Raw genomic sequence first — 57,029 nt, 5'->3', positions numbered from 1 at the left:
AACGGCGGTGGCCACGCCAACCACAGCCTGTTCTGGACCGTACTCAGCACCCACGGTGGTGCACCCGATGATGAGCTGGCCGCCGCCATCGACCGCGATCTTGGCGGCTTCGATGCCTTCAAGGACGCCTTCACCAAGGCGGCGCAGACCCGCTTCGGCAGCGGCTGGGCCTGGCTGACCAGCGATCGCGATGGCCGCCTGCAGGTGGAAAGCAGCGCCAACCAGGACAGCCCGTTGATGGGTGCAGCCGTGGGCCTGTCGGGCAACACCCCGATCCTCGCACTGGATGTCTGGGAACACGCCTACTACCTGCACTACCAGAACCGTCGCCCGGACTACATCGGTGCGTTCTTCAACATCATCAACTGGGCCGAGGTCGGCCGCCGCTACCGCCAGGCCAGGGCCTCATGAGCGGCGAGACACTGCCGTACGCCGGGCCGTCGGTCGAGATGCCGCCGCGCGCACTGCGGCGGCTGCTCGGCCACTTTCCTACCGGCGTGGCCATCGTCTGCGCACGCGATGCGCAGGGCAAGCCCATCGGCCTGACCATCAATTCGTTCGTGCCGGTGTCATTGCAGCCGCCCCTGGTGCTGTGGAACCTGGCATTGCACGCGCAGAGCCTGTCCACCTTCCAGCGCGCCACCCGCTTTGCGATCAGCGTGCTGGCGGCCGACCAGGAAGCGCTGGCCCGGCGCTTTGCCGATCCGCAGGTGCGCAACCGCTTCGATGGCCTGGCATTGCTGGATGACGACGAGGACGCCCCACCGCGCATCGCCGGTGCGGTCGCCCATCTCACCTGTACCCGCCACGCACAGTGGCCGGTGGGCGATCACCTGCTGCTGGCCGGCCGCATCATCGACGTGCACGAGAACGGCGGCGCGCCGCTGCTGTTCCATCGCGGCCGCTTCCAGCCCGGCCCGGCCGAGCTGCTGGTGGAGGTGCGCTGATGAACATCGAAGCTCTGGAATGCATGCTCGCCGCCGGCAAGGACGGCGCGCTGCTGCGCTTCGGCCTGGGCAAGGGCTGGCTGGACGCCGGCAATCCGGTGCGCGCGGCCACCCATCTGGGCCGTTGCGTGGTGCTTGATCCGCAGTACTCGGCGGCGTGGAAGCTGCTGGGCAAGGCCTGGCTGGCCAGTGGCCAGCCGCAGGCGGCGCGCGAAGCATGGCAACGCGGCCTGAGCGTGGCCGGCAGCAAGGGCGACCAGCAGGCACGCAAGGAAATGCAGGTGTTCCTGCGACGCCTGGACCGCGAGCAGGCGGACCTGGCGAAAGCGGGCTGAGTCGATCAGCCCGCGTTGGCCGATGCCGGTGCGGACATGATGTCCGACATCGGCAGGCGGCGCGGCTTGCTCGGGAACGCGTGACGCAGGATGCGCCAGACCACCTGGCCGAACTGGCGCGGCAGCGAGCCGTTGTTGTAGTGCTGGCCGTAACGGCGGCAGATGTCCTTCACTTCCTTGGCAATGGCCGCATAGCGGTTGGCCGGCAGGTCCGGGTAGAAGTGGTGCTCGATCTGGTGGCTGAGGTTGCCCGACAGCACGTTGATCAGGAAGCCGCCGCTGATGTTGGACGAACCCCGCAGCTGGCGCAGGTACCAGTGACCGCGCGATTCATTGCGCAGGCATTCCTTCGGGAAGGTTTCCGATTCGGCGGTGAAGTGGCCGCAGAAGATGATCACGTAGGTCCAGATGTTGCGCAGGCCGTTGGCCACCATGTTGCCCAGCATCACGGTGAGGAAGAACGGGCCGGCCAGCAGCGGGAAGAACACGTAGTCCTTCAGCACCTGGCGGGCCATTTTCCGCGCCACCGGGCGGGTCTGCATCCACATCGCACGGCCGCTGATGCGGCCCTTCAGCCAACGGCCCAGGCGCAGGTCCTGCGCGGCCACGCCCCACTGGAACAGCAGCGCGAAGATCGGTGCGATGATCGGCTGCAGCAGGTAGAACGGCTTCCAGCGCTGTTCCGGGAAGATGCGCAGCAGGCCATAGCCGATGTCATCGTCCATGCCACGCACGTTGGTGTAGGTGTGGTGGCGGAAATTGTGGGTCTTGCGCCAGTTGTCGGCGGTGGCAACGATGTCCCACTCGTAGGTGTTGCCGTTGAGCTTGGGGTCGCCGGTCCAGTCGAACTGGCCATGCATGACGTTGTGGCCCAGCTCCATGTTCTCCAGGATCTTCGACAGCGCCAGCAGCAGCGTGCCGGTGATCGCAGCCGGCCACAGCAGCGGCATCCAGAACAGCGGCGAGAATGCCGCCAGGAACAGCAGGCCACGGCCGCCCACGCCGAACCAGCGCACGGCGGCAGCCACCCGGCGGATGTAGCGGGTATCGGAAGCGCCGAGGCTGCCGATCACACGGTCGCGGATCGCGTCGAGTTCCTCACCGAAGGCATGCATCTCGGCAGTACTCAGGGCACGGTCGGTAGCGCGGGTCATGGCAGGCGTCCTCAGAGATCCAAAGTCAGGTCGGTGGTCGGTGCGCTCACGCAGATCCGCACCGGCTGTGCCGATTCGGACTGCAGGTCGCCGGTGCGCAGATGGCGGGTGGCGCCACTGACGCGATCACAGGTGCAGGTATTGCAGATGCCCATGCGGCAACCATGCTTGGGCTTGATGCCATGGGCTTCGAGGCTTTCCAGCAGCGAGCGGCCACGCGGCACGCTCAGCTGGCGCCCACTGCGCGCAAGCGTCAGCGACACTTCGCCTTCGCTGCTGGCATCGCGCAGCGGCGCCGGCGGGGTGAAGGCTTCGGCCTGGAAACCAGCCACCTGGTGCGCCAGGCGCTCACGCGCGGCAGCAACGAAGCCGTCCGGGCCGCAGGCCAGCACATGGCGCTGCGCCAGCGGCGTGTCATCGCCGGCCACCTGCAGATCATGGGTATCGATTCGCGCGGCCGGCGCCTCACCCTCGCGGGTGGTCAGCAGGTGCACGCGCAGGTTCGCATGGGCCGCGGCCAGCGCCTGCAGTTCATCACGGAACTGCAGATGGGCGGCGGTGCGCTCCCAGTAGAACAGGTCCACCGGCGCTGCCAGCGGGCGCTGGCAGGCGTCGCGCAACAGGCTGCGCATCGGCGTGATGCCGCTGCCGGCCGCCAGCAGCAGCACCGGCGCCGCGGCCGGCATATGGAACTCGCCGAAGGCGGCATCGAGGCGGAACAGTTCGCCCGGCTGCGCGTGGTTGACCAGGTGCTGGCTGACCCGGCCGCCATCGACCGCCTTGACGGTGATCGCCAGCTCGCGCCGACCCAGTGCGGTGGGGCTGTAGCTGCGCTGCCACAGGCGTCCTTCAATCTCGACGCCGAGGGTGACGTGCTGGCCAGCGCGCATGCCGGCCCAGTGCCGGTTGGTGCGCAGGACCAGGGTCGCCGCGCCCTCGCCGGCCGGCTCACGCCGGACCAGGCGGGCCACCGGCTCGCGCAGGGTCCACAGGGGATTGAGCTGGCCCGCCCAGAAATCGAACAGCGACGGCGAGACCCAGCGGTACGGAGAGAACAGGGACGGACGGACGACAGCGCTCATGAGCGAACTATACGGGCGCACATACACCTGTGTATACACGTGTATATTGAACCGGATTGGGTATGATTCAGCCTCGCCCCACCGGAACCCCCATGGCCGCCGCCACCGCCTTGTCGACGCCCGAAGATGCCAACAGCCCGGCCCGCCGTACGGTGAGCCGCGAGGATCTGCTGGCCGCCGCCCTGAAACTGATCGGGCCGCACCGCAGCCTGTCCACGCTCAGCCTGCGCGAAGTGGCACGTGAGGCCGGCATCGCGCCGAACAGCTTCTACCGTCAGTTCCGCGACATGGATGAACTGGCCGTGGCGCTGATCGACGCCGCCGGCCGCTCGCTGCGCACCATCATCGGCGAGGCCCGCCAGCGCGCCACCTCTACCGCCACCAGCGTGGTGCGCGTTTCCGTGGAGACCTTCATGGAGCAGCTGCGCGCCGACGACAAGCTGCTGCACGTGCTGCTGCGCGAAGGCGCGGTCGGCTCGGACGACTTCAAGCACGCGGTCGAACGCGAGCTGCACTACTTCGAAGAAGAGCTGCAGCACGACCTGGTGCGCCTGGCCGCACTGGATGGCGCCGTACTGCATGCCCCGGAACTGGTGGCCAAGGCCATCACCCGGCTGGTGTTCGCGATGGGCGCCACCGCCATGGACCTGCCGCCGGAGAAAGATCCGGAACTGGTCGAGCAGATCTCCACGATGATCCGCATGATCATCGTCGGCGCCCGCACCCCCGCCGCGTTCCGCCGCGGCTGACGATCGGCCCCGGGGCCGGGTCGCTTTCCTCAGGAAAGGGCACTGCCCCCGTCTCCCTGCCCCAAACGGCAACTCCAACTTCCGGACATGACGACCGGCAGGGTTGCCGGTCTTTTATGTAATGTTATAACACCGGCATGATCTGACTCGACCAGCGCTCCACTCGGAATTGCTGTGGCTTCTTTGTATAGCACTTGCTATATTGATGAGCCGCTGCTTTCATATGCGTCAGCCAGGTCGCCCTCGCCGCCTTTCTTCCCCAAGGACGACGCCCTCATGCCCGTTGCCACCCCCTTCTTCCATCGGCTGCCCCTGGCCGCCGCCATCGCCCTGACCCTGCCGCTGCCCGCACTGGCCGCCACACCGAAGCCAACCGAGCTGGACCGCGTGCAGGTCAAGGTCAGCACCGCCACCCGCAGCGAACGCCTGCTGTCCGATGTCCCGATCCGCACCGAAGTGCTGCGCAAGGAAGACATCGCGCTGCGCGCGGCCACCGACTTCTCGCGTGCCGCCGAGCTGATCAACGGCCTGCGCGTGGAGAGCAACTGCCAGAACTGCAACACCAGCGAAGTACAGCTGCTGGGCCTGCCCGGCGCCTACAACCAGCTGTTGTTCGATGGCATCCCGCTGCTGTCCACGCTGGGCAGCGTGTACGGCCTGGAACAGATTCCTGCCGGATTCGTCGACCGCATCGAAGTGGTCAAGGGCGGTGGTTCGGCGCTGTATGGGCCGGGTGCGGTTGCCGGTGTGATCAACCTGATTCCGCCGCTGCCGCCGCGCAGCGGTGGGCATGCCCAGGCCGGCGTGGATGTACTGAAAGGCACGCCGCAGAAGAACGCCGATGTGCGGCTGGACCTGGTGGCCAAGGAAGCAGACGCCGGCCTGTCGGTGATTGCCCAGCGCAACTGGAACAGCGGCATCGACTACAACGGTGACGGCTACACCGAGATCACCCGCAAGAACCTCAAGGTCGGCGGGCTGCAGGCCTGGTATGCGCCCACGCCGGGCACGCGGCTGCGCCTGGACCTGCAGGTGACCGATGAAACCCGCCGCGGCGGCAACCGCCTGGACCAGCCAGAGTATCTGGCCAACATCGCCGAATCGCTGGATACGAAATATCGCCGAGGCAGCGTGTCGTGGGATCAGGAAGTCAACGCCGACGTCGATTTCCGCCTGGCCTACGCCTTCGCAGACATCGATCGCGACAGTTTCTATGGCGGTCTTGGCGACGTCGTTACCGATCCGTCCGCGCCCGGCTATGACCCGTCGCAGCTGGACCCGAACGTGGCTGGCAGCGCGGCCTCGCGTTCATGGCGCCAGTACGGTCGCACCCACAACCCGCTGCACTACATCGACAGCCAGCTGAACTGGCGGCTGGGCGCGCACGCGCTGGCCTTCGGCGTGCAGTACAAGCACGAGGCGCTGCGCGACGACAATCGCACCGGTGACGGCCAGCGTCTTGCGGTGCTGGAGGATGCGACCTTCCACAACCTGGGCGCCTTCATCCAGGACGAATGGAGCCTGCGTGACAACGTCGACCTGGTGGTGGGCGCCCGCGTGGACAAGAGCTCGGAGCTGGACAACGCGGTGTTCTCGCCGCGCATCGCGCTGGCCTGGCAGGCTACCCCGAACCTGAAATGGCGCGCCGGCATCGCTACCGGCTTCCGTGCTCCGGAGATCTTCGTCGAGGACGTGCACGTCGATACGCTCGGCGGCGAACAGGTACGCGTGCGCAATACCGATGGCCTGAAGGAAGAGCGCGCATTGACCACCCTGTTCGGCTTCGACTGGCGTTCGGACCCGGCCAATCCGGTGTGGAGCTGGGATGCTACGGCCTCCTATGCACGCATCCGCGATACCTTCGCGCTGGGCGAGATCCAGCGCGGCGATGACGGCCAGCTGAGCCAGCTGCGCTACAACGCTTCCGGCTCGAATGTGCTGGGCGCGGAAACCAACCTGGGCTGGCAACCCTCACCGCAATGGCGCCTGACCGCCGGTGCCTCGTGGTATCGCTCGCGCTTCCGCGAACCGCAGCGCATCTTCGACGACACCGGCGACGGTGGCGACACCGTGATCGAAAGCCGCGACTACCTGAAGACCCCGCGCTGGACCGGCCTGGCACAGCTCAGCTGGATGCCGGCCGAACCGTGGGAGACCTTCGTCGCGCTGCGCCATACCGGGCCGATGTCGGTGCTGAACAACCGGCTGGGCGAGCTGCACCGCACGCGGTCATTCCTGGTCACCGACCTCGGGGCGCGCTGGCACCGCCATCTGGGCGCGCAGGCGCAGCAGGAAGTGTCGGTAGCTGCGGGCGTCAAGAACGTATTCGACCAGCGCCAGAAGGATCTGGAAGTGGGCGCGCTGCGAGACAGCGACTATGTCTACGGGCCGCGTTTCGCACGTTCGTGGTACGTCAACCTGCGCTATGCGTTCTGAGCTGCAGCGAGCGTTGTTGCTGGCCTGTGCCGTGTTGCTGGCCGCACCGGCGATGGCTGCGGACCTGCACGCGCAGGTTTCGGCCTCGCTGATGCGGCCGGAACAGCGCTCGCTGCGACCGATGCAGTGGACGCCGCCGCCGAAACTGGTGGCGCTGTACTTCGGCGCCGACTGGTGTGCACCGTGCCACGCCTTCGTACCCACGTTGCGCAGCGTGCGCGACGCGTTGCGCGAGGCCGGCGCCGATACCGAAGTGGTGTACGTCAGCCTGGATGAGAGTGAGAGCGCGCTGCGCCGCTACATGCACGCGCAGAATATGCCGTGGCCGGTACTGGACCCACGCCGCGCCGCGCGCATGCCCGCACTGCAGGCCTTGGCCGGGCTGGCCCCGCCGAATCTGGTATTGATCGATGCCGACGGCACGGTGCTGGCCAATGGCTGGCAAGGCCGGCGCTATGAAGGCCTGCAAGCGGTGTTGAAGGAATGGACCAAACGGGCCTGCGCGCAGGAACAGGCGCGCTGCCCCAGCGGCGCCATCCAACCACGGTAGCGCCGGGCCATGCCCGGCGAAAGGCATGAACGCGGCGACGCGCCCGCCGGGCATGGCCCGGCGCTACCGTTAAGGCGCCCCGCCCTCGGCCTTGCGCACGAACGCCTCGAACAACGCCAGCGTCTGTTCGCTCACGTGGTGCTCGATGCCCTCGGCATCGCGCCGTGCGGTATCCGGGTCCACGCCCAGCGCCAGCAGGAATCGCTCCACGGTCTGGTGGCGCTGGCGGCTGGCATGGGCCAGCGCCTCGCCTTCCGGAGTCAGGAACACGCCGCGGTACGGCCGCTGCACCACCCAGCCATCGCGGGCCAGGCGCCGCAGCATCTTCGCCACGGTGGGCTGGGCCACGCCCAGGCGGGTGGCGATGTCGACCTGGCGGGCCTCGCCGCCGTCGGCCAGCAGGTCCGAGATCAGCTCGACATAGTCCTCCACCAGCTCCATCCGGTGCGCCTCGCGCACTTGCCGGAAGCTCTCGACCTGGCGCTCGGCCTCGATCAAGGGGGTGCTTTTCAGCGATGTCGAATCGTCGGTCTTGCCCACGCCTGCGCCTGTCCTTCCGGGGGATCCGGTGTTGAACCTGAATTCTGGACCAGTGACGCGATAAAGACGATTGTTTCACATTGCTAATGACTATAGCAGGAGCTATATTCGAATCCATGAACACCCTGGCGCCCCGCGACCCTTCGGCCTCCACTCCGGCCAGCCTGGGTGCGCTCAACGCCTCGGTCGCGGTGCCCGACAAGGGCCATTGGTGGTTCCGCCTGCTGGCCTTCCTCGGCCCCGGCTACATGATCTCGGTCGGCTACATGGACCCGGGCAACTGGGCCACCGACCTCGCCGGCGGTTCACGCTTCGGCTACCTGCTGCTGTCGGTCATCCTCGTCTCCAACCTGATGGCGGTGATCCTGCAGGCGCTGTCGGCTCGGCTCGGCATCGCCACCGGCATGGACCTGGCGCAGGCCTGCCGCGCGCGTTACCCCAAGCCGGTGAACCTGGCGCTGTGGGCGCTGTGCGAGGCGGCGATCATCGCCTGCGACCTGGCCGAGGTGATCGGCACCGCGATCGCACTGAAACTGCTGTTCGATCTGCCACTGCTGTGGGGCGCGGTGATCACCGCCCTGGACACGCTGCTGGTACTGCTGTTGATGAACCGCGGCTTCCGGGCGCTGGAAGCCTTCGTGATCGCGCTGCTGATGGTGATCTTCGGCTGCTTCATGGTGCAGATCGCGCTGGCCGCACCGCCGGTGATGGACGTGCTGGGCGGATTCATTCCGCGCGCGCAGGTAGTGACCGATCCGCACGCGCTGTATATCGCGATCGGCATCATTGGTGCCACGGTGATGCCACACAACCTGTACCTGCATTCGTCCATCGTGCAGACCCGCGCCTACCCGCGCACCGATGAGGGCCGTCGCAGCGCGCTGCGCTGGGCGGTGACCGACAGCACCCTTGCGCTGACCCTGGCACTGTTCATCAACGCCAGCATCCTGATCCTGGCGGCGGCGGTGTTCCATGCCAATGGCCGATTTGATGTGGAAGACATCGAACAGGCCCACCAGCTGCTGGCGCCGATGCTGGGGGTGGGCGCGGCGGCAACGTTGTTCGCAGTGGCCCTGCTGGCGTCGGGCCTGAATTCGACAGTGACCGCCACGCTGGCCGGCCAGATCGTGATGGAAGGTTTCCTGCACCTGCGCCTGCCGCCGTGGCTGCGGCGGCTGATCACGCGCGCACTGGCAATCATTCCGGTGGTGGTGGTGATCATGCTGTTCGGCGACCAGGGCGCGGTAAAGCTGCTGGTGCTGAGCCAGGTGGTGCTGTCGATGCAGCTGCCGTTCGCGATCATCCCACTGGTGCGGATCGTGACCGACAAGGTGACCATGGGCGCGTTGGTAGCCCCGCGCTGGCTGGGCGCGATTGCCTGGGTGATCGCGCTGGTGATCGTGGGGTTGAACGTGAAGCTGCTGGTCGACATCTTCAGCGGCGGGTAATGCCAGATCCAGGGGTTGGACCCAGTAGATCCACGCCATGCGTGGATGCCTTTACACGATGCGGGGTCAGAGCCCTTGCCTCTGGCAAGGGATCCGACCCCACCATCTCCACGCTACAGATGCAACGCGATCGCGGCCTCGATCTGTTGCGGCGACTGGAATCCGGCCAGGCGCGTACGTTCGTCACCGTCACGGAACAGCGACAGCGTCGGCGTCTGCCGCAGCCCCAGCTCCCTGAAGAACGCCTCACCCAGCACTTCCAGCTGCACGCGCAGCAGGGTCGTGCCCTGCCCCGCCACGCTGTTGGCCACCCGGTGCAACGACATCTCCAGCATCCGGCACCCCGGGCACTGGTCCTTGTGGAAATCCACCAGCACCCGCGGGTGCTCGGCCAGCAGCTGATGGAACTGCTCAGGCGTGGTGGCGTCGATGATCTGCATCGGTGTTGCTCCAATAGTGGGCCAGGACCGCGTCTGTCCAGGCCTCGATGGCCCCCGCATGGCGTTGACCATGCGGCATCTGTTCGATTTCCAGCGGCGGATAGTCGCTGCGGAAGTAGCGGATCAGGCGGTGCACGGCGCCGCAGTAATACTCCTGCCCCCACTGCGTTTCGCCGGTGCCGAACACCGCCAGCTGCCGCGGCCGCTCGCCGCGCTCGGCGATGCCGGCCACCCATGCCTTCATCTCCGACGGCGTGCGGCCGGCGTTGTCGGTCCAGCAACCCAGCAGCACCAGGTCGGCCTCGTCGGCCGCCAGCGGCGGCGCCTGGCGCAGGTCGTCAGCCTCCTGCCAGTGAACCGCATGGCCGGCAGCGCGGCAGCGCTCGGCGATCTGCCGGCCGAGTTCGCGGGTATTGCCGCTCAACGAGGCGACCACCACCAGGATGCTCAGCGCGGCGCCGGACTCACAGGTCGTCGAAGCCGTTGTCGACGTTGGTCTTCTTGTAACTTGCATTGCGCATCTCGAAGAAGTCGGTCTTGGTTTCGGTGAAGTTGTCGGCGTAGGCCTTGATCCACGGCATCACGTTGTCGGTGGTATCGCTGTACAGGCGCTCGATGCCGAGCATGCCGGCCATCTTGTTGGCGCGGTACTTCACGTAGCGCACCATCTCGTCCACGTCGATGCCGTCGATGCCATCCAGCACCTCCGACGACCACTGCGTCTCCAGCTCGATGGCATGCTCGAACGATTGGTGTACGTAGGCGGTCAGCTCATTGGTCTGCAGCTCCGGGTTCTCGCCGATGATGGCGCGGATCAGCTCGCTGATGAACTTGGTATGCGCCAGCTCGTCGCGGTTGATGAAGCTGATGATCTTGCCGGTGCCGTTCATGCGGTTCTGCCGCACCATGTTGTAGAAGTAGGCGAACCCGGAATAGAAATTGATGCCCTCCAGGATCGAGGACTGGATCAACGACTTGAGCAGGGTCTCGGCGGTCTTCTCGCGCATGAAATCGTCATACGCCCCCATGATCGGCGCATTGCGCTTGATGATGGTTGGATGGGTGCGGGCGATCTCGAAGATGCGGTTCTGGTTCGGCAGGTCGGTGATCGAGGCCAGCACGTAGCTGTAGCTCTCGTTGTGGATCACTTCCTGCTGCCCGATGATCGCCGCATTGGCGTGCGCGGCCGGGTCGGTGATGTACTCCGCCACGTTGTAGATGAAGCGGGTCTGCGGTGAATCCAGCGTGGCGAGCAGGCCGATGATCGAGTCGTAGGCGTTCTTCTCGCGTGCGTTCAGCTCGCCGTACTGGCGGGCGTCCAGCTTCATGTCGACCTCGTCGGGAATCCAGAAGTTGGTGGACAGCTCCTTGTAGGCCCGATAGAACGACGGGTACGGGATGTCGTTCCAGTTGAGGATGCCGCTGGTCTGGCCGTTGATGATGCCGGTGCTGCGGTTGGGATGGCGAGGTTCGAGGATCTTGATGCGGTCGAGGGGAGTTGCCATGGTTTTCTGCCTTCGTTCTCTTTCTATCGTGTTGGCCGCCACTACCATTGATCAGCTGGAGCACCACTCGCATTCGCTGATGTCGATGTCGTTGGAGCGCACGTAGTAGGTGGTCTTCAGGCCCTCGCGCCAGGCGCTCAGGTGCAGCTCCAGCAACGTGCTGGCGCGGATGGTGCTGGGCACGTACAGGTTGAAGCTGATCGACTGGTCGACATGGCGCTGGCGGCGCGCGTTCTGGCGCACGCTGGCGAACTGGTCGACCTTGTAGGCCCCCTTCTCGTAGTACGGCCAGGTTTCCAGCGACAGGCCCGGCGCCGCCACCGGCCGCCGGAAGTCCTTCTTTTCCTCGTAGTAGAACGCGCTGTAGATCGGGTCGATCGAGGCCGTGGAGCCTGCAATCTGCGCGGTGCTCATGTTCGGCGCCACCGCCAGCAGCCAGCCGTTGCGCAGGCCGTGCGTGGCCACCTCGTGGGCCAGGCTGTCCCACGCGGCGCCACTGTAGTCGCGGTCACGGAAGTAACGCCCGTTGTGCCAGTCACTACCCGCGAACATCGGGTAGCTGCCCTTCTCCTTCGCCAGCTGCGCGCTGGCCTGGATGGTCAGGAAATTGATGCGTTCGTAGAGCCGGTCGGCCAACGCCTCGGCATCCGGTGATTCCCATTGGATTGCCTGCTGCGCCAGCAGGTGGTGCCAACCGAACGTGCCCAGGCCGATGGCGCGATACTTGCGATTGGTGATCGTGGCCTGCGGCACCGGCAACGCATTGAGGTCGATCACGTTGTCGAGCATGCGCACCTGGATCGGGATCAGGCGCTCCAGTACATCGGTGGCCAACAGGTCATCCGGTGCGCTGATCGCCCGGCCGAGGTTGATCGAGGACAGGTTGCAGACCACGAAATCACCGGCACGGCGTGTGGTGACGATCTGGTCGCCGCTGACGATCTCCTGGATCATCCGCGTCGGGCTCATGTTCTGCAGGATCTCGGTGCACAGGTTGCTGGAATAGATCATGCCCGCGTGCTTGTTCGGATTCCTGCGATTGACCTCGTCGCGGTAGAACAGGAACGGGTTGCCGGTTTCCAGCTGGCTGAGCATGATCCGCTTGAACAGATCGATGGCCTTCACCGTACGTCGGCTGATGCGCTCATCGGCCACCAGTTCGGCGTAGCGGTCGCGGAAGCTGCCCGCGCCGCGCTTCTCGTCGTAGACGTCCTGCAGGTACCAGCCCTTGGCCTGCTTCACCTCGTGCGGGTCGAACAGGTACCAGTCGGCGCGGCGCTCCACCGCCTCCATGAACAGGTCGGGCACGCACACCGAGGTGAACACATCGTGCGCGCGCAGGCGCTGGTCGCCGTTGTTGAGGCGCAGGTCCATGAACGCTTCGATGTCGCGGTGCCAGATGTCCAGGTACACCGCCACCGCGCCCTTGCGCTGGCCAAGCTGGTCGACCGACACTGCGGTGTTGTTGAGCTGCTTGATCCACGGCACCACGCCGCCAGAGGAATTGGCCACGCCACGGATCGGTGCGCCACTGCTGCGCACATAGCCCAGGTAGGCGCCAACGCCGCCGCCATGCTTGGACACACGGGCGATATCGGTGTTGGAGTCATAGATGCCCTGCAGGCTGTCATCCACCGTGTCGATGAAGCAACTGGACAGTTGCCCACCCACCTTGCCGGCATTGGCCAACGTTGGTGTGGCGACCGTCATGTACAGGTTGGACAGCGCCCAGTACGCCTCGCCGACCAGCTGCATGCGCCGCTCACGCGGTTTTTCTTCCTGCATGAGGTACAGCGCGATGGTCAGCCAACGCTCCTGCGGCAGCTCGTAGACCTCGCGGCTGCGATCGCTGGCCAGATAGCGCGTGGCCAGCAGGTACAGGCCGTTGTAGGCGAACAGTCGGTCGCGCTCCGGATCGATCATCTCGCCGGCCTGCTGCAGCTCTTCCTTGGAATAACAGCGCAGGATGTCGTTGCTGTAGATGCCACGGTCGGCCAGGCTCTCCTGCAGGCCGACATACGAACCGTACTTCAGGCTGACATCGTAGAAGCGGTTGCGGCTGGCGCGCTTGTACAGGCGGCGCAGGTAGATGCGCGCGGCGAACTGCTCCCACTCCGGTGCGACCAGGTCCACGCGCGATTCGGCCTCACGGATCAGCAGATCGACCAGGTCGTCGGCGCTGATGCTCGGTTTGCGCTCGACCATCGCCTGCACCACGCGGCGATAGTCGCTCACGTCCAGCTGCGGGAACTCGGCATGCACGGCGTCGATGCTGCGCTGCAGGCGCTCGGCCTCGAACGGCAGGCGGCGGTTGCCGGCCTCCTTGGTGATCCAGGTCGGCACGCGCTCGCCACCGGCGCGCAAGGCGTCGCCGGCGCCGGCCAGATCGGCCACGCGGAAGGTACTGTCGGTCATGGTGGTGAAACTCCAGGCTCGCACGCGCTTTGGCGGTCGACGCCATGGCGGCCCTGAACGCGATACCGGCGCACGGGGCGAACGGGTGGATTGCCAGGGCACGGGAACGTAGGTCGTCGGCATCTGCCTGCGCCTGCGGCCGGTATCCGGGCCGTGGGGGCGACCTGCGTCCGCACGATGGCGGCCGCGTCGACACGGCAAGCCTTCAGGGGCGGTCCGCGGGACGTTTGCTGCATGTCCGGCGGCGGCGGCTGACCGGGAGTGACGGCCACAACATAGTGGGGATATCCCGAACCGTCAACACAAGATGCGGTAATCAGCACATGTCGCGACGATCAGTCGCAGGATGCCGTGTTGCAGCTGCGGCGCCTTGTCGACAACGCCTGCGTCCCCAGTTCGGTACAACATCCACTTTCCCCGGAACACCGCCCATGCGCGCTGCCCAGTACCCCTCCTTCGGCAACCCGGCCGACGTCCTTGCCATTGCCGATGCGCCGCTGCCTGAGCCCGGCCCCGGCGAGGTGCGCATCCGCACCGTGCTGGCCTCGATCCACAACCACGATCTGCTGACCGTGCGCGGCCTCTACGGCTACAAGCCGACCCTGCCGGCGATCGGTGGCAGTGAAGCGCTGGGCGTGGTCGATGCACTCGGCGATGGTGTCGACGGCCTGCAGATCGGCCAGCGCGTCGCCGCGGCCTCGGTACACGGCACCTGGGCCGAAGCGTTCATCGCACCGGCACGCATGGTGATTCCGATGCCGGAGGCGATCCCCGACGAAATGGCCGCACAGCTGATCGCCATGCCGCTGAGCGCGCTGATGCTGCTGGAGTTCCTGCACGTCGAGCCGGGCCAGTGGATCGTGCAGAACACCGCCAACGGCGCGGTGGGCAAGTCGCTGGCGATGCTGGCGCGGGCGCGTGGCGTGCATGTAGCCAACCTGGTGCGCAATGCGGATGCCGTCGCACAGTTGCAGGCGCTGGATATCGATCATGTGTTCGACACCTCGGTGGACGGCTGGAAGGATCGCGTTCGTGAAGCGACCGGCGAAGCACAGGCGGCGGCCGCCGTGGATTCCATCGGCGGCGACGCCAGCGGTGACCTGGTCGACCTGCTCGGCCACCACGGCACGCTGGTGTCGTTCGGAGTGATGAGCGGCGAACCGATGCGCATTCCCGCCGGCGGCCTGATCTACAAGGAAGCCACGGTGAAGGGTTTCTGGGGCAGCAAGGTCAGCCAGGCGATGGCGGTGGAGGACAAGCGCCGGCTGGTCGGCGAACTGCTGAAGCGTGCGGGGAGCGGCGAACTGACCCTGCCGGTGGAGCAGATCTTCGCACTGGACGACATCGCCCAGGCAGCGAAGGCTGGCGCCGGTTCGGGTCGTAACGGCAAGGTGCTGCTGCGGCCTTGATGCCTCAGCGGATGGCGCTGTCCCGGTAATGGCGCTGTCCCGGTAGAGTCGACTGTCAGTCGACTCTCGCGCGTAGCGCGGGGGGAAAAGGCTTCTTTCCACAGGGAAAGGGCTGTGACCCTGCAGGGTATGCGGACCAACGGTCCGCACCCACCAAAGATCGGTGCCGCACCCACCGAGTGGGTCTGCTCCAACGGAGGCACCGACTTTCGTTAAGAACCTGTGATGTATAACTGAATGCGCTTTCGTCATTGGAAGGCGCACGTGCCTGCGTGCGGTACTGACGGCTCCTCCCCCGTTCGGCGTTGTCGCTTCCATGTACCGCACCACCCTGAACCTGCTTGCCGGCGCGATCGCGCTGGGCCTCACCGCCGGCGCTGCCGGCGCCGCTGAAACCGCCGACACCGGCAAGGACAGCACCACCCTCGGCGCCGTGCTGGTGACCGGCTCCAACATCAAGCGCAGCGATACCGCCGGGCCGAATCCGGTGCAGATCGTCAGCCGCGAACAGATCGAGCAGACCGGCCGCTCCACCCTCACCGACGTGCTGCGCAACCTGTCGGCCAATGCCGGCAACAGCTTCGACGAGCAGTACACCGGCAGTTTCGCCGCCGGCTCGGCCTCGATCGGCCTGCGTGGCCTGTCTCCGAAGAACACGCTGGTGCTGGTCAACGGCTACCGCGTCTCCAACTTCGGTTTCGCGCTCAACACCCAGGACACCTTCGTCGACCTCAACGCGCTGCCGATCAGCGCGGTCGAACGCATCGAAGTGCTGAAGGACGGCGCTTCGGCGGTGTACGGTTCCGATGCCATCGCCGGTGTCATCAACATCATCCTGCGCAAGAACTTCCAGGGCGTGGAAGTCGGCGGCGGCTTCGGTACCGCCACCCAGGGCGGCCTGAACGAGCGCAAGGCCAGCCTGCTGGCTGGCTTCGGTGACCTCGAACAGCAGGGCTGGAACGTGCTGTTCGGGCTGGACCTGCTCAAGCGTGATCGCCTCGACGCCGACCAGCGTGCCTACACCCGCAGCGGCGATTTCCGCGACAAGCCCGGCGGTCGCCTGGCCGGTTGGTCCACCGCCGGTGGCAACTGGCTGTCCAACCCGCGCGCACCGCAACCGTTCGCCAACTGCCCGGATGGCAGCCAGCTGCGCCCGTACAGCGATTTCGGCAGCACCCTGCCCGGCCAGGCCTGCGCCTTCAACGCCCAGCCGTTCAAAACCCTGCAGCCCGGCGCCGAGCGCCTGCAGGCGTCGTTGAGCGCGACCTACCGCTTCAACGACAGCGTCGAAGCCTTCGCCGACGTACTGTACAGCCACAACAAGGCCGACCAGATCTTCAGCGCGCCGCTGACCGTCGGCCCGGGCCTGCGCGCGTACAACCCGGCCACCGGCACCCTGATCGACGTGCCGGCGGTGCTGCCGGTCGGCCATCCGAACAACCCGGGCAGCGTGCCGCTGCCGTTCGAGTACACCTTCTTCGATCTCGGCCCGCGCCTGAAGGACAACACCCAGGTGTTCTACCGTGCGCTGGCCGGCGTGCGCGGCAGCGGCGAGCGATGGGACTGGGAAGTGGCGGCGCTGACCTCGCAGAGCGCGCAGCGCGAATACGTCGACAACTTCGTCAACCGCTACGCGTTCGAGCAGATCCTGCGCGATGGCAGCTACAACTTCCTCAACCCGTCCAGCACGCCGGGCGCGCTGGATGCACTGCGCCTGCAGACCAAGCGTCCGGGCTGGTACAAGCTGCATTCGTTGAACGTGAAGGCCTCGACCTCGCTGTGGGAGCTGCCGGCCGGTGCGGTCGGCTTCGCCTGGGGTGCCGAGTTCCGCAAGGAATCACTGGACGCGCGCACCAGTGCGCAGGTGCTGTCGGGCACCGAACTGCGCCCGGCCATCAACGTGGTCAACGGCGAGCGCCAGGTCAGCGCCGCCTACGCCGAACTGAGCGTGCCGCTGCACCGCACGCTGGAGCTGCAGGTGGCCGGTCGTGGCGACCACTATGACGACTTCGGCAACGCGTTCTCGCCGAAGGTGGCGCTGCGCTGGCAGCCGCTGGACAGCCTGCTGCTGCGTGGTTCGTTCTCGCGTGGCTTCCGTGCACCGTCGCTGCCGGAGATCGCGCCGGGCCAGACCGTCAGCTACGGCTCGGTGATCGATCCGCTGGACCCGCTGCAGCCCGGCGGCAGCCGTGGCGTGACCAACATCCGCACCGGCAATCCGGACCTGAAGGCCGAACGCTCGCGCAACTTCAACGTCGGTGCAGTGTGGTCGCCGGATGGCGACACCAGTATCGGCCTGGACTGGTACCGCATCGAGCAGGACAACCTGGTCAAGCCGGACAGCGCGCAGTTCATCGTCGACAACCCGACGCTGTTCCCCGGACGCGTGCAGCGTGATGCACAGGGACGCATCCAGTTCATCACCAACCAGTATGCCAACCAGGGCGAACTGACTACCTCGGGGCTGGATCTGGAAGCCAACCGCACCTTCCGCACCGAAGGCTGGGGCAACTTCACCGTTGCCGGCAGCTGGACCCACCTGCTCAGCTTCAAGCAGCCGCTGGTGGCCGGCCAGGCACCGTATGAAGGGGCCGGCAACAACCGCCACGGCGCACTGCCGCGCACCCGCGGCACCACCTCGTTGAACTGGGCAGTGGGCGACTGGAGCAGCACGCTGAGCCTGCAGTACGTGAGCGGCTATGACCAGCGTGTGGCGACGGCCACCAGCAACCCCGGCCTGCGCGACCGCATCAAGCCGTATCACCAGCTGGACCTGTACGTGGCGTACGAAGGGATTCCCAACACCACGCTGTCGCTGTCGGTGCTGAACCTGACCGATAAGGACCCGCCGTTCGACCCGGCCGGTGGCTCCAATGGTTTCGACATCAGCCAGTACAACCTGCGCGGGCAGTTCATTTCGCTGGGGGCGCGCTACCGGTTCTGATGCGCCAACGGGGCGGCGGTGATGGGCCGCCCCGTTCGCGTTGCCGGCCAGCGGCCGGCACTACCATCGAATCCACCGACCGCCGGGGGAATGCCCGGCGGTCGTGTATTACCGGCTCAGGTGCAGGAACTGCAGGTGCCGTTCGTACTGGCTGATGATGTCGTTGATGATCTGCTTGCGGCTGTAGCCCACCAGGTCGTAGTCCTGGCTGCCTTCGAACAGATGCACTTCAGCGCGGTAGTAGCGCTGGTTGCGCAGCTGCTGGGCGGCGAACGACGGGGTCAGGTAGCCGCTCAGGATCACCCGGTACAGGAAGTCCTGCTGCTCGCCGTGGTTCACCGTCAGCTCCATGTCGCCGGCCTCGAACCGGGTGGATACATCCCAACCCTGCCCGCGCAGCTGTTCGGCCACCGCTTCCATCGCCGGCTTCACCGTATCGTCCATGAAGCGGTAGACCTGGTCGCGCACCGGGAAGTGCATGGCCTGGCTCAGGCGCTGGCGCCAGCCCTGATGATGGCGATCGTCGCCGATCAGCGGTGAAGGGCGGTACTGCAGCGCGCGCTTGCGGTGCGACTCGTCACTGAAGGCGCGGGTCAGCCCCCACGTCATCAGCAGCAGGATCGCCGAGAACGGCAGCGAGGCCAGCACCACCGCCGATTTCAGCGCATCGATGCTCCCAGCCAGCAGCAGCCCGGCGGTCAGCACTGCGATCACCGTGCCCCAGAACACGCGAAGCCAACGCGGACCATCATCCTCCGGCGCACCGCCGTGCGAGGATAGCGTGGACAGCACCACCGCGCCCGAATCAGCTGATGTCACGAAGAAGATGAAGCTGACCAGCACCGTCACCGCGATCACCGTGCGGCTCCACGGGTAGCCATCCAACAACGCGTAGAGCACCGTCGGAGGATCATCCACCGCCAGCTGTGCCAACTGCTGCTGGCCGTGGTGCAGCACCTGGTCCAGCGCGCTGTTGCCGAAGATCGACAGCCAGGCCAGGGTGAAGCCCAGCGGGATCAGCAGCACGCCGAACACGAATTCGCGGATGGTGCGGCCCCGTGAGATGCGTGCGATGAACAAGCCCACGAACGGTGCCCAGCCGATCCACCATGCCCAGTAGAACACCGTCCAGCCGCCCAGCCATTCCGGTCGGCCGCCATAGGCGTACACATCAAAACTCTTGCCGACCACGCTGCCCAGGTAGTCGCCCAGGTTCTGCATCAGCGTGCTGAGCAGGTACTGGGTGGGGCCCGCGCACAGCATGAACAGCACCAGCGCAATCGCCAGCAGCATGTTGATGTTGGCCATCCAGCGCACGCCCTTCTCCACGCCGGAGACGGCCACGGCCACCGCCGCGCCCATCATGCTGACCACCAGGATGATCTGCACCAGGTTGGAATGCGGGATGTTGAACAGGTGCGCCAGGCCGGCATTCAGGTGCAGCACCCCGAAACCCATGTCGGCACCGATGCCGAACACGGTGGCGACGATGCCCAGCGCGTCCACGGTGTAGCCGATCGGGCCATTGATGCGCTTGCCGATCAGCGGGTACAGCGCCGAGCGCAGCGCCAGTGGCAGGTTGTGGCGGTAGGCGAAGTAGGCCATCGCCATCGCCGCCAGCGCGAACACACCCCAGCCGTGCAGGCCCCAGTGCAGGAACAGCAGCTGCATGGCCTGGCGCGCGCCGGCCTCGCCCGCAGCCGGATCGCCCTGCGGCGGCTGCAGGTAGTGGGTCAGCGGTTCGGAAACGCAGAAGAAGAACAGGGTGATGCTGATGCCGGCAGCGAACAGCATGCCGGCCCAGGAAAGGTAGCTGAACTCCGGCTCGTCATGGTCGGCGCCGAGCTTGATGCCACCGTACTTGGACAGCGCCACGCCGACCACGAACACCAGGTAGAGGGTCATCGCCAGCAGGTAATACCAGCCGACATTGAGTGCGGCCCAGTCCTGTGCCTTCAGCAGAAGGCGGCCCGCACCAAGCGGGAACAGGCTGACGAACAGCGCGAACGCCACGACAACGATCGCCGCGAAGGCGAACACAGGCCGAAGGGTGCGCACCGGGGATTGTTGCGGCTCCAGTACATCCATGGGGCGGCGTTCTCCGGTAGATCAAAGGGTTAGCCGACCAATTCTGGCTGAACCGCAGTGGACAGAGCATGAAGTTGCGGCCTGTGGTCACAGGCCCGGCCCGCCATTCCGTGTTATCACGCGCGCGCCGAAGCATATCTGCGAGCGCAGCCGCGCGCGGACCGCGTGCATCGCGGCCACGCGCGTACTGTCCAATCACGACATCACATGCACCGCGCACAGCTTGTTGCCGTCCGGGTCGCGCAGGTAGGCCAGGAACAGCTGGCGCCCGGCCATGCTGCGGATGCCAGCCGGGTCTTCGATGGCCGTACCGCCATGGGCCACGCCAGCATCCTGCCAACCGCGCACGGCCTCGGCACTGTCGAGGGTGAAACCAATGGTGCCGCCGTTGGCATGGCATGCAGGCTGCCCATCGATGGGCGCGGTGACGCCGAACATCCGCCCATCCTTGAAGTACAGCAGCCGACCCTTTTCGTCGAACACACCCGGACGTGCCCCCATCGCGGCGAACAGGGCATCGTAGAAGCGGCGCGCGGCATCCATGTCGTTCGTTCCTACGGTGATGTGGCTGAACATGCGGGGACTCCTTGTGGAAAGCCGCAGTGTCGGCGAGCACGCCGGGCATCGCAAATCCGGCGATCTCTCCTGCTGCGGCATGCGCAGGATTTGTCGTGCGCCGCCCGATCACCCTATAATGGGAATCATTCTCATTAATGACCCGTGCCGATGGCCGTGCCCGCCGCCTCCAGCACCGCGCTGGCGGGGTTCTACCGCGAACACCATGGCTGGCTGCTGGGCTGGCTGCGCCGCCGCACCCACAACGCCGACTGCGCCGCCGATCTGACCCAGGACACCTTCCTGCGCCTGCTCAGCCGGCGCGTCGATCCGTCCGAACTGCGCCTGCCGCGCGCCTATCTCAGCACCATCGCGCACGCGCTGCTGGTCAACCACTGGCAGCGCGCGGACCTGGAGCGCGCCTATCTGACCGCGCTGGCCGCACAACCGGAGCCGGTGCATCCCTCTGCGGAGGAACGTACGCAGGCGCTGCAGCTGCTGCATGCCATCGCTGACATGCTATGCGGGCTGGCCGAGCGGCCACGGCGTGCCTTCCTGCTGGCCCGGCTGTCCGGACTGGGCTATGCGGAGATCGGCCAACAGCTGGGCGTGTCCGAGCGCATGGTCAAGAAGTACATGGCGCAGGCGATGCTGCATTGCCTGCGCCTGTCCGGCGACGCGGCGGCATGAGCGCGGCAGTGGCCGGCCCGGCGCTGGAGCAGGCGGCAGAGTGGTTCGCGCTGCGCCAACAGGGCTGGAGCGACGACGACCAGCAACACTGGCGTGCGTGGCTGCAGGCCGACGCCGGTCACGCCGACGCCTGGCGCCGGGTCGAGGCGGTCTGGCAGTCGTTCGCCCCGCTGTCGGCACCGGCCGCAGCAACGGCGCTCGATGCCGCCGGCCATCGCCGCCGGCGCGCGCTTCGCAGTCTCGGTGGCGCCCTCGGCATCGGTGCGGTCTCGCTTCTCGGCCTGCACGGGCTGCAGGCGCAGCGCCACCTGCAGACGCAACGCACTGCTGCCGGGCGCACCGGTCATTGGACGCTGGCCGATGGCAGCCAGCTGTGGCTCAACGCCGGCAGCGAAGTGACCGTCGACATCGGCAACGGCAACCGCGCCCTGCATCTGCTGCGCGGCGAACTGCTGCTGCAGACCGGCCACCACCCCGCATTCACCGGGTTGCCCCTGAGCGTGCATGTACCCGGCGCGCGCCTGCAGCCGATCGGCACCCGCTTCGCGGTCGGCCGCGAAGCGCAGGACAGCCGGTTGGACGTGTTCGAAGGCGTGGTGCGGTGCCTGCCGATGTTCGGCGCGGCGCTGGATGTGCCTGCGGGAAGTGCGCTGCAGATCGGACCGATGGGGGGACTCACAACGGTCGCTGCCGATCCTCTGCGCGGCGACTGGCAGGACGGACGCCTGCAGGTGCAGGACACGCAACTGATCCTGGTGATCGACGAACTGGCCCGTCACCATCGGGGCTATCTGGGCTGTGATCCGGCACTGTCCGCATTGAATGTCACCGCGGTATTGCCGCGCCTGGACAGCCTGCAGGCCCTGAAATTGCTGGCGCGCGCCCTGCCGATCCGCATCGAGCAGCGCTGGCCATGGTGGACCGTTGTGCGTCCGCGTTGAAATCGCGGTTCCCTTTCTGCGCGCTCGGCGGGCACTACAAGGGAACCCATTGCGGATGTCGCCGCCCCCATGAAACTACCCTGCCCTTCACCTCGCCCGCTTGCCATCGCGCTGTGCCTGGCCCTGGCCACGCCGTGCCTGTTGCCGGCCGCCGCCCACGCACAGGATGCTGCCGCCGCCGTTCGCTGGCAGATCCCGGCCGGTCCGCTCGACCAGGCCTTGACCGCGTTCGGTCAGCAGTCCGGCCTGTCCATCACTGCCGATGCGCGCCTGACCCGCGGCCGGCACAGCGGTGGCGTGCAGGCCTCGCTCAACACCGAGGCCGCGCTGGCACAGCTGCTCACCGGCACCGGCCTTTCGTTCCAGCGTGATGCCAGCGGCGTGGTGCTGCAGGCCGCCCCGGCCACCGACGCCGGCGTGCGTCAGATCGGCACGCTGCGCGTGGCCGGCCAGGCCAGCGAAGGCGCTTCGCCGTGGGGGCTGGCCGATGCCGACGCCGTCTACCGCGACAGCGGCTCCCGCGTGCACCTGGACCACCAGCAGCTGGAACGCTTCCGCGGCCAGTCGATCGGCGATGTGCTGGCTGGCGCAGTCGGCGTGCACACCGGAGACGTACGCAATGGTGGTGCGCTGGACGTCAACATCCGCGGCCTGCAGGGCCAGAACCGGGTGCCGGTGATCATCGACGGCGGCCAGCAGGCCATCGACGTGTACCGCGGCTATGCCGGCGTGCAGCAGCGCAGCTACCTCGACCCGGACCTGATCAGCGCGGTCAGCATCGAGAAGGGGCCGAGCCTGGCCGCCAATGCCGCCAGCGCGATCGGCGGCGTGGTCTACATGGAAACGTTGAACGTCGATGACATCCTCGATGATGGCCAGGCCTGGGGGCTGCGTGTGCGTGGCGGTGTGGCCGACAACAGCATCGACCGCACCCGCACCTTCAAGCAGATCGCGCGCGGCAGCGACAACCGCAACAGCCTGCGCGACCCGCGCGACTGGAACGGCAGCGTGGCCTTCGCCCAGCGCGGCGAAGACTGGCAGCTTGTCGCAGCCTACGCACGGCGCCGCCAGGGCAACTACTTCGCCGGCAGCAACGGCGCCCACCGCTACGACGACCAGCACCTGTCCAGCTTGGAAACGGCATGTCCAGCCAGGCCGTTTCCAAGCTGTACCACCCGGGCGATGAAGTCCTGAATACCCACACTGACAACGAATCGGCGTTGCTGAAGTTCACCTGGACGCCCAACCCGGACCAGCGCCTGGAGCTGAGCCACCGCTTCTTCAACTCCAGCTTCGGCGAAATCATGCCGTCGGCGATCGGCCGCGTGGGTGAGTCCAACGAATGGGTGACCTACGTGGACAAGGCCAACACCATGTTCCAGTTCGAGCCCGGGAAGATGCGGGTCAACGCCACTTCGCTGCGCCATCGTTACCGCCCCGAGGCGCACCCGTGGCTGGACCTGAGTAGCACGCTGTGGTTCACCACCGCCACCAGCCGCATGTTCAACAGCAATATCGCCAACACGCCGCTGTTCAAGGAAATGGCCTCCGACCAGATGCCCGACACGCTGGGCGAGACCTATGGCCCTGGGCTGCAGTCGGACGTGAAGACCCGGCGCTGGGGCCTGGACAGCAGCAACACCACGCGTTTCAGCAATGATCTGGGCGACTGGACGCTGCGCTATGGCGCGTCCTTCCAGCATGAAGACACCGCACCCAACTCGCCGGTGCTGCCGGTGGACTACAACAACAACCGTTACCTGCGATCGGGCACGCGCCGCGAGGCCAGCGTGGTGGCGTCGTTGCAATGGCAGCCGTGGGACTGGCTGTCGCTGACCGCAGGCGGCCGCTTCATCGACTACCGCACCCGCGACCGCAACCGCGTGGCCTTCGTCAGTGAATCGCGCGACCTGCGCTATACCTTCGCGCGCCTGAGCAAGGGCGGCCAGCTGCTGCCAGGCTGGTACAAGGAGTGGTACCCGGATGCACAGGGCAACTACACCTACGACTCGCTGCGGGCCACGCCGTACGGCGACAGCACGCTGGGCCAGAGCTACGATTTCGACGGATTCATCCGCGATCCGCGTGGTGCCAATGGCTTCTACACCAAGCAGATTCCCACCGCCTGGGGCTACAAGCCGGCGATCCGGCGCTCGGGCCACGGCTTCGCACCCTATGCCGAGGCGCGCTTCAACCTCGACGCAGACACGTTCTTCTACGTGAAGTACGCGCAGGGCTGGAAGATGCCCAGCCTGTTCGAATCGACGCTGGGCAACAGCACCTCGGCGCCGGTGGCCGACCTGAAGCCGGAAAAGAACCGCTCCTGGGACATCGGCTTCAGCCTGCTCAAGCAGGACCTGTGGCGCGACGGTGACCGGCTGGCGTTCAAGGTGGCCTGGTTCAAGAACGATATCGACAACGCCATCACCCGCCGCTTCGATTCCAGCAACTGGGCCTTCTACGTCGACAACGTCGACAACTACACGGTGTCCGGTTACGAGCTGCAGTCCGGTTATGACGCCGGCATCGCCTACCTGGACCTGTCGGCCAGCTATTACCAGCGGGCGCGCACCTGCGATGCGGCCACCGCCAAGCGCCTGCGCGAAGACCCGTATGCGAAGTGGAGCAAGCTGGACACCACGCCGGACTGCGTGGACGGCGGCTTCGGCACCTCGTTCGTCAACGCGCAGAACCCGCCGAAGTACTCGATCCACAGCACGCTGGGCGTCCGCCTGTTCGACAAGCGACTGGATACCGGCATCCGCCGCACCTACAACAGCGGCCCCACCCATGAACTGGACAAGCCCTGGAACACCACCGGCTCCACCGGCCTGCAGAACATCTACCTGCCGACCGCGATCTATGACTTCTATGCGCGCTGGCAGTTCACCCCGAAGGCCGAAGTGGAACTGGTGGTCAGCAACCTGCGCAACACCTATTACATGGACACGCTGGCGATGAGCCTGATGCCGGGCCCGGGCCGCACCACGCGGCTGAACTTCACCGCACGGTTCTAACTGCTGCAGAAACAGCAACGCCCCGGAGGGGTCCTCCGGGGCGCTTGCCTGCGGCGGCTCACGCTCTGGCAGGTGCCAACCTGGGTTGGCACAGCGCTTCCGCACCGGTAGATGCCAACCCTGGTTGGCACGGTGACTCAGCACTGGTAGATGCCAACCTTGGTTGGCACGGTGACTCAGCACTGGTAGATGCCAACCTTGGTTGGCACGGCGACGCGTTACTTCGCGGTACTCAGCAGCAGCACCGCGACGGTCACCAATGCGATGCCGATCCAGCCGATCGGACGCAGGCGGTTGCCGAACAGCAGGCGACCGCAGGTGGCGGTACCGATCACGCCGATCGCCCCCCACATTGCATAGGCGGTGGCCAGATCCATGTAGCGCACGGCCTGGCCCAGCAGGGCAAAAGCAATCCAGACCATGACGATCGCACCAACGCCCCAGCGCCAGCGGCGGAAGCCCTCCGACTTGGCCACCATCATGTTGGCGGCAACGTCGATCAGTGCCGAACAGATCACGAAAAACAGGGCCAGGGTGTTCATCAGTGTGCCTCCCCGAGAGTGACGCAGACGATGCCGACCACCGCCAGCACCAGGCCGGCCAGCTGCTGCAGCGACAGGCCTTCACCGAAGACGGTGAGGCCGACCACGGTCAGCAGGGTCAGGCCCAGGCCTTCCCATACCGCGTAGGCCACGCCCACCGCGATGCGGCGCACCGACTGCGCCAGGAAGAAGTAGGACAGCGCCAGCGCGCCGGCCATGACCAGATAGCCGGTCCAGCCGCCATCGCGGGCGGCATGGGCCATGAACGAGGTGCCGACCACTTCGGCGACGATCGCCACGGTCAGGCAGGCCCAGGCGACCAGCGCGCCACGGGCGGGAACAGTACGGGACATGTGAAGCTCCTTGCAGGGCGGGGACCACGCCGCCTCATCAATGGATCCACGCCGAGCGTGGAGGGTCCGGAACGCCCCGCAGACAGGGGCGACGGCGCCCAGTATCATCGCCTTTTACGGTGGAATCAAAATGGATTCCATCGACAGGAGCGATGGATATATGCCCTACTCCCCTGAATCCCTGCAGGCCTTCGTGGAAGCCGCGGCGCTGGGCTCGTTCTCGGCCGCCGCGCGACGGCTGCGCAAGACCCAGTCGACGGTCAGTACCGCCATTGCCCACCTGGAAACCGACCTGGGCGTGAGCCTGTTCGATCGCAGCGGGCGCTACCCGCAGCTGACCGAGGCCGGGCGCCAGGTGCTGGGGCACGCGCAGGAGATCCTGGCTGCCGATGCGCGCCTGCAACAGTTGAGCGTGCGCCTGGCCGCACCGGTCGAAGCGCGACTGACCGTGGTGTTCTCCGATGTCTATCAGCTCGATCCCGAACAGCGGATCCTGCAGCGCTTCTCCGAGGCGTTCCCGGAGATCGAACTGGAATGGCTGGATGCGGAGGGTGAGGACGTGCTGGAGCTGGTCGGAAGCGGCCGCGCCGCACTGGGCCTGCTGCCGCGACAGGAACACTATCCAGATGGCCTGATGGCCCGGCCGCTGGCCCACCACAGCGAACTGTCGGTGTACGTGGCGCGCGACCATCCGCTGGCCAGCGCCGGGCGTCGCGCCGCCGCACAACTGGCGCGGCATCGGCAGGTGCGCCTGAGCGCGGAGGTCGATCAGTCCCGCGTGGTCACCGGCCTGGCCTGGACCGCCACCGACTACCTGATGGTGATGGAGATGGCCGAGGACGGCATCGGCTGGGCCGAGCTGCCCCGCGCGCTGGTGCAACGCTACGACCGCGGGCAACTGGTGGAACTGACCCTGCCCGGGTGGCCGCGGCGCATCCACAGCGACCTGCTGTGGCGCCGCGACACGCCTCCCGGACCGGCCGCACTATGGTGGGCCGACGCGCTTGGATGAGGTAGTGCCGGCCGCTGGCCGGCAATCCCAGTGTCCCGTGGTTGCCGACCAGCGGCCGGCACTGCCGATCAACGATGGGCGAGCGCGTAGTCCAGCGCCGAGCACACCGCCGCCACCTGCGCGTCGTTGCACTGCTGCGGGGTTGCCCGCGGGCTGTCCGGGTAGACCTCGGTGGTGGTGGTGTACTTCGCACCGGTAATGCCGGCGCACAGGCCCAGCTTCACCAGCGGGTACTCGATCACGCCATGGGCCACCACCGGCGAACCGATGATCTCGCCCTTGTCGTCGGCCGGCGCGATGTGGGTGACCTTCTCCACCGCGGCGATGACCGCCTGCTGGAAGGCCGGTTGTGGGTTCTCGCTGTCGTCCACCAGGTAGAACCCATCGGGAATCAGGCCCGGCTCGAACGGCTTGCCGTCACGCGCGGCCAGCGCCGGGCGGAACTCGCTCTCGTCGCTGTCTGTGGTTTCGTGCAGGTCGATGTGCAGCACGAACTGACCCTTGTACGGCGCGATCAGTTCGATGACGGCGGTCGATTCGCGGGCCGGGCCGTCGGCGCGGAAGTTGCGGTTCGGGTCGATCGCATCGAAGTTCCAGCGGTTGATGCGCTCGAAGCCCCACGGATTCACGCACGGCGTCACCAGCAGGTTGGCCTTGCCGGCATAGTCGGCGGCGTGCTTTTCGAGGAACTCCAGCGCGCCCATCACGCCGCTGGTCTCATAGCCGTGCACGCCACCGGTGACCAGGGCAGCCGGCAGCGCCGGGTTCCAGTCGCGGCTGCGCAGGGCGAACAAGGTGTAGGTCTCGCCCGCGTAGTCGAGCTGGCCGTAGGCCACCTTGTCAAAGCGCGAAGCCAACGCCTCGATGCGCGGCAGCACCTCTTCGTCATAGCGACGCAGGCGCTGCTGGCGGCCACGCCACGCCTCCCGCTCCGCCGCTCCCCACGGCTGGCCAGGGGTTCCGACGGGGTAGAAAGCAGCTTGGGACATGGCGGATCTCAGCGGGTCAGGAAGCAATCGCCCACTCTACCACCGGGACATCGGCATGAACCGGAGGCGCATTCCAATAGCGAATGGAATCAGCAATAATTTTCATTTACGACCTTCCACAACCCGCACCGATGCCCATCCACGCCCTGCAACCGGCCCGCCTGCCCCTGGCTGCCGCCCTCGCCCTGTGCCTGCTCCCGGCCACCCGTGCCTTCGCCCAGGACGGCGCCACCACGCTGGACAGCATCCAGGTTTCCGGCAGCTGGCTGGGCACCGGCCTGCATGACAGCGTCAAGAGCTTCGCCGGCGCGCGCACGGTGGTCGACCGCCAGCGCATCGAGGCCAGTGGCGCAGCCAGCATCGGCGATGCCATGCGCCGCATCCCCGGCGTGCAGGTCACCGACAACTCCGGCACGGCCGGCAGCTCGGTCTCGCTGAACATCGGCGTGCGCGGCCTGACCGGGCGCTACTCGCCACGCTCGACCGTACTGCTGGACGGCGTGCCGCTGGCGGTGGCGCCGTATGGCCAGCCACAGCTGTCGTTCGCACCGACCAGCCTGTCCAACATCGAATCGATCGACGTGGTGCGCGGCGGCGGCGCGGTGCGCTACGGCCCACAGAACGTGGGCGGCATCATCAACTTCAGCACCCGCACCATTCCGACCGGCGCGGGCCTGCACGGCGAAGCGGGTGTGCGCTACACCGCCTACGACCATGGCGGCGGTGACAGCACCCAGTACAACGCCTTCCTCGGCGGCACCGGCGGCAACGGCCTCGGCGCGGCGCTGCTCTACTCCGGCCAGGACGGGCGTGGCTGGCGCCAGGGCAGCGATGACCGCTTCAACGACCTCGCGCTGAAGTTCGCCTATGCCATCGACGAACAGCAGGAACTGCGCGCCAAACTGTCCTACTACGATGTGCGTTCGCTGACCCCGGGCGGCCTGACCCGCGCCCAGTACCAGGCCGATCCGTTCCAGAACACCCGCCCCACCGATTTCTGGAAGGGCCACCGCACCGGCATCGACCTGGGCTACACCAACACGCTGTCGGCCTACAGCGAGTTCGAGGTGCTGGCCTATTACAACGAAAGCAGCCGCGCCAGCTCGCTGATCAACGCCGCCAACACCCAGCTGACCGTGCAGCCGCGTGACTACCGCGTGCTCGGCATCGAGCCGCGCTACACCCAGCGCCTGCACTGGGGCGCCAGCGTGCACGACATCACCGCCGGCTACCGCTTCCTGCGCGAACGTGGCAACGACCGCAGCTACACCGTCACCCGCCGCACCGCCGTGGCCAGCGCCACCAACCGCTTCGACAACGCCACCGACGCCCACGCGTTCTACATCGACGACCGCATTGCGATCGGCCAGTGGCGGATCACCCCGGGCGTGCGCATGGAATGGATCGACATGGACCGCCGCCAGGCCGGTGGCACGGCGACCTTCAGCAGCCGCAACGACAAGGCCCTGCCCTCGCTCAACATCGCCTACCTGCTGACCCCGCAGCTGACCGTGTTCGGCAACTACACCACCTCGTTCGGGCCGGTGCAGAACATCCAGCTGAATTCGCAGACCGCCAGCAATCCGCTGAACCCGGAAGTTGCAAAGACCACCGAACTCGGTGCGCGCTGGCAGGACGGTGCACTGCGCGCGGAAGTAACCGTGTTCAAGATGCGCTTCGACAACCAGATCCTGCAGGTGCCGGGGATCACTCCGCCGACTTTCCAGAACATCGGCGCCACCGATCACAAGGGTGTGGAGAGCGCACTGGAATACCGCTTCGCCGAGGACAGCGCGCTGGCCGGGCTGGAGCTGTACGCCAACTACACCTGGACCAAGGCGATCCAGCAGTCCGGCGACAACCGTGGCCTGGACGTGCCCTTCTACGCGCGCGACACCGACAGCGTCGGCGCCCGCTACGCACTGGCCGGCTGGACCTTCAATGTCTCCAGCACCCACCAGAGCGGCCAGTACGCCGACGCCGCCAACACCTGGGCCGAGAGCGCCGATGCGCGCGTGGGCCGCGTGCCGGGTGTTCGCCTGTGGAACGCGCAGGTGGCCTGGCAGGTGCCGGGACTGGGTGACAGCGAGATCGCACTGGGCGTGAACAACCTGGCCGACAAGCGCTGGTACACCCGCAATGTCGATGGCAACGCCGGCCGCATGGTGGCCGCGCCGCGTACCTTCTACGTGCAGGGCCACTACCGCTTCTGAAGCGGTAATCGCCCGATGCAGTGACGGTGGCGATCACGGTGGCGGCGTATCATGCCGCCACCATGTCACCGTCTGCTTTGCCATCGCGCCTGCATCTGGCCTTCCAGGGCCTGCGCCTGCGACTGCGTGGCAGTGATCTGTGGTTCATCGCACTCGCGCTGCTGGTCGGCCTGATCGCCGGCTACCTGACCCTGCTGCAGTCGGGCATCGCGCGCTGGTTGCAGGGCACGCTGTATGGGCTGGACGAAGGCATGCGCCTGAGCTCCCTGCCCTCGCTGACCTGGACCGCGCTGCTGGTGCTGCCACTGGGCGGCCTGCTGGTCGGCCTGGTCAGCCTGGCCGCGACGCGGCTTAAGCGCCCCCTGCTCGATGCGGTGGAAGCCAATGCCCTGCATGGCGGCCGCATGTCGATGCGCGATAATCTGATCGTGCTGACCCAGACCCTGCTGTCCAATGGCTGCGGCGCCTCGGTCGGGTTGGAGGCTTCGTATACGCAGATGGGTGCCGGCAGCGGCTCGCAGCTGGGCCGGGTGATGCGCCTGCGTCGCAACGACGTGCGCATCCTGGTCGGTGCCGGTGCCGCCGGTGCCATCGCCGCCGCCTTCGGTGCGCCATTCGCTGGTGCGTTCTATGCCTTCGAAATCGTCATTGGCGCCTACACCCCGGCCGCACTGGCACCGGTGGCCGTCGCCGCGCTGGCCGGTGCGTTCGTGGCCGACCAGGCTGGCATCGAGGCCTACCTGCTGCCCGCTGCCTCTACCATCGACGTGCGTGCCGCCGACTACGCCATCTACGGCCTGCTCGGCTGCTGCTGCGCGATGGTCGGCATTGTCATCATGCGCCTGATCGCTTCGATCGAAGGCACGGTCAAGCGCAGTCCATTGCCGCTGTGGGGTCGCCCGGTGGTGGGCGGCCTGCTGCTGATCCCGCTGGCCCTGGCCAGCCCGCAGGTGCTCTCGTCCGGCCATGGCGCGCTGCACCTGGACCTGACTACCCACCTGCCGTTGATCTGGATCGGCGGCCTGCTGACCCTGAAGTGCCTGGCCTCCGGCATCTCTCTCGGGTTTGGTTTCCGTGGCGGCCTGTTCTTCGCCTCGCTGTTCATGGGCACCCTGGTCGGCGCCCTGTTCGCCGGCCTGCTGGCGATGGCCACCGGCGTGCCGGTGGTCGACGCCACGTCCGCCGCGCTGGCCGGCATGGCAGCGTTGGCCGCGGCGGTGGTCGGCGCGCCCATGACCATGGCCATGCTGGTGCTGGAAGGCACCCACGACTTCCTGCTGACCAGCGTGGTGATGAGCGCGGTGCTGGTGTCCAGCACGCTGGTACGGCAGTGGTTCGGCTACTCGTTCTCGACCTGGCGCATGCACCTGCGCGGCGAGACCATCAAGAGCGCCCGCGACGTCGGCTGGGTGCAGAACCTCAACGCCGGCCGGCTGATGCGCAAGGGCGTGGCCACCGCGCCGGCCGATCTCGATGCCGCCGCGTTCCGCCAGCGCTTCCCGCTGGGTTCGGGCAGCCGGGTGATCCTGATCGACAGCGAAGGCCACTACGCCGGCATCGTGCAGATTCCGCGCGTCTACGGCGACGGCGTGAAGCCGGAAACCACGATTGGCGAGCTGGCCGAGAACCGTGATGTGTCGCTGTCGCCAGCCGCGGACGTGGTCAGCGTGATGCAGCGCTTCGACCAGACCCAGGCCGACGAACTGGCCGTGGTCGCCGCCGACGGCCTGGTGCTGGGCGTGGTCTCCGAAGCCTTCGTACGCAAGCGCTACGCCGAGGAACTGGACAAGCGCCAGCGCGAACTGATGGGCGAGCGCGTCGAGGACACCGACTGACCCCGCAAAAAGGGGACGGAGGGGATTAAGTCGTTTCTGGTACCTGACTAACCACGCGTGGCGTGGACCGCTGGAAATCCACGCATGGCGTGGATCTACTGTCACCATGACCGGGTAGACTCCGGCCATGCGCTTCATTGAGACCTTCCAGGCCGGTCCCTTCGCCGACACCGTGGTGAGCCTGCTGGCCGCCTTCGTGCTGGGCACGCTGATCGGCGCCGAGCGCCAGTACCGGCAACGCACCGCCGGCCTGCGCACCAACGTGCTGGTCGCCGTCGGCGCCGCAGCCTTCGTCGACCTCGGCATGCGCATCGCCGGCAGCGCCGAGGCGGTACGGGTGATCTCCTACGTGGTCTCCGGCGTCGGCTTCCTCGGTGCCGGCGTGATCATGAAGGAAGGCATGAACGTTCGCGGCCTCAACACCGCCGCCACCCTGTGGTGCTCGGCGGCGGTGGGCAGCTGCACCGGCGCGGACATGCTGGCCGAAGGCGTGCTGCTGACCGTGCTGATCATCGCCGGCAACACCCTGCTGCGGCCGCTGGTCAATGCGATCAACCGCATCCCGATCAACGAGGCCGCCACCGAAGCCACCTACGAAGTGCGCCTGAGCGTGGATGCCGACGCCGTGCCGCGGGTGCGCGAGCGGTTGGTCGATGCGCTGGAAGCGGCGCAGTATCCGGTCGGTGATGTGCAGGTGGTCGAACATGCCGACGCGCCCACCGATGTGATCGCGGTGCTGGTCAGTACCGCCGTGAGTGCCGATGAACTGGATGTGGTGCTGGCGCGGATGGAGCAGGTGCCGGGCGTGCTGCATGCCACCTGGGAAGTCAGCACCCGCGATTGATTCATCCACGCATGGCGTGGATCTACCGAGGTCGAGGTGAAGTAGATCCACGCCATGCGTGGATGCTTCTCTCACCCACCCGCCATGCGCTGCTGTGCGCGCAGCAGCTTGCGGAATGAACCGCACTGCCGCGCGTCCTGCGCTTCCGGGCAGGCCGCCGCGCGCTGCAGGTGCCGGCGCACCCGCTGCAACTGGGTGATCTGCCGCTGGAGCACATCGGCCTGTGCCAGCAGCGCCTCACGGTCCAGCGAGATACATCCATCCTGCGGCGGCAGCGACAACCCGATCTGCTGCAGCGACAATCCGGCCGCCTGGCCAAGACCGATCAGCGCCAGCCGTTCCAGCACGCGCTCGTCGTACTGCCGGCGCAGGCCGCGACGGCCCAGTGCCTGCAGCAGCCCAAGCTGTTCGTAGTAGCGCAGGGTCGAGGCCGGCACGCCACTGCGCTTGACCACCTCGCCGATATCCAGTTCACGCACGGGCTTGACCTCAAGTGACCTTCAAGCGCCAACCTATGGGCGACTTCCCCGCAAGGCAAGACCATGACCAGTACATCCCCCGTTGATCAGAACGCGCTGTGGAACGGCCCCGGCGGTCAGATCTGGGTTGCGCAGCAGGCCATCCTCGACGGCCTGTTCCAACCCCTGGCCGACCTGCTGGTCGACGAACTGCCCGACACCGTCACGCAACTGCTGGATGTAGGCTGCGGGACCGGTGCCAGCCTGCTGGCCTCAGCCGCCGCACGCCCGTCGGCGCACTGCACCGGCCTGGACATCTCCGCGCCGATGCTGGCGCTGGCCCGTCAACGCGCCGAGGCGGCAGGACTGGACGCAGACTTCATCGTCGCCGACGCACAGCAGCATCCGTTGCCCACCGCGCACTTCGACTGGATCCAATCTCGGTTGGGCGTAATGTTCTTCGAAGATACCGAGGCCGCCTTCGCCAACCTGCACCGCGCCGCGCGGCCAGGTGCCGGCCTGCGTTTCATCGCCTGGCGCAGCGCAGCGGAGAACCCGTTCATGACAACGGCCGAGCGCGCCATCGGCGACGCACTGGATCTTCCGCCCCGCGCGCCCGGCGCACCGGGCCAGTTCGCCTTTGCCGATGGCGAGCGCGTGCAGCACCTGCTGCAGGCCGCCGGCTGGAATGACGTGGAGGTTGTTGCGGTCGACCTGCCCTGCTCGCTCGCCCGCGAAGACCTGCCGACCTATGTCGGCCAGCTGGGCCCGTTGGGCCTGGCGCTGCGCGCGATGCCGGAAGACCGGGCCACCTCGCTCCGGAACAAGGCGGTAGCGGCATTCACCCCGTTCATCGAGGGCGTCCGCGTACGCGTGGATGCCGCCTGCTGGCTGGTCCGCGCCCGCGCCTAGGAAAAGGGGACGGAGGGGATTAAGTCGCTCTTGCCCCGAGTGTGCCGGAAACGACTTAATCCCCTCCGTCCCCTTTTTCCCTACAGCGCCTCGCCCGCGTCGGCCAGGCGCGATTCGATCAGCGCATACCACTGCTGCAGCACGTCGATCAGCATGTCCAGCTCGGCGTCGGTACGCTGTGCGCGGCCACTGCGCAGGCAGGCCTGGGCTTCCTGCAGCTGGGCCAGGAACCCCGCCACGGTGTCTGCCTGCAGGATCAGCCCCGGCAGGCGCCGCCCGGGAATGCGTACCACGGCATGGTTGCCGAGCTGGCCGTACACGCTGAGTGTGGTTTCCGTCTTCATGGAAAGAGGCAGGAATTGAGCGTTCATCGCGTGCACCATGGGAAACCTGAGCCGCCGGCAGGCGTGGTCAACGGGGGAGACGTAACCACGTCCTGCCGACGGTCAGGGGGGACTCGGGATACCGGGGCATGGCCCCGGTGCGGGACTCTCAGCGCGGTTGGGCGATCCCAGCGATCTGCACGCGACGGTTCGGCGCCAGGCAGGCGATCAGCTCGCGCCGATTGCGCTGCTCGCACTGCACGATCGGCTCGGCTGCGCCCCGCCCTTCGGCGCTGATGCTGGCCGCAGGCACCCCGCCCTGCACCAGCGCGCTGCGTACGGCCTCGGCACGTCGCTGCGACAGGGTCTGGTTGTAGCTGGCACTGCCGATACGGTCGGTGTACCCGGTCACCCGGATCGACTGCACCTGCGCAGCCTCGCGCACCTGCGCCAGGATGCCCTGCACCGCCTGCTGGCCTTCGGCGCTGAGTACCGCGCTGTCGAATCCGAACAGCGCGTCGGCCGACAGCCGCAGGGGTTGCTCCGGCAGCGGTGCCGCTGCAGGCGGCGCCGGTGGCCGTGGCGGTTCGATCACCGCCGCGCACGACTCCGGCTTCCAGTAGCCCCCCTGGGCGATGCCCTTGCTGTCGAAGCGCACCTGGAACTGGCAGGTGAAATACTCCGCGCCCTGCGCGGTGCGGAAGTTGAACAGGTAGTTCCACTCGCGCACACCCCACATGCCTTCGTTGAAGTGCGGCGTGCCCAGCAAGGTATACAGCTGCCGCTTGCTCATGCCCGGCGCGAATCTGCGCAGGTCGGCGACGTCGGGATAGATGCCCTCCTTCAACGAAGCCTTCGACGCCTCCGGGAACTGCACGGCGGTGGTGTCGGCAGGACGGTCGGCGGCCGGCGCATGGCTGCGGCAGGCGGCCAGCAGGCCCATCCCCAGGACCAGGCCCAGCACTGCGGCCATCTGGCCGGTGCGGGCGATGCGATGCTGTTTCATGTCATTCCCCCCTTTGGACGTTTCCGCGATGCCGGGCCGCGCGTGCGGCCCGGCCGCGGGGATCACCACTGGATGCCGGCACCGACGGCCACACCGGCCTCGCCACGGCTGTTGGTGGAGCCGCTGAACTTGTAGATCCAGCGACCACCTTCAGAGACACCGGAGATACCGATCGCCACGCCCGACTCGCCGTTGTAGCTGCCAGCGGCGACCGAGGCCATGCTGCGGCCCGCTTCGCTGGGCTGCGGCAGCGCTGCGGTGGCCATCGCCGACGCGATACCGGCCGAGGCGCGGTTGTCGGTCTTGCGCAGGTCGCGCTCGAAGCCGCCCATGCGCTCGTCGGTGTACGCCTTCGACCAATCCAGGGTCTGCGCCATGCCCGACTTCAGCTGGTCCACGTTGACCGCGTCGGTACCGGCGGTGCCGGCGGCGACGTTGCGCACCGTGGTCGGGCCGCTGTTGGTGCTGCCCAGGGTGACGCTGTTGTAGTTGGTCGCACCGTTCACCGTGGTGTCGTAGCGGATCGTGCCCTGCTGCGAGGCCTGCAGCTGGCGTACGTTGACCGCATCGGTGGCCTGCGAACCGTCGGCCACGTTGACCACCTGGCGTTCGGCACCAGCGGCACCCACCGAGACGGTGTTGGCCCGGTTCGCCACCGAACCCGCACCCAGCGCCACCGAGTTGTCGGCCTGCGCCTGCGAACCATTGCCGAGCGCGGTCGAGTTGGCGCCGGCTGCGGTTGAGCCTGCACCACCGGCGGCCGAGTTGGCACCGCTGGCGGACGGGTCGGCCAGGTTGTTGGTGTTGTTGGCGCGGAAGCTGCCGGCCACGTTGGTGATGTTCTGGATCTTCTGGTCGGTGTACTTCTTCGATTCGTCGATGGCGTAGTTCACGCCGTTCTTCAGCTGGCCGACATTGGTTGCGTCGTACGTATCGGAACCGTCGGCGACATGCGTGATCTTGCGCTCACTGCCAGTACTGCCGACCGAGACCTCACCGGCCGAGTTGCTGGCACCGGTCTGGCCGTAGGCACCGGTGTAGCCGCTCTGCGCACCGACGCTGGCCACCGAACCTGCACCCAGTGCCACGCTGTTGCCGGCACTGGCGCTGGCGCCGTTGCCGACCGCCACGCTGTTGGCACCGGCCGCACTGGCCTGCGGGCCGACCGCCACCGCCTCCGCCCCGGCCGCCGTTGCGGCCGCTGCCGTCGAGTTCACCGCCAGGTAGGCACTGCCACCGCCGCCGTTGGTGATGCGCTGGTTGAGGACCTTCAGCGAGCCGTCCACCGCAGTGAAGGCGGCGGTGACATTGTTGTAGTCGCCGCTGGTGAAAGTGCCATCGGTAGCGATGCTGGAGATGCTGAACTTCGGCGCGGTCCACACGTTGGTGGTGCCGTTGTAGGCGGTGGTGCCACCGAAGTAGTTGGCGATGGTGCTGTGGGTGCTGAACAGCTGGTCGCCGGTGATGGCATCGCTGCTGCCGGCCAGGATGCTGCCGGCGGCGACGTTGGTGATCTTCACCGCGCCGGTGCCGGTGCCCGTCAGCGTCACGCGGTTGAGCACGTTGCCGCTGGCGTCGACGTCGTACTTCACGGCCAGCTTGTCGATCTCGCCGGTCTGGTCGGCAACGTTGGCCAGCGAATTGCTGACCGCGTCGAAGGCGGTACCGACGTCGTTGTAGTTGCCCTTGGTAATCGTGCCGTTGGCGGCGACGTTGTTGATCGAGTAGGTTGGTGCGGTCAGCACGCCGCTCGCGTTGACCGCCGCGCCACCTCCGAGGTGGGTGGCAACTGCCTGGTTGGCCGCAAACAGCTGGGCACCGTTGATGGCCTCGCTGCTGGTGGCGCTGACCTGGCCCGGGCCCAGGTTGCGCAGCGTGGTGGCGGTGCCGCTCTGGCCCAGCGTGGCACTGGCGTAGTTGACGCTGCCGTCGCCGTTGAGGTCATAGCGCAGGGCGCCCTGCTCCGACGCCTGCAGCTGGCCCAGGTTGACCGCATCGGTCGCGGCGGTACCGGCGGCCATGTTGGTGACCTGGCGTTCGGCACCGGCCGCACCGATGGACACGCTGTTGGGACGGTCGGCCAGGCTGCCGGCACCCACCGCGATACTGTTGGCGGCGGTGGCGCGGGCGTTGGTACCGACCGCGATCGAGTCGGCGCCGGTGGCCAGCGCCTCGGTACCGGTCGAGTTCACCCGCAGGTACTTGGTGCCACCGTTGCGGATATCGGTGATCTGCGTGTTGAGATTGACCAGCGAGCCGTCGACCGCGGCGAAAGCATCGGTGGCGTTCTCATACAGGCCCTTGGCGATGGCGCCGCCGGTGGAGATGGTGCTGATCTCGAACAGCGGTGCAGTGAACGCGCCGCTGGCCGGATCGAAGGCCGCGCGGCCGCCGAAGAAGCTGGCGATGGCAGCATTGGTCGCCGCCAGCTGGCCGCCATTGACCGCTTCCAGGCTGCCTGCCGTGACCGCACCGCCGGCCAGGTTGCCGATGGTGGTGGTGCCGGTGCCCGCGCCAAGCGTGACACGACGGTAGTTCGGATTGCCGCCAGCATCCAGGTCGTAGGTGACGGCGGCATCGGCCACGCCGTTGATCAGGCTGATCGCGCCCTTCAGCTGGGCTACGTTGACCGCATCGGTGTTGACGCTACCGGCAGCCACGTTGGTGATCTGGCGCTCGCCACCACCGGCGGTGCCCACCGACACTTCGCCCGCCGAAACCTGCGGAGCAGTCAGGCCGTAAGCACTGTAGCTGGCCTGCGCGCCGCGCAGTGCGGCCGAGCGGTAGCCCAGTGCGACCGAGTTGGCCTGGTTGGAGGTGGCTTCAGCACCGAGCAGGGTCTGCCCGTTTGCGGTACCGACGGCACTGTCGCCGACGATCACCGAATGGCCCATGCGCGCAGCGTAGTCGGCGGTCGGTACACCGGTCGGATTGCTCGGGTCGTTGACCCCATCACCCGGGAAGGCGACGTTGGCATCGACCTTCGGCAGTTCGTGCCGTGCATTGGCACCGATCACCACTTCCTTCGAACCGTTGGCGAAGGCGCCATCGCCCATCAGCACCTGGTAGTCCTGCGCGGCGTTGACCGCCCAGCACGAGATGTCTGCAAGGGCGATATCCAGGCACTTGGCGGCCCACGCCGGCGAGTCCTTCGGCAGCAACAGGCCCAGCAGGCCACCCGGATTGCCGTTGTTGATGTTGTAGATGTAGCTGTCGGAGGTGACGCCACCGATCAGGGTCAGGTGCGAGCTGCCACCGGTAGCGGCACCGCCCAGCCCGTTGAGGGTGCTGCCGACCGGCGACAGGTTGACCACCGGCAGGCCCAGCACATTGACCGTCGAGTAGGTCTGCATCACGTTGGCGTTGCTGAGCTTGAGGTTGCCGTTGCTCAGGTAGCCGTTGCCACCGAACAGGCTGGTGGTGGTCGGGCCGATCAGCTGCCCGACATTGCCGACCAGGCCGCCAGTGCCGATGATCAACCCCGCATTCGGATCGGCCGGAGCCGGCGCCTTCGGGCTGGTGGGCGGGATCGCCGAGGGCTTGGTCAGGCCGAGGCCACCGAGCGTGCCGCCGACCAGGCCGCCGACCGCGCTGCCCAGATTGCCGAGGGTGCCATTGAGGTTGCCGTTGAGCAGGTTGCCCACGGCACTGCCGACGTTGCCGAGCGTGTTGCCCAGCAGCCCACCCAGTCCAGTGCCGGAGCCGGTGGCGCCATTGAGCAGACCGCCGACGGAACCGACGGTGTTGTTGAGCGTGCCGCCGACCGCAGTGCCGACGCTGCCAACCGTGCCGCCGACTGCGCCACCCACGCTGCCGACGGTGCCATTGAGGGCGCCGCCGACCGCACCACCGACGCTGCCCACGGCTCCGTTCAGTGCGCCGCCCACGGCGCCTGCAGTGTTGTTGAGCGTGCCGCCTACGGCACCGCCGACGCTGCCGACCGTGCCATTCAGGGCTCCGCCGACGGCACCACCGACGGTGCCTACGGTGCCGTTCAGTGCGCCACCCACGGCGCCTACAGTGTTGTTGAGCGTGCCGCCTACGGCGCCGCCCACGCTGCCAACCGTGCCATTCAGGGCACCACCGACCGCACCACCGACGCTGCCTACGGTGCCATTCAGTGCGCCACCCACGGCGCCTACAGTGTTGTTGAGCGTGCCGCCTACGGCACCGCCCACGCTGCCGACCGTGCCATTGAGGGCTCCGCCGACCGCACCACCGACGCTGCCGACGGTGCCATTCAGTGCGCCACCCACGGCGCCTACAGTGTTGTTGAGCGTGCCGCCTACGGCGCCGCCCACGCTGCCGACCGTGCCATTGAGGGCACCACCGACCGCGCTGCCGACCGTACCGACGGTGCCGTTGAGCGCACCACCGACTGCATTGCCTGCGGCGCCGACCGCACTACCCACCAGCCCACCGACACCCAGTGCGCTGTTCTGCGCCGCAACGGTTGCCTGGCCGGCCAGTTTCAGATTGCGATCGGCAACCACTTCCTGGCCATTCGGCGCCTGCACGCTCACCTTGCCGGCAGCACCAGCATCGAATGCTGCGGTGATCGCGCGATCGTGGGTTTCTCCCGGCAGTTCCTCCTTGGCGGGCAGCGTGATCGCCGCCGTCGCCTTTACCTGGCCCTGGGCGTCGATCTGGTGGCCTGCCACCTTCAGCTTCGAATCCAGCGCCCCATCCACAGAAGCCTTCAGACCCCGCAGTGCACCCGCCGGCGCGCCGCTGATGCCGGCGGCCGCCTTTGCACCGGTATCGATTGATGCCACCTGCGCGCCGCCAAGACCGATGTTGGCATTCGCTCGGACATCAGCGGCAAGCCTTGGCACGGCGACCTGCTTCGGCGCTGTGCTCGAGGCCAGCTTGACCTGCACGGAGGCCGGCAGCACGTCACGCACCACCGGCAGCGACGCGGTGCTCAACTGCAGGCCGACGCGCGCATCCGCGCTGATCGCCGGGCTGCTCTGGGCCTGGCTTGCGGCAGCCGCGAGGGCTACCTCGGCATCGACCTTGACTGGCATCGGCTGGGTATACTTGGCTGCAAGAGCCTGCAGATCACGCAGCGACTGATTGGATTCGGATGCTCCCGCGTGGCCACTAGCCAGCACGCACAGCAGGGCCAGGGCGAGCGTGGTGGGCATCAGCAGGAAGGCGCGCGGATCCCGCGCGGCGCTGCCGCCGCTGTCGCCGGTGGCCAGTTCCGAGGCCACAACCAGAGCATTGAGCTGGCGGTTCCATACACGCCGGTAGATGCGATTCATGAGCACTTCCCCCGTAGGCGAACAACTTGAATGTCAGTGGACTTGCCGTTAGGCAGGTGACTGACATTTCAGCGTTTGCAACGGTGGCTGCGCACTTCATTCCGGCACGGCAATCGCGCATTCCGGCAAATCCACGGCCGGAATCGGCAGCGGGCTATGCAGAAGCGGCAACGATATCGGCAAGCGCATGGGCAATTCCGGCAGAAACCACCCCGAAACCCTTGCGGCGCTTGATTCAGGCCGGCTGGCCGATCTGCGCGGGAGCGCGCATCAGCGTATCGCGCGGCAGCTCGCCGAAAACCTTGCGGTAGTTGTCGGCAAAGCGGGAGAGGTCCCATAGGCCACAGCTGAGGGCGATCGCCTTCACCGAACGGCGGCTGGAATCGGCCATGGAAAGGCTGCGGCAGGCAGCGCACAAGCGCAGCATCGACAGATAACGGTTGGGCGAAGTTCCGAACAGATCCTCGAAGGCATAGCGCAGGCCGCGTTCGCTGACACCCGCCGCGTCACATATCTCGTTCATGTAGATATTGCGGCGCAGGTTGAGCCGCATGAAGTTCTCCGCCCGCTGCGCGATCAGATAATGCGTGCGCCGGGCGCGGCTGCAGCCGGGGCGATCGGCGGCGCCTGCACCGAGCAGGGCCTGCACGTGCTCGTGCAGCAATCGTTCGGTTTCCTGCGGCTGCAGGCCAGCGCCCTGGCCGAGCTGAAGATGCAGCTGCTGATAATGATGGGCGAGTGGCGCCGAATCGTTCGCCAGATTGAACAGTGAAAGTGCCTGGCCCGCGGGCGGTGTGCTGCGCAGGCTGAGTTCGGTCAACTTGCGTTGCACCCGTGCGACCGGCACCAGCATCAGGGTCATGTGCGTACCGGGGCTGAGCGTAAACTCGCTGATGCCTTCGGGCATCACCGTCAGCGCCATCCCCGGTGCAAGCGGCACCCCGTGGCACCAGCTCAGTGTTTCATCGGTGGCGTGCAGATACCCCAGCATCGCCCAGTCGGGTGGCAGCATGAAGCGGCCACGGCAGTGGAAACCGCAACTGATGCTGCAGAACAGGGCTTCCTCATGCACGCGCGAAGCGAAGGCCGCCCGCGGCCCGTTGCCATCGAGCAGCAGCAGTTCGACATCGCACACGCGAAGTACGCCGCCCAGCGTCGCCAGATCGATCGATCGCAGGCCGCTGTCGTCGCTGTCTTCTACCCCACCATCGACCATGACAGTGTCGTCCCCCCGTTGATCCGCAACTCGCTGCGGCCCCCACTGCCTGACAGGGCCACACCATTCCTCCAGGAACCTTCGCCATTGCCGGGATGGCCGCGGCCGGTGCCGCGCGACCAACCCAGTTGAAAGCAGCAACGTGAGAGCGAGTATGCCCGATAATCATCGAAGGTAAACCCGAACTCCGCATTGAAGAAAATAGATACAGAGATGAAGAAAATGTCGTCGCCAGTGGCACGATATTCGCATGCACCATTTGTTCCATCACAATATCTGCACGTCGATGAATCGTTTTGCCAGCGAACGGATACGCGTCACAGAAACAACCTGAAAGTTTAAGGGCTACCGCGTTTCTGCCGAATTTGCATATAGGTTCCAGTTGCAGCCAACCGCCATTCAGGCAAAGTCGACGACACGGTGATCCGGTCGCTTCAAAAACGACCACACCTGGGGGAGCGTATGACCACGACCGTATCGCAGAACAGTTCCACCGCCGGCGCATCGCCGCGTGGTTGCGACGTTGCGGCCGGCATTTCCCCCGGGGCAGATCACCAGGAATGAGCACGGCGGGTCATTCCCGTCATGCCACCCCGCCAGGATGTGCGGGGCCCACGGACGATCCCGGCGGAGCCGGGCCACCGCCCAACAGGTGTCCTGCATCTGCAGACAACAAGTAGAGGGAGACAAGGCCATGAACGCATCCATCCGCAAGTTCCTGAAGGAAGAAGATGGCGTCACCGCGCTCGAGTACGGGCTGCTGGCCGCCGTCATCGCCGGCATCCTGATCGCGGTCGGCAACAAGGAGATCAAGGGGTTCTTCGAGACGCTGTTCAAGAACCTCTCCGACCTTGCCACCAAGGCCTCCGGGTCGGCACCTGCGGCCGGCGGTGGCGGCTGAGCCTGCGCGCATCGCACATCCCTGCAGCAGTGCTGGGATGTGCCGGTGGCAACTGCAGGCTGTCCAATGACGGACGACGGAGTGTGCGATGACGTTGCTGGGACTATTGGCCATCGGCGTATGCCTGCGGATCGCGATCAGCGATCTGTATGCCCGCCGGGTGCCCAATGCCTGGCTGTTGTCTGCGTCCATCATTGCCGTCGCATTGATCATCGCGGGGCAGTTCAGCACGCCGCGCCAGCCGTGGCTTGCCCACGCAGCGGGCGCGGCGCTCGGCCTGGTGGCCCTGCTGCCGTTCTATGCCATCCGCTGGATGGGCGCCGGTGACGTCAAGTTCTTCGCGGTACTGGGCCTGATGCTGGGCTGGAAAGCCCTGCTGCCGATCTGGATGGTGGCCAGTCTCGCGGCCGGCCTGCACGCGGCAGTGATCATTGTCGGCCGCCGCCTGGGCGTGATGCTGCCCACGGGCCTTCAGATGCAGGTCAACCGCGCCAGCAGCCAATGGCAATCGCACCCGGCCCTGCGCGACATGCGGGCCGCGCGCCAGGGACGACATGGCATTCCCTACGCAGCCTACCTGGCCATCACCGGCATCGGCTGGGTCCTGGCAAGCGTCTATGGAGGTGTGGCATGAACATCCGCAATCCACGGCGTCAACGCGGTGTAGCCAGCATCGAATTTGCCCTGATGCTCATGCTGGGCCTGCTGCCACTACTGCTGTTCACGTTCTCCGGCGTGATGATCATGGCCGCGCAACAGACATTGGCGACGGCCTCGGCCGAGGGCGCTCGCGCTTCGTTGCGCTATGGCAGCGCCAATGAAAGGCGTACCGCAGCCTGCGTAGCAGCCCGCAGTTCGATGCAGTGGCTGCTGAAATTCTCTGGACAGGGTGTCGACTGCAGCAATGGCGGCAGCAACGCAATCGTTGTCTCCGCGCAGGCACCCTGCGCCGGCCTGGCCACTGCCCAGTGCATGACCGTGACCGTCAGCTACGACTACGCCAGCCATCCCTTCCTGCCGGGCACCGCCACGCTTTACAAGTGGGTGATGCAGGCCCCCATCCGTAGTGTCGCGGTCGCCCAGCTCGACCTCGGCAGCGGCAACTGACCATCGGCACAGGAGACGGTTCCATGCTCAAGTTGACCCGCATCGCTGCCGTCGCCCTTATCGGGCTGGCCGTGCTGCTGGCGGTGATCGCCTTGATGATCGGGCGCAAGCAGGCCGCGCCGGCCACGGTTGCCCCGGTTGCGCAGAGCGAAGCCCAGGCGATCACCGTGGTAGAGGCGGTGGCACGACTGCCGGCCGGCGAACCGATCTCTGCCAATGGAGTGCGCCTTGCGCAGCGGACCACGGCGGTAGCCGGTGCTGCCACCAGCATCTCGGCCGTGGTCGGCAAGGTGCCGGTGCAGGACATCGCCGAGGGCACCGCCATCAGCAGCGGCGCCCTGGCACAGGGATTCTCGCTGCAGCTGCGCCCCGGCGAACGCGCGCTGGCCGTCCCGGTGGACGAACTGGTCGGCGCCGGAAACCGCATCCTGCCGGGTGATTTCGTCGATGTCTTCCTCAACCTGCGCAATGCCCAGCCCAACGCCAGCGGTCCGGCAGAGGCCGCGCAGACCCGCCTGCTGCTGTCGCGGCTGCGCGTGCTCAGCTACGGTCAACAGGACATCGCTCCGGTCACCGGCGATGCCGTCGCCGGCAACGAAGGCGATACCCGCAACGATCCCCGCGCCGCCGACATCACCGGCAATGGCAGCAATCATGGCTCGGGCAACGAGGCCACCCAGCCGGCACGCAGTGCGGTGCTGGCAGTGCCGGTGGCCGATGCCAACCGGCTGCTGCTGGGTGCGCAGCAGGGAAAGCTGTTCCTTGCCCTGCGCAACCCGGCCGATACGGGGCAACCCGACCTTGCACTGTTCCCACAGGCGCGTGGCGTGATCGATCCCGTGCGTGGCCTCGATGCCGAACAGCAGCTCGCACTGCAGCGGCCGGAGAACCACGCCTTCGCCGGCATCGATGGTGATGCCCTGGCCGGCCGCGGCAACAGCGCAACCCGCAGCAACCCGCAGCCCTCGGTGCATGCGCCGGCGGCTCGACGCAGCGCACCGCGTGCGTCGGGCATCGAGATCATCCGTGGCGACAGCTCCGCCCCCCGCGGTTCCCTTTGACCTGCATCGAGCGCATCCATGACCGAACGCCGCCGCCCACGCCCCTCCCCCCGCCAGCGCTGGCTGGCCCTGCTGCTGGTGCTGCTGGCTCCGGCAACAAGCGTGGCCGCAGACGATCTCGTGTTGCAGGCGCGTGAGCAGCGCCCGTGGACGCTTCCGGCCGATCTGGAACGGGTCGCCATCGCCGACCCAGGCGTCGCCGATATCGTGATGCTGCGTGGGCAGCGGCAGGCCCTGCTGGTCGGGAAAGCGCCGGGTACGACGACCCTCCTGCTGTGGCACCGCAAGCAGGCCGAGCCGCAACGCCTGCAGGTGCGGGTGCAGAGTGCCGTGCAGGGCGCGGCAGACGCAGGCTCCAACGGGCTGGTGTTCACTCAGCAGGACAACCAGGGCCTGCTGCAGGGAAGCGCCGATAGCGTGCTCTCGCACATGCAGGAACAGAAGACCGCGGCCATGGCGCTGGGCAAGGACGGGCTGCTTGCCGACGCGTCGACGGTCAGCAGCGGCGGCGTGGTGCAGGTCGAGGTCAAGGTGGTCGAGTTCAACAAGACCGCGTTGAAGCAGATCGGCATCAGCTTCCAGAACCGCAATGGCAGCTTCGCCTACGGCTTCGCCCGCCCGGGCGGCCAGTTGCCGGGCAACACCGGCATCCTGCCGGGCATGAAGGAAGGCAACTCCGGCAACGAGGCCGAGTCACCCATTTCTTCGGCGTTCCGGCTGGTGTTCGGCTCGACCAAGGGCCTGTGGAACGCCGATGTCGACCTGTTGCAGAGCAACGGCATGGCGCGCGTGCTGGCCGAACCTACCCTGGTCGCACTATCCGGCCAGAGCGCCAGCTTCCTGGCTGGCGGCGAACTGCCGATCCTGGAACCGCAGGGCCTGGGCACCACCACCATCACCTATAAACCGTTCGGCATCGGCCTGACGGTGACACCAACGGTGCTGGCCCCCAACCGCATCGCGCTGAAGGTCGCACCGGAAGCCAGTGATCTGGACTACAGCAACGCCATTGCCCTCAATGGCGTGCAGATTCCCTCGATCACCACGCGCCGTGCCGACACCACGGTCGAACTGGGCGATGGCGAGAGCTTCGTGATCGGCGGCCTGGTCAGCTCCAATGTCGTCTCCAACGTCGGCAAGATCCCGCTGCTGGGCGACCTGCCGATCATCGGCTCGTTCTTCCGCAACTTCGACTACAAGCGCCAGGACAAGGAGCTGGTGATCATCGTCACGCCGCGGCTGGTGCAGCCGCTGGCGCGCAACACCGAGCTGCCGTTGCCTGGCGAACGCGAGGCCAAGCCGCACATGCCCGAATGGGGCGCCTGGCTGCTGGGTCCCATCAGCCAGGACCCGGTGCCCGGCTTCTCACGCTGATTCCATGATGCCTGCGATACCACGCCCATGCCCTACGCCACTGCCCAGCCGCTGCATCCGCAAGGACCGCCGATGAATCTGGTCCTGTACGGAATGGATCGCGAACTGCTGCCCCGGCTGGCGGCCAAACTGCCGCCGACCACTACCCTGCACTGGCAGGACAGCAGCACGCCGACCTCCGCTCTGGACCTGCAACGCGGGCCGCAGAGCCTTGTGCTGCTGGATTTCCGCCCTGAACATGCCGCCGCCTCCAGCGTGCTGGCGCAGCAACTGCAACAGACCGAACCGGATCTTGCATTGGTTGCCGTCGGTGCCACCAGTACCGGCCAGGTGGAAGGCATCGTCATTGCATTGCGGGCGGGCCTGCGCGATGTGCTGGACCTGGACAGCGACAACGTCGGCATCGAGGCCGCGCTGCGCCGCGCCCTGTCGCCACGACCGGCTGCCGCCGCGCAGCACGCGCACAAGGCGCGCCTGATCGTACTGCTGGGCGTGCGCGCCGGAGTGGGCACCAGTACGCTGGCCGCGCATCTTTCGGTGCTGGCACAGCAGACCCGTGCGCTGGCGCAGGGAGAGGCACTGCAGCAGGACGGCCTGCTGATGGAGCTGGCCCAGCCTTCGGGTGACCTCGCGCTGTACCTCAACCTGGACAGCCGCTTCCATTACGAAGACGCGCTGCGCAACGCCAGCCGCATCGACGCCACCCTGGCCCGCACTGCGATGGCTCGCCATGACACCGGCCTGGTGCTGCTGGACCGCGCCAGCGGCAGCGATGCGGTGCCGCCATCCGATCCGGCTGCGCTGCTGCAGCGCCTGCGCCACGTATTCGCCAGCGTGCTGTGCGATGCCGGTGGCTGCCCGCTGCGGCAGCTACCGCCGCTGTTGCTGGACCAGGCCGACGAGATCTGGCTGGTCACGGACGCCTCGATCGCCACGCTGGTATCGCTCGACCAGGCCTTGAAGCACCTGGCCGGCCAGCGCGAACGGGAGAAGCGCCTGCAGCTGGTGATCAACCGCCACGACGACAGCAGCGGCATGAGTCCCGACCAGATCGCACGCCGATTCGAAGTGCCACTGCTGGCCACGCTGCCCGAACGCCCGCGCGTGCGCCTGGCGGCCAGCCAGGGACATCTGCTGCTGCAGGACGCACCGCGCGACCCCTACCTGCGTGCCCTCGCCCCGCTTGTGTCGCGCCTGGATCCGGCTGCCTGCCCGGTCCAGGCCCATGGCCTGCGGGAAAGACTCTCCCTTGCCCTGGGTGGATCGCAATGGAAGACAAGGTAACCCCGTTCCCGCATGCCGCCACCCGCCCGGTGCTGCCCGACAGCGCCCCGGCCCACCTGCCGTTCGCGCAGACCGAGCAGTACCAGAAGGTGCTGTCGGCCGCCCATGAGCACCTGCTCAACAGCATCGAGGACGAGCGCATCGACATCGATTCCTGGGCCCCTGACACCATCGCCCGCTGGGTGCAGGTGCAGACGGTGGGCTTCATCCAGGAATGGCGCATCCCGATCAACGAGGAGGAGATGCAGGTGGTGGCCGAAGGCCTGGTCAAGGAGCTGACCGGCTTCGGCCCGCTCGACGACCTGCTGCACGACCCGACGATCGAGGACATCCTGATCAATGGGTTCAAGGATGTGCATGTCTCGCAGGGAGGACAGCTCAAGCGCGCCACCCAGCGTTTCACCGACGACACCCACCTGCTGCGCATCCTTCGCCGCATCCTCGCGCCGCTGGGCCGCCGACTGGACGACTCCAACCCGATGGTCGATGCGCGCCTGCCCAACGGCGGCCGCCTCAACGCGATCATCTCGCCGCTGGCAGTGGATGGGCCGATGGTCTCCATCCGCAAGTTCCGCAAGGATCCGTTCACCCCGGACGAGCTGCTGGCCAAGGGCACCTTCGATGCGCCGATGCAGGCGCTGTTGAAGGCCATGGTGCTGGGCCGCTGCAACATCCTGGTGTCCGGCGGCACCAGTTCCGGCAAGACTTCACTGCTGAACGCACTGGCCAGCTACGTGCCGCCGAACGAACGCGTGATCACCGTCGAGGACACCGCCGAACTGTCACTCAACCACCCGCACGTGGTCCGACTGGAAAGCCGCATCGGTGGCGCCGAAGGCCATGGCGCGGTGAGCATCCGCGACCTGGTCCGCAACAGCCTGCGCATGCGCCCGGACCGTATCGTGGTCGGCGAGGTGCGCGGCGCCGAGGTATTGGAAATGCTGCAGGCGATGAACACCGGCCATGACGGCTCGATGGCGACCATCCATGCCAACTCTCCGCGCGACTGCCTGTACCGCATCGAGATGCTGGCCGGCTTCGCCGGGTTCCAGGGCAGCGAGGACAGCCTGCGCCGGCAGATCGCCAGCGCCATCGACTTCATCGTGCAGATCTCGCGGCTGGGCAGCGGCCGGCGCGTGCTGGTCTCGATCACGGAAATCACCGGTGTCAGTGACAACCTGATCACGACCCAGGAAATGTTCCGTCACGAACTGCAGATCGATGGCAACGGCAGGGAAATCGATCGCTGGATCGGACTGGGCTTCCACCCGCATTCGCACAAGCTGGAGCCGTTCCGGCAGCAGTTGCGCGAATCGTTGTACGGAGACTTCTGAGCATGGGCACGGGCCTGCTGCTGGGTGTACTGAGCATCATCTCGGTGCTGCTGGCGCTTGCGGTATGGCTGTGGGGCACCGCCAGCAACCGGGAGCAACGCCAGGCTTCGCTGCAGCACGCCGAGCAGCAGCTGGCTCGCGGAGGCGCCAGTGGCGGAGCCCCGGCCGGGGCATCCGTAGCCGCCGCCAACGACCCGGCGCGACCGGCAAGTGCCGGGCGCCGGGTGTTGCCGCTGGACGGCCTGCTGCAACGTGCGGGCCTGCAGACGGGTTGGAAGCTGCCCATCATGGTGCTGGTGCCGGGACTGGTGCTTTCGGTCGTGGCCATGCTCAGGCTCGGTACGGCGTGGATGTTCCCCCTGACCCTGCTGCTGTACCTGCTGGCCTGCTGGCTGTGGGTCATGCGCCGCACCACGAAACTGCGTGCACAACTGCTGCACCAGCTGCCCGACTTCCTCGACAACCTGGTGCGGCTGACCGCGCTCGGCAACAGCCTGCAGGCTGCCTTCCAGGTGGCGTCGATGCAGACCAGCGCGCCGCTGCGCGGACTGCTGGATACCACCGTGCGCTACGCGCGCAGCGGCATGGACCTGGACCGTGCCCTGAGCCTGGCGGCACAGCCCTACCGGATGGATGTGCTCAAGGTGCTGTCCGTCGTGATCGGTGTCAGCGTACGCATCGGCGGACGCTCCGATCAGATCCTGCAGCGCATGGGCGATTTCATGCGCGACCTGGAGCAGGCCCAGCAGGAGCTGGCCGCGACCACGTCGGAAACGCGCATGTCAGCCTGGGTGCTCGGCCTGCTGCCACCGGCCAGCGCGGCGCTGATGGCCATATCGAGCCCCGAATTCTTCCAGCCGGTGCTGCACGATCCGCTGGGTCACAAGATCCTGTTGATCGCGCTGGGGCTGGAGCTGTTTGGCGCTTTCCTGCTCTACCGCCTGGCCAAGTCGCTATGACCACCCGGATCCGCCACGGAGGTGCCCGATGAGTGCCAGCACCTGGTTTGCCCTGTCGCTGCTGGTTCTGGCCGCCGGTGTTGCCCTGCTGGGCATCGCCGGATGGGTACGCAGCCATCGCGAACAGCGCACCTCGGCCACCTTGAAGACCGCACTGCAACCGCGGGATGAGGCGCGCGACACGGAGGCCGCGCGCCGTGATTCGCTGGGTTGGCTGGAACGCTTCGGGCGCGCGCTCAGTGGCGGCCGCCTGGAATCTGCATTGCTGGCCAATGAAGACCGGCTGCTGCTGGACCTGGCGGGCTGGAACACACGTCGTGGCACCGCCATCTATCTTGGCCTGCGCCTGCTGCTGGGCGTGCTGGTGCTGGTGCTGGCCCTGGCGTTCAGCAGCGCCCAGGGGCTGGCCAGGATGATGGTTGTGATCGGTGCGCTCGCGGCAGGCCTGCTGCTGCCGAAGTTCATCCTCTCTTCGTGGGTGAAGCGGCGCCGGCGCGCCGTCGACAACGAGCTGCCCCTGCTGATCGACCTGCTGCGCCTGCTGCAGGGCGTGGGCTTCAGCATGGACCAGAGCCTGCAGACGCTGGGCGACAAGCTGCGCGACGCGTTGCCGGTGCTTGGCGGCGAGTTGCAGGAGGCCAACGTCGCGTACACCCATGGCCGCACGCGCGCGCAGTCCCTGCGCCGGCTGAGCGAGGTCTACGCGGATGATGACCTGACCAGCCTGATGCAGTTGATCCTGCAGGTGCACGCGCATGGCGGCGCAGTGCAGGAACCACTGCGGCAGTTCAGCATCCGGTTGCGCGAACAGCGCCGCAACGCCCTGAAGGAAAAGGTTGGCAAGCTCTCGGTGAAGATGACCGTGGTGATGATGCTGACCCTGCTGCCAGCGCTGATGCTGGTTCTTGCCGGACCGGCGCTGGTCGCGCTGGCCACCACCATGTCCAAGATGGGATCGCCCTGATGCCTGCCCTGCGCACCTCCTGCCTGTTGCTCGCCCTTGCCGCCGTCGCCAGTGGTTGTGCGTCGACCACGCCGAAGTACCTGCGCGCGCCCAGCCTGGCCGCGCCCGAACCGGCGCCGCAGGACAGCCGCAATGCCTACCTGGAACTGATCGGGCGCATGCAGCAGCAGGGTGCCTGGTATGCCTCGCTGGCCCACGTCGATGCCTTCCGCCAGCGCTATGGCGACCCGCCGGCGTTGCGCCTGCTGCAGGCCGACGCCCTGCGCGAGACCGGCCAGGCCGACGCTGCCATCGCCCTGTACCGCGAGCTCTCCAGTGGCCCGCAGGCCGCTGCAGCCGCACACGGCCTGGGCCTGATCGCCGCGCGCCGTGACGACGATGGCGGCAGCGAGGAGGCACTGGCCCGGGCCACGCAGCTGCAGCCATTGAACACCGATTACCTGGGCGATCTCGGCTATGCACGTCTGCGTGCAGGTCAGTTCGAACAGGCGCGTGAACCGTTGGCCAAGGCGCTGGAGCTGTCTCCAGGCAATGCCAAGGCCACCGCCAACCTCGCCCTGTGGGCGGTGCTGCGTGGCGACACCGCCACTGCAGAGCGCCTCGCCGGACAGGCCAACCTCAACGAGGACACCCGCCGCAGCATCCAGCAACAGGCCGCGCAGATCCGTGCCCGCCTGCAGCAGCGCCAGGCCGCCGCGGCAGCTGCCGCAGTCGTGCCGGCCCCTGCGCGTGCTACCGCCAGCGATGCCGCCAGCAACCGGCCCGGCGCCACGCGACTGGCGGCGGAACCACACCGCGACAGCCGCGATGAACGCGATCCGCAGCGCCTGCCGCCCTCGATGCTGGAGCGCTTCAGCACCTCCGATCAGCCGAACGGAAACACTCCATGAGCGCCATGCCCCTGACCCGACACCTGTTGCCTGCACTGGCCTGCCTGCTGTTGACCGGCGGCGCGCAGGCGCAACAGCAACCCCTGACCGGGCAGATGCTTGGCGGCGGCACGCCCGCTGCGCCGGCTTCGCAGCCGCTGCAGTCCGAGTCACTGGCCACCGTGGACCTGGCGACCCCGCCGGCACCGGTGCCGCAGGCGGCGCCTGCAGCGGTCGCCATCACCGACGGCAACACATCAGCCGCGCGACCCGGCCGCAGCCAGATCGGCGACACCACGCGCGACCTGTTCCGCCTGCAGGCATCAGGGCAGCAGGCCGGGCAACGCCTGCCGATCCTCGGCGACCAGGCTACGTTGAGTTACGCCCGCTACATGAAGAGCTTCGAACACGAGATCCCGGACTTCTTTGAAACCGATGTCGCCAAGTCCAAGGGATCATCCTCATCGGGACGCTGAGGTAGGCCATGAAACGCCCACGCCAGTTCAGTTTCGGCCGCCCACGCGGCGGCATGTCGGTCACCATGATGCTGGTCATGCTGGCGCTGCTCGCCATGCTGGGCCTGGTAGAGATCGGCTATCTGTTCTGGGCCAAGCGTGACGCACAGAAAGTCGCGGACCTCGCTGCACTGGCCGGTGCACAACGGCTGGAGCTGTGCACGTCTGACAACAGCGACAACAGTGCAGCGCGGCAGAGCGCGGTCACCCAGAACAGGTTTGCAGGCACCGTGCAGATCCGCTGCGGCAACTGGAGCGCCACACGCAGCACGTCGAACCGCTTCGTCACCACCATCGATGCCAGCAACCCGCGCAATGCCGTGCAGGTAGTCGCGCAGCGCAGCGTGCTGCCGTTCTTCGGCCAGAACACCGGCCTGCCCACCGTCAGCGTGGAGGCCGTAGCCCGCCGTTCCGAACCGACTGCGGTGTTCGCGGTCGGTTCGCAGCTGCTGCGCACCAATGGCGACTCGGTACTGTTGTCGACCCTGCGTCTGGTCGGCCTGGATGTGACCAACGCCACCGTGCTCTCCTATGACGGCCTCGCCCAGGCCAACATCACGCCGTCGGGCCTGCTCAAGGCATTGAACATCCCGGTCAGCGCCAACCTCAGCGTGGCTGACTTCAACCGGCTGCTGTCGGTCAACAAGATCTCGCTGGCACAGCTGGTCGATGCCACCGCCACCGTGGTCGGCCGCGACAGCACCGTGGGCGTACAGCTGCGTGCACTGTCCGATCTGGTCGCCACCCAGCTGGACATCAACAAGCTCAACATCGTGCTGGGCAGCCAGTCCGGTGGCGGCGGTCTGTTCGCCGAAGTGGTCTCGCCCGATGGCACGATCGGCAGCGCGCTGGAAACGAAGGTCAACGTGCTCAACCTGATCAGTACCGCCATCTCCATCGCCAACGACGGCAATGGCGTTGCGGTGAAGGGACTGGACCTGCTGGGCATCAACATCCAGGCTGGCGTGGTGGAACCGCCCTCGATCGCCATCGGTGGCGTCGGCACACGCGCGTACAACGCGCAGGTGCGGCTGATGGTGGACGTGGACAGCAACAACCTGTTCGCGGTGGGCCCGTTGCTGAACCTGCTCGGCACGCGCCTGCACCTGCCACTGCATGTCGATGTCGCCAATGCGATGGGCACGCTGACCGGCATCCAATGCGGCGCCAGCCCACAGAAGGCCACCATCCGGGTCGACTCGTCGGTGCTGCGCGCCTGTGTCGGCAATGTCGACCCGGCGCAACGCTTTTCCAGGAGCAATGTCTGCGACGACACCCTGAAGAACGAGCAGCTGCTGAAACTGCTCGGGCAACCCTTGATCAATGACAGGATCACCCTGCCTGCCCTGACCAGCTCGCAGAACCTGACCCTTGCCGCCGGCGAGACCGCTTCGACCCGGATCAATCCACTTGCAGTGGGCAACGCGGTGTCGGACCTGGTCAATGAACTGCTGCGCGTGTTGTCGGGCATGCTCAGCTCACCCAAGCAGGGCATGAGCGCCAACGACACCGCCAAGGCACTGGCCGACCGCTACCTGCAGGCCACCTTCCCGCCGAACACCCGCTATGAGGTGGACAAGTTGATTCCACTGCTGCGCGATGGCGACGCAAGCCGGCAACTGGCCCCGCTCAACAGCTGGACCGTACCCGGAGGCCTGCCCTACGCCTGCGGCCTGCTGAACCTGGCCACCTGCCACAAGGACGGTCCGGTCTGGGACGCGTTCAAGGTGACCGTCACCGGCCAGGGACTGGGCGTGCTCGATGGGCTGCTGGGATCGCTGGTGGGCGGCCTGCTGATCAACCGCTGCGACAGCCTGCTGGGCAACCTGATCGACTACAACGGGTGTGTACGCAACAACCTGGCCTCGTACATCCAGACCGCGCCGGCCGGCTTCCTGGATGGTACCGGTGGAACCGGCGTCACCAATCCGGATGGCAGCGTGAGCTGCAGCGGCCTGCTGTGCACGCTGCTCAAGCCGATCCTGACCGCCCTGCGGCCGGTGCTCAACAGCGTCGGCACCCTGCTGACCAACCTGCTGGCCAGCGTGCTGGGCCTGGAACTCGGCCGCACCGACGTCAACGTGCAGTCGATCCAGTGCAGCGCGGCGCAGCTGGTCTACTGAGCCGTGACGGGCGCCCTTGGCGGCGCCCGCGCCCATGCTAGACTCCCGGCGGGGAACCACCTTCATCTCAACCCACACTCATCCGTGGATGGTCTAGACATGCGAGAAACTTCAGGGGGCGCGGTCTTCGCCCGGCACGCGCGCGGCGCGGCACTGCTGGCCGTGGCCATGATGCTGGTGGCACCGGCGGCGATGGCTGCCCGTGGCGACCGTGAGGCAGTCGCAGAGCCGGCCGCACGCAGCGCCCCGGTGGTGCGCAACACCGTTGACGAGCTCAAGCAGCTGATGGATTCGCGCCAGCTGACCGAGCTGCGCACGACCTACAACGGCAACTATGGCGCCAGCCTGCTGTTCAATGCCAACACCCTGACCTACTACGTCGCCCTGTTCCAGGAGAAGAACTTCTGGCGGGTGATCAAGACCGATGCGGTCGACAACGCCGAGCGCGTTTACCGCACCTTTGCCCAGCAATCGGAACAGCTGGCGCAGGTCTACATCGATACGACCCGCCTGGAAGCCGGCAAGCGCTACACCGAGCGCCTGGTGGCCTACAACGAGGAGCGCCTGCGCACCCTGCAGCAGGAAATGGAACAGCAGCAGGCGCAGTCGGCCCAGGTCAGCGCCGCCCTGCAGCAGGCACAGCAGCAGGCAGTCAGCCTCAGCACCGACGTGCAGAGCACCAACAGCCAGCTGGATGCCCTGCAGCGCCGCATCCAGATCCTGCAGGCCGAACAGGGCAACCCGGAGCTGAGCCTGCCCAAGCCGGAAGGCGTGCCCTCGCCGGCACCGGCTGCCGCCAGCGACGGGCGCTGAGGCCAGCGCACAGTAGTCCCGCACGACGGCGCCCTTGGGCGCCGTTGTCGTTTCCATCATTACCGGATTCAGCGGCACGCGTCGTACACCGCGTCATCGAGCTGCCGACGCTGTACGAAGTCCAGGCGCTTGACCTTGGCCAGCACCTCCCCGCGGCGCTGTCGTGCGCGCTCACAGGCCCTGGGGTCCGTGCTGATGGGTATCAGCGCGGCCTGCGGCCGCCCCGAGCGCACGGTGCGCGGTCGCGCTCGCACCGCGCTACCCGCGCTGGCCGGCTTTGGCGCCGGCCCGCGTGACAGCGACTGCTCCTCGGGCACCTCCCAGCGCCATTCCGCATGCCCCTGGCAGGGTGTCTGCTGATAGACCGGATGTGGCCCGTCCACGCATTTGTAGACGTTGGTCTGCGCATGAACCGCCGTGACCAGCATCAGGCACAACAGTGGGCTGCATCGCATTCTCGGCATCGCGGGCTCCTCGACCAGGCTGCCGCCATCGTCTGTGCGGTGGCCGCTTCATGCCAGAGCGATACGCGTCACAGCCCGGGCAATCCAGCACAGCCGTGCAAGCCGTCCGATGTGCACTGCGATGTACTGCCGAAGGCACCGGCACCGCTGCCAGTGCCTTCCCTCCCTTCCGCCAAGGAACCCGCAATGAGCAATTACGTCACCGTCGCCGATGGCGCCCGCATCTTCTACAAGGATTGGGGCACCGGCCAGCCGGTCGTGTTCGCCCACGGCTGGCCGCTGTCGTCCGATGCCTGGGACCCGCAGATGCTGTTCATGGGCCAGAACGGCTTCCGCGTGATCGCCCACGACCGTCGCAGCCACGGCCGTTCGAGCCAGACCTGGGATGGCAACAACATGGACACCTACGCCGATGACCTGGCCGCGGTGATCGAGGCGCTGGACCTGAAGGACGCGATCCTGGTCGGCCATTCCACCGGCGGCGGCGAAGTGGCCCACTACATCGGCCGCCACGGCAGCAAGCGCGTGTCAAAAGTGGTGCTGGTCGGCGCCGTGCCGCCGCTGATGCTGAAAACCGACGCCAATCCGTCCGGTACCCCGCTGGACGTCTTCGACGGCATCCGCAAGGGCACGGGCGGTGACCGCTCGCAGTTCTTCAAGGACCTGACCACACCGTTCTTCGGTGCCAACCGCGATGGCAATACCGTTACCCAGGGCATGCGTGATTCGTTCTGGCTGCAGGGCATGCTCGGCGGCGTCAAGGGCCAGTACGACTGCGTGCACGAATTCTCGGAAGTGGACTACACCGAGGACCTGAAGAAGATCGACGTGCCGGCGCTGGTGGTGCACGGCGATGACGACCAGATCGTCCCGTTCGATGCCTCGGCGAAGCTGTCCTCGCAGATCATCAGGGATGCCGAGCTGAAGGTGTACGCCGGTGCGCCGCATGGCCTGACCGTCACCCACGCCGACCGGTTCAACGCCGACCTGCTGGCGTTCGCGCGAAGCTGATGTGCCGCGGCGGCCCCGTAACGGTGCCGCCGCCC

50 protein-coding genes (1 of these 50 running past the window's edge) are annotated in these 57,029 nt (G+C 67.0%); 32 read left to right on the top strand and 18 right to left on the bottom strand.

The genetic code is table 11. The features are described from left to right. The 3 genes in view from O0K41_RS08795 to O0K41_RS08785 are tightly spaced (each overlapping or abutting the next) and all read left to right on the top strand, a layout consistent with a single transcriptional unit that may run on beyond the window. Positions 1-411, top strand: the 3' portion of a protein-coding gene (locus O0K41_RS08795) for a superoxide dismutase (protein WP_049451607.1). 219 nt of this gene lie to the left of the window's left edge; the window shows 411 of its 630 coding nt (coding positions 220-630); its start codon lies beyond the left edge, outside the window; the stop codon is at positions 409-411. After that, a complete protein-coding gene (locus tag O0K41_RS08790) occupies positions 408-947 on the top strand; it encodes a flavin reductase family protein (RefSeq protein WP_308304486.1) in 540 nt (179 codons plus the stop codon). Before O0K41_RS08795 ends, O0K41_RS08790 begins: the two co-directional genes overlap by 4 nt. Next, a complete protein-coding gene (locus O0K41_RS08785; protein ID WP_005409958.1) occupies positions 947-1,282 on the top strand; it encodes a tetratricopeptide repeat protein in 336 nt (111 codons plus the stop codon). Before O0K41_RS08790 ends, O0K41_RS08785 begins: the two co-directional genes overlap by 1 nt. 5 nt (positions 1,283-1,287) lie before the next feature. On the opposite strand, the gene O0K41_RS08780 is transcribed toward O0K41_RS08785, so the two are convergent. Beyond that, entirely contained in the window at positions 1,288-2,436 is a 1,149-nt protein-coding gene (locus O0K41_RS08780; protein ID WP_005413710.1) for an acyl-CoA desaturase, read from the bottom strand. 11 nt (positions 2,437-2,447) lie between these two features. Beyond that, positions 2,448-3,518, bottom strand: a complete 1,071-nt coding sequence (locus tag O0K41_RS08775) for a ferredoxin reductase (RefSeq protein ID WP_171039742.1) — start codon at positions 3,516-3,518, stop codon at positions 2,448-2,450. Between the two features lie 92 nt (positions 3,519-3,610). Between O0K41_RS08775 and fabR the strand changes: the two genes are divergently transcribed. From fabR to O0K41_RS08760, 3 genes are all read left to right on the top strand, one after another. Further along, positions 3,611-4,267 (top strand): HTH-type transcriptional repressor FabR, encoded by a 657-nt coding sequence (gene fabR, locus O0K41_RS08770; RefSeq protein ID WP_005409961.1) that lies wholly within the window; start codon positions 3,611-3,613, stop codon positions 4,265-4,267. 276 nt (positions 4,268-4,543) lie between these two features. Continuing rightward, a complete protein-coding gene (locus O0K41_RS08765; protein ID WP_149501165.1) occupies positions 4,544-6,703 on the top strand; it encodes a TonB-dependent receptor in 2,160 nt (719 codons plus the stop codon). Further along, the gene (locus O0K41_RS08760) at positions 6,693-7,253 is read left to right on the top strand and encodes a thioredoxin-like domain-containing protein (RefSeq protein ID WP_049451613.1); all 561 of its coding nucleotides are present in this window, start codon (positions 6,693-6,695) and stop codon (positions 7,251-7,253) included. The genes O0K41_RS08765 and O0K41_RS08760 overlap by 11 nt, the downstream gene beginning before the upstream one ends. A gap of 69 nt (positions 7,254-7,322) precedes the next feature. Here O0K41_RS08760 and mntR read toward each other — a convergent pair whose 3' ends face one another. Then, positions 7,323-7,793 carry a manganese-binding transcriptional regulator MntR gene (gene mntR / locus O0K41_RS08755; protein WP_014037494.1) on the bottom strand — a complete coding sequence of 157 codons (471 nt, stop codon included), beginning with the start codon at positions 7,791-7,793 and terminating at the stop codon, positions 7,323-7,325. A gap of 116 nt (positions 7,794-7,909) precedes the next feature. Here mntR and O0K41_RS08750 point away from each other — a divergent pair, with 116 nt between their 5' ends. Beyond that, positions 7,910-9,241, top strand: a complete 1,332-nt coding sequence (locus tag O0K41_RS08750; RefSeq protein ID WP_049451614.1) for an Nramp family divalent metal transporter — start codon at positions 7,910-7,912, stop codon at positions 9,239-9,241. 113 nt (positions 9,242-9,354) lie between these two features. Here O0K41_RS08750 and O0K41_RS08745 read toward each other — a convergent pair whose 3' ends face one another. The 4 genes from O0K41_RS08745 to O0K41_RS08730 are packed head-to-tail and all read right to left on the bottom strand — an operon-like array spanning position 9,355 to position 13,601. Continuing rightward, positions 9,355-9,681: a thioredoxin family protein gene (locus O0K41_RS08745; protein WP_049451616.1), complete on the bottom strand. Its 327-nt coding sequence runs from the start codon at positions 9,679-9,681 to the stop codon at positions 9,355-9,357. Then, positions 9,653-10,120, bottom strand: coding sequence for a flavodoxin (locus O0K41_RS08740; RefSeq protein WP_012480523.1), 468 nt, complete (start codon positions 10,118-10,120; stop codon positions 9,653-9,655). Before O0K41_RS08740 ends, O0K41_RS08745 begins: the two co-directional genes overlap by 29 nt. Before the next feature lie 25 nt (positions 10,121-10,145). After that, complete coding sequence (locus O0K41_RS08735) at positions 10,146-11,186, bottom strand: ribonucleotide-diphosphate reductase subunit beta (RefSeq protein WP_005413719.1); 1,041 nt, start codon at positions 11,184-11,186, stop codon at positions 10,146-10,148. 51 nt (positions 11,187-11,237) lie between these two features. Further along, entirely contained in the window at positions 11,238-13,601 is a 2,364-nt protein-coding gene (locus O0K41_RS08730) for a ribonucleoside-diphosphate reductase subunit alpha (RefSeq protein WP_164221576.1), read from the bottom strand. Between the two features lie 431 nt (positions 13,602-14,032). Here O0K41_RS08730 and O0K41_RS08725 point away from each other — a divergent pair, with 431 nt between their 5' ends. After that, positions 14,033-15,010: a zinc-binding dehydrogenase gene (locus tag O0K41_RS08725; protein ID WP_088437022.1), complete on the top strand. Its 978-nt coding sequence runs from the start codon at positions 14,033-14,035 to the stop codon at positions 15,008-15,010. A gap of 316 nt (positions 15,011-15,326) precedes the next feature. Beyond that, positions 15,327-17,954 carry a TonB-dependent receptor gene (locus O0K41_RS08720; protein WP_099530338.1) on the top strand — a complete coding sequence of 876 codons (2,628 nt, stop codon included), beginning with the start codon at positions 15,327-15,329 and terminating at the stop codon, positions 17,952-17,954. Positions 17,955-18,062: 108 nt separating this feature from the next. Here the strand turns inward: O0K41_RS08720 and betT are convergent, their stop codons facing one another. After that, a complete protein-coding gene (betT, locus tag O0K41_RS08715) occupies positions 18,063-20,042 on the bottom strand; it encodes a choline BCCT transporter BetT (RefSeq protein ID WP_058982340.1) in 1,980 nt (659 codons plus the stop codon). Positions 20,043-20,237: 195 nt separating this feature from the next. Then, a complete protein-coding gene (locus O0K41_RS08710) occupies positions 20,238-20,618 on the bottom strand; it encodes a VOC family protein (RefSeq protein ID WP_049451626.1) in 381 nt (126 codons plus the stop codon). A 150-nt stretch (positions 20,619-20,768) separates the two neighbouring features. Here O0K41_RS08710 and O0K41_RS08705 point away from each other — a divergent pair, with 150 nt between their 5' ends. The 4 genes from O0K41_RS08705 to O0K41_RS08690 all read left to right on the top strand — a co-directional run bounded on the left by O0K41_RS08705 (position 20,769) and on the right by O0K41_RS08690 (position 25,245). Continuing rightward, a complete protein-coding gene (locus O0K41_RS08705; protein WP_049451628.1) occupies positions 20,769-21,287 on the top strand; it encodes a sigma-70 family RNA polymerase sigma factor in 519 nt (172 codons plus the stop codon). Further along, the gene (locus tag O0K41_RS08700) at positions 21,284-22,228 is read left to right on the top strand and encodes a FecR domain-containing protein (RefSeq protein WP_123958672.1); all 945 of its coding nucleotides are present in this window, start codon (positions 21,284-21,286) and stop codon (positions 22,226-22,228) included. The genes O0K41_RS08705 and O0K41_RS08700 overlap by 4 nt, the downstream gene beginning before the upstream one ends. 69 nt (positions 22,229-22,297) lie before the next feature. Then, positions 22,298-23,422: a TonB-dependent receptor gene (locus tag O0K41_RS08695; RefSeq protein ID WP_308304485.1), complete on the top strand. Its 1,125-nt coding sequence runs from the start codon at positions 22,298-22,300 to the stop codon at positions 23,420-23,422. Beyond that, positions 23,371-25,245: a TonB-dependent receptor gene (locus O0K41_RS08690; protein ID WP_308304484.1), complete on the top strand. Its 1,875-nt coding sequence runs from the start codon at positions 23,371-23,373 to the stop codon at positions 25,243-25,245. Before O0K41_RS08695 ends, O0K41_RS08690 begins: the two co-directional genes overlap by 52 nt. A 218-nt stretch (positions 25,246-25,463) precedes the next feature. Here O0K41_RS08690 and O0K41_RS08685 read toward each other — a convergent pair whose 3' ends face one another. Together O0K41_RS08685 and O0K41_RS08680 are read right to left on the bottom strand one after the other, a co-directional pair. Next, on the bottom strand, positions 25,464-25,787 hold the full coding sequence (locus O0K41_RS08685) for an SMR family transporter (protein WP_012480533.1): 324 nt from the start codon (positions 25,785-25,787) through the stop codon (positions 25,464-25,466). Then, entirely contained in the window at positions 25,787-26,140 is a 354-nt protein-coding gene (locus O0K41_RS08680; RefSeq protein WP_149501574.1) for an SMR family transporter, read from the bottom strand. The genes O0K41_RS08685 and O0K41_RS08680 overlap by 1 nt, the downstream gene beginning before the upstream one ends. 160 nt (positions 26,141-26,300) lie before the next feature. Here O0K41_RS08680 and O0K41_RS08675 point away from each other — a divergent pair, with 160 nt between their 5' ends. Next, a complete protein-coding gene (locus O0K41_RS08675; protein ID WP_049396525.1) occupies positions 26,301-27,152 on the top strand; it encodes a LysR family transcriptional regulator in 852 nt (283 codons plus the stop codon). Between the two features lie 68 nt (positions 27,153-27,220). On the opposite strand, the gene O0K41_RS08670 is transcribed toward O0K41_RS08675, so the two are convergent. After that, on the bottom strand, positions 27,221-28,141 hold the full coding sequence (locus tag O0K41_RS08670; RefSeq protein ID WP_005409981.1) for a M14 family metallocarboxypeptidase: 921 nt from the start codon (positions 28,139-28,141) through the stop codon (positions 27,221-27,223). A gap of 131 nt (positions 28,142-28,272) precedes the next feature. On the opposite strand from O0K41_RS08670, the gene O0K41_RS08665 reads away from it, so the two are divergent. The 3 genes from O0K41_RS08665 (at position 28,273) to O0K41_RS08655 (ending at position 33,033) form a co-directional block, all read left to right on the top strand. Next, positions 28,273-30,354 (top strand): TonB-dependent siderophore receptor, encoded by a 2,082-nt coding sequence (locus O0K41_RS08665; protein ID WP_164221572.1) that lies wholly within the window; start codon positions 28,273-28,275, stop codon positions 30,352-30,354. Between the two features lie 62 nt (positions 30,355-30,416). Continuing rightward, positions 30,417-32,189 carry a chloride channel protein gene (locus O0K41_RS08660; protein WP_239503536.1) on the top strand — a complete coding sequence of 591 codons (1,773 nt, stop codon included), beginning with the start codon at positions 30,417-30,419 and terminating at the stop codon, positions 32,187-32,189. Positions 32,190-32,316: 127 nt separating this feature from the next. Beyond that, positions 32,317-33,033, top strand: coding sequence for an MgtC/SapB family protein (locus O0K41_RS08655; protein ID WP_005416969.1), 717 nt, complete (start codon positions 32,317-32,319; stop codon positions 33,031-33,033). Between the two features lie 71 nt (positions 33,034-33,104). On the opposite strand, the gene O0K41_RS08650 is transcribed toward O0K41_RS08655, so the two are convergent. Beyond that, complete coding sequence (locus O0K41_RS08650) at positions 33,105-33,512, bottom strand: MerR family transcriptional regulator (RefSeq protein ID WP_005413733.1); 408 nt, start codon at positions 33,510-33,512, stop codon at positions 33,105-33,107. 63 nt (positions 33,513-33,575) lie between these two features. Here O0K41_RS08650 and O0K41_RS08645 point away from each other — a divergent pair, with 63 nt between their 5' ends. Next, complete coding sequence (locus O0K41_RS08645; RefSeq protein WP_164221568.1) at positions 33,576-34,403, top strand: class I SAM-dependent methyltransferase; 828 nt, start codon at positions 33,576-33,578, stop codon at positions 34,401-34,403. Positions 34,404-34,483: 80 nt separating this feature from the next. On the opposite strand, the gene O0K41_RS08640 is transcribed toward O0K41_RS08645, so the two are convergent. The 4 genes from O0K41_RS08640 to O0K41_RS08625 all read right to left on the bottom strand — a co-directional run bounded on the left by O0K41_RS08640 (position 34,484) and on the right by O0K41_RS08625 (position 42,215). Then, positions 34,484-34,774 carry a hypothetical protein gene (locus O0K41_RS08640; protein WP_019659952.1) on the bottom strand — a complete coding sequence of 97 codons (291 nt, stop codon included), beginning with the start codon at positions 34,772-34,774 and terminating at the stop codon, positions 34,484-34,486. A 121-nt stretch (positions 34,775-34,895) separates the two neighbouring features. Further along, a complete protein-coding gene (locus O0K41_RS08635) occupies positions 34,896-35,732 on the bottom strand; it encodes an OmpA family protein (RefSeq protein ID WP_123958678.1) in 837 nt (278 codons plus the stop codon). A gap of 62 nt (positions 35,733-35,794) precedes the next feature. Continuing rightward, positions 35,795-40,999, bottom strand: a complete 5,205-nt coding sequence (locus tag O0K41_RS08630) for an ESPR-type extended signal peptide-containing protein (protein WP_197592566.1) — start codon at positions 40,997-40,999, stop codon at positions 35,795-35,797. Positions 41,000-41,234: 235 nt separating this feature from the next. After that, positions 41,235-42,215: a helix-turn-helix domain-containing protein gene (locus tag O0K41_RS08625; RefSeq protein WP_005409990.1), complete on the bottom strand. Its 981-nt coding sequence runs from the start codon at positions 42,213-42,215 to the stop codon at positions 41,235-41,237. A gap of 694 nt (positions 42,216-42,909) precedes the next feature. Here O0K41_RS08625 and O0K41_RS08620 point away from each other — a divergent pair. From O0K41_RS08620 to O0K41_RS08560, 13 genes are all read left to right on the top strand, one after another. Continuing rightward, complete coding sequence (locus O0K41_RS08620) at positions 42,910-43,116, top strand: Flp family type IVb pilin (protein WP_005413737.1); 207 nt, start codon at positions 42,910-42,912, stop codon at positions 43,114-43,116. 88 nt (positions 43,117-43,204) lie between these two features. After that, entirely contained in the window at positions 43,205-43,750 is a 546-nt protein-coding gene (locus tag O0K41_RS08615) for a prepilin peptidase (RefSeq protein WP_164221566.1), read from the top strand. Beyond that, positions 43,747-44,223 carry a TadE/TadG family type IV pilus assembly protein gene (locus tag O0K41_RS08610; protein ID WP_005413739.1) on the top strand — a complete coding sequence of 159 codons (477 nt, stop codon included), beginning with the start codon at positions 43,747-43,749 and terminating at the stop codon, positions 44,221-44,223. The genes O0K41_RS08615 and O0K41_RS08610 overlap by 4 nt, the downstream gene beginning before the upstream one ends. A gap of 23 nt (positions 44,224-44,246) precedes the next feature. After that, complete coding sequence (gene cpaB / locus O0K41_RS08605) at positions 44,247-45,284, top strand: Flp pilus assembly protein CpaB (RefSeq protein ID WP_123958680.1); 1,038 nt, start codon at positions 44,247-44,249, stop codon at positions 45,282-45,284. A gap of 18 nt (positions 45,285-45,302) precedes the next feature. Then, positions 45,303-46,658, top strand: a complete 1,356-nt coding sequence (locus O0K41_RS08600) for a type II and III secretion system protein family protein (protein ID WP_062606243.1) — start codon at positions 45,303-45,305, stop codon at positions 46,656-46,658. Positions 46,659-46,685: 27 nt separating this feature from the next. Then, the gene (locus tag O0K41_RS08595) at positions 46,686-47,942 is read left to right on the top strand and encodes a fimbrial protein (RefSeq protein WP_024958095.1); all 1,257 of its coding nucleotides are present in this window, start codon (positions 46,686-46,688) and stop codon (positions 47,940-47,942) included. Beyond that, positions 47,927-49,276, top strand: a complete 1,350-nt coding sequence (locus O0K41_RS08590) for a CpaF family protein (protein ID WP_005409997.1) — start codon at positions 47,927-47,929, stop codon at positions 49,274-49,276. Before O0K41_RS08595 ends, O0K41_RS08590 begins: the two co-directional genes overlap by 16 nt. 2 nt (positions 49,277-49,278) lie before the next feature. Further along, positions 49,279-50,235, top strand: coding sequence for a type II secretion system F family protein (locus O0K41_RS08585; protein ID WP_123958681.1), 957 nt, complete (start codon positions 49,279-49,281; stop codon positions 50,233-50,235). A gap of 28 nt (positions 50,236-50,263) precedes the next feature. Beyond that, positions 50,264-51,199 (top strand): type II secretion system F family protein, encoded by a 936-nt coding sequence (locus O0K41_RS08580; RefSeq protein WP_005409999.1) that lies wholly within the window; start codon positions 50,264-50,266, stop codon positions 51,197-51,199. Continuing rightward, positions 51,199-52,089 carry a Flp pilus assembly protein TadD gene (locus tag O0K41_RS08575; RefSeq protein WP_111687412.1) on the top strand — a complete coding sequence of 297 codons (891 nt, stop codon included), beginning with the start codon at positions 51,199-51,201 and terminating at the stop codon, positions 52,087-52,089. Before O0K41_RS08580 ends, O0K41_RS08575 begins: the two co-directional genes overlap by 1 nt. After that, positions 52,086-52,544 carry a DUF3613 domain-containing protein gene (locus tag O0K41_RS08570; protein ID WP_099490259.1) on the top strand — a complete coding sequence of 153 codons (459 nt, stop codon included), beginning with the start codon at positions 52,086-52,088 and terminating at the stop codon, positions 52,542-52,544. The genes O0K41_RS08575 and O0K41_RS08570 overlap by 4 nt, the downstream gene beginning before the upstream one ends. Before the next feature lie 8 nt (positions 52,545-52,552). Beyond that, positions 52,553-54,706: a TadG family pilus assembly protein gene (locus O0K41_RS08565; RefSeq protein WP_149501175.1), complete on the top strand. Its 2,154-nt coding sequence runs from the start codon at positions 52,553-52,555 to the stop codon at positions 54,704-54,706. 99 nt (positions 54,707-54,805) lie between these two features. Continuing rightward, positions 54,806-55,519 (top strand): DUF2968 domain-containing protein, encoded by a 714-nt coding sequence (locus O0K41_RS08560; RefSeq protein ID WP_123958683.1) that lies wholly within the window; start codon positions 54,806-54,808, stop codon positions 55,517-55,519. A 68-nt stretch (positions 55,520-55,587) separates the two neighbouring features. Here O0K41_RS08560 and O0K41_RS08555 read toward each other — a convergent pair whose 3' ends face one another. Continuing rightward, positions 55,588-55,983 (bottom strand): hypothetical protein, encoded by a 396-nt coding sequence (locus tag O0K41_RS08555; RefSeq protein ID WP_123958684.1) that lies wholly within the window; start codon positions 55,981-55,983, stop codon positions 55,588-55,590. Between the two features lie 186 nt (positions 55,984-56,169). On the opposite strand from O0K41_RS08555, the gene O0K41_RS08550 reads away from it, so the two are divergent. Next, on the top strand, positions 56,170-56,994 hold the full coding sequence (locus O0K41_RS08550) for an alpha/beta hydrolase (protein ID WP_164221562.1): 825 nt from the start codon (positions 56,170-56,172) through the stop codon (positions 56,992-56,994). The last annotated feature ends 35 nt before the right edge of the window (positions 56,995-57,029 follow it).

Source organism: Stenotrophomonas sp. Sm2128, from assembly GCF_030985535.1.
In the GTDB taxonomy this organism is placed as follows: domain Bacteria; phylum Pseudomonadota; class Gammaproteobacteria; order Xanthomonadales; family Xanthomonadaceae; genus Stenotrophomonas; species Stenotrophomonas maltophilia.
This window is presented reverse-complemented; position numbering and strand designations above follow the sequence as displayed.

Bases quoted from the DNA above. Each gene is read 5' to 3' on its own strand.
- O0K41_RS08725 (WP_088437022.1), top strand. From the start codon at position 14,033: ATGCGCGCTGCCCAGTACCCCTCCTTCGGCAACCCGGCCGACGTCCTT.
- O0K41_RS08640 (WP_019659952.1), bottom strand. From the start codon at position 34,774: ATGAACGCTCAATTCCTGCCTCTTTCCATGAAGACGGAAACCACACTC.
- O0K41_RS08705 (WP_049451628.1), top strand. From the start codon at position 20,769: ATGGCCGTGCCCGCCGCCTCCAGCACCGCGCTGGCGGGGTTCTACCGC.
- O0K41_RS08550 (WP_164221562.1), top strand. From the start codon at position 56,170: ATGAGCAATTACGTCACCGTCGCCGATGGCGCCCGCATCTTCTACAAG.
- O0K41_RS08615 (WP_164221566.1), top strand. From the start codon at position 43,205: ATGACGTTGCTGGGACTATTGGCCATCGGCGTATGCCTGCGGATCGCG.
- O0K41_RS08635 (WP_123958678.1), bottom strand. From the start codon at position 35,732: ATGAAACAGCATCGCATCGCCCGCACCGGCCAGATGGCCGCAGTGCTG.
- O0K41_RS08680 (WP_149501574.1), bottom strand. From the start codon at position 26,140: ATGTCCCGTACTGTTCCCGCCCGTGGCGCGCTGGTCGCCTGGGCCTGC.
- O0K41_RS08700 (WP_123958672.1), top strand. From the start codon at position 21,284: ATGAGCGCGGCAGTGGCCGGCCCGGCGCTGGAGCAGGCGGCAGAGTGG.
- O0K41_RS08620 (WP_005413737.1), top strand. From the start codon at position 42,910: ATGAACGCATCCATCCGCAAGTTCCTGAAGGAAGAAGATGGCGTCACC.
- O0K41_RS08730 (WP_164221576.1), bottom strand. From the start codon at position 13,601: ATGACCGACAGTACCTTCCGCGTGGCCGATCTGGCCGGCGCCGGCGAC.
- O0K41_RS08735 (WP_005413719.1), bottom strand. From the start codon at position 11,186: ATGGCAACTCCCCTCGACCGCATCAAGATCCTCGAACCTCGCCATCCC.
- O0K41_RS08675 (WP_049396525.1), top strand. From the start codon at position 26,301: ATGCCCTACTCCCCTGAATCCCTGCAGGCCTTCGTGGAAGCCGCGGCG.
- O0K41_RS08750 (WP_049451614.1), top strand. From the start codon at position 7,910: ATGAACACCCTGGCGCCCCGCGACCCTTCGGCCTCCACTCCGGCCAGC.
- O0K41_RS08660 (WP_239503536.1), top strand. From the start codon at position 30,417: ATGTCACCGTCTGCTTTGCCATCGCGCCTGCATCTGGCCTTCCAGGGC.
- O0K41_RS08765 (WP_149501165.1), top strand. From the start codon at position 4,544: ATGCCCGTTGCCACCCCCTTCTTCCATCGGCTGCCCCTGGCCGCCGCC.
- O0K41_RS08710 (WP_049451626.1), bottom strand. From the start codon at position 20,618: ATGTTCAGCCACATCACCGTAGGAACGAACGACATGGATGCCGCGCGC.
- O0K41_RS08625 (WP_005409990.1), bottom strand. From the start codon at position 42,215: ATGGTCGATGGTGGGGTAGAAGACAGCGACGACAGCGGCCTGCGATCG.
- O0K41_RS08665 (WP_164221572.1), top strand. From the start codon at position 28,273: ATGCCCATCCACGCCCTGCAACCGGCCCGCCTGCCCCTGGCTGCCGCC.
- O0K41_RS08690 (WP_308304484.1), top strand. From the start codon at position 23,371: ATGTCCAGCCAGGCCGTTTCCAAGCTGTACCACCCGGGCGATGAAGTC.
- O0K41_RS08645 (WP_164221568.1), top strand. From the start codon at position 33,576: ATGACCAGTACATCCCCCGTTGATCAGAACGCGCTGTGGAACGGCCCC.
- O0K41_RS08630 (WP_197592566.1), bottom strand. From the start codon at position 40,999: ATGAATCGCATCTACCGGCGTGTATGGAACCGCCAGCTCAATGCTCTG.
- O0K41_RS08570 (WP_099490259.1), top strand. From the start codon at position 52,086: ATGAGCGCCATGCCCCTGACCCGACACCTGTTGCCTGCACTGGCCTGC.
- cpaB (WP_123958680.1), top strand. From the start codon at position 44,247: ATGCTCAAGTTGACCCGCATCGCTGCCGTCGCCCTTATCGGGCTGGCC.
- O0K41_RS08760 (WP_049451613.1), top strand. From the start codon at position 6,693: ATGCGTTCTGAGCTGCAGCGAGCGTTGTTGCTGGCCTGTGCCGTGTTG.
- O0K41_RS08695 (WP_308304485.1), top strand. From the start codon at position 22,298: ATGAAACTACCCTGCCCTTCACCTCGCCCGCTTGCCATCGCGCTGTGC.
- O0K41_RS08780 (WP_005413710.1), bottom strand. From the start codon at position 2,436: ATGACCCGCGCTACCGACCGTGCCCTGAGTACTGCCGAGATGCATGCC.
- O0K41_RS08590 (WP_005409997.1), top strand. From the start codon at position 47,927: ATGGAAGACAAGGTAACCCCGTTCCCGCATGCCGCCACCCGCCCGGTG.
- O0K41_RS08575 (WP_111687412.1), top strand. From the start codon at position 51,199: ATGCCTGCCCTGCGCACCTCCTGCCTGTTGCTCGCCCTTGCCGCCGTC.
- betT (WP_058982340.1), bottom strand. From the start codon at position 20,042: ATGGATGTACTGGAGCCGCAACAATCCCCGGTGCGCACCCTTCGGCCT.
- O0K41_RS08595 (WP_024958095.1), top strand. From the start codon at position 46,686: ATGCCCTACGCCACTGCCCAGCCGCTGCATCCGCAAGGACCGCCGATG.
- O0K41_RS08580 (WP_005409999.1), top strand. From the start codon at position 50,264: ATGAGTGCCAGCACCTGGTTTGCCCTGTCGCTGCTGGTTCTGGCCGCC.
- O0K41_RS08655 (WP_005416969.1), top strand. From the start codon at position 32,317: ATGCGCTTCATTGAGACCTTCCAGGCCGGTCCCTTCGCCGACACCGTG.
- O0K41_RS08585 (WP_123958681.1), top strand. From the start codon at position 49,279: ATGGGCACGGGCCTGCTGCTGGGTGTACTGAGCATCATCTCGGTGCTG.
- O0K41_RS08775 (WP_171039742.1), bottom strand. From the start codon at position 3,518: ATGAGCGCTGTCGTCCGTCCGTCCCTGTTCTCTCCGTACCGCTGGGTC.
- O0K41_RS08610 (WP_005413739.1), top strand. From the start codon at position 43,747: ATGAACATCCGCAATCCACGGCGTCAACGCGGTGTAGCCAGCATCGAA.
- O0K41_RS08670 (WP_005409981.1), bottom strand. From the start codon at position 28,141: ATGTCCCAAGCTGCTTTCTACCCCGTCGGAACCCCTGGCCAGCCGTGG.
- O0K41_RS08600 (WP_062606243.1), top strand. From the start codon at position 45,303: ATGACCGAACGCCGCCGCCCACGCCCCTCCCCCCGCCAGCGCTGGCTG.
- O0K41_RS08555 (WP_123958684.1), bottom strand. From the start codon at position 55,983: ATGCCGAGAATGCGATGCAGCCCACTGTTGTGCCTGATGCTGGTCACG.
- O0K41_RS08785 (WP_005409958.1), top strand. From the start codon at position 947: ATGAACATCGAAGCTCTGGAATGCATGCTCGCCGCCGGCAAGGACGGC.
- O0K41_RS08685 (WP_012480533.1), bottom strand. From the start codon at position 25,787: ATGAACACCCTGGCCCTGTTTTTCGTGATCTGTTCGGCACTGATCGAC.
- O0K41_RS08720 (WP_099530338.1), top strand. From the start codon at position 15,327: ATGTACCGCACCACCCTGAACCTGCTTGCCGGCGCGATCGCGCTGGGC.
- O0K41_RS08790 (WP_308304486.1), top strand. From the start codon at position 408: ATGAGCGGCGAGACACTGCCGTACGCCGGGCCGTCGGTCGAGATGCCG.
- O0K41_RS08560 (WP_123958683.1), top strand. From the start codon at position 54,806: ATGCGAGAAACTTCAGGGGGCGCGGTCTTCGCCCGGCACGCGCGCGGC.
- O0K41_RS08745 (WP_049451616.1), bottom strand. From the start codon at position 9,681: ATGCAGATCATCGACGCCACCACGCCTGAGCAGTTCCATCAGCTGCTG.
- fabR (WP_005409961.1), top strand. From the start codon at position 3,611: ATGGCCGCCGCCACCGCCTTGTCGACGCCCGAAGATGCCAACAGCCCG.
- O0K41_RS08565 (WP_149501175.1), top strand. From the start codon at position 52,553: ATGAAACGCCCACGCCAGTTCAGTTTCGGCCGCCCACGCGGCGGCATG.